The organism is candidate division Zixibacteria bacterium HGW-Zixibacteria-1 (genome assembly GCA_002838945.1).
Lineage (GTDB): Bacteria > Zixibacteria > MSB-5A5 > GN15 > PGXB01 > PGXB01.
The window spans coordinates 1-48955 of sequence record PGXB01000025.1 but is presented as its reverse complement, the minus strand read 5'-3'; the positions used below and the strand labels follow the sequence as shown (position 1 = coordinate 48955).

37 protein-coding genes and 1 pseudogene are annotated in these 48955 nt (G+C 48.0%); 22 read left to right on the top strand and 16 right to left on the bottom strand.

Annotated features, from left to right (window positions below):
- Window positions 1-25 precede the first annotated feature (25 nt).
- Together CVT49_10390 and CVT49_10385 are read left to right on the top strand one after the other, a co-directional pair.
- Window positions 26-400: a hypothetical protein gene (locus tag CVT49_10390; protein PKK83110.1), complete on the top strand. Its 375-nt coding sequence runs from the start codon at window positions 26-28 to the stop codon at window positions 398-400.
- Window positions 401-567: 167 nt separating this feature from the next.
- A complete protein-coding gene (locus CVT49_10385) occupies window positions 568-810 on the top strand; it encodes a hypothetical protein (GenBank protein PKK83109.1) in 243 nt (80 codons plus the stop codon).
- A 65-nt stretch (window positions 811-875) separates the two neighbouring features.
- Here the strand turns inward: CVT49_10385 and CVT49_10380 are convergent, their stop codons facing one another.
- Both CVT49_10380 and CVT49_10375 read right to left on the bottom strand, forming a co-directional pair.
- Window positions 876-1856: a hypothetical protein gene (locus CVT49_10380; GenBank protein PKK83108.1), complete on the bottom strand. Its 981-nt coding sequence runs from the start codon at window positions 1854-1856 to the stop codon at window positions 876-878.
- A gap of 339 nt (window positions 1857-2195) precedes the next feature.
- Window positions 2196-2642 (bottom strand): peptidylprolyl isomerase, encoded by a 447-nt coding sequence (locus CVT49_10375; protein PKK83113.1) that lies wholly within the window; start codon window positions 2640-2642, stop codon window positions 2196-2198.
- Window positions 2643-2892: 250 nt separating this feature from the next.
- On the opposite strand from CVT49_10375, the gene pgsA reads away from it, so the two are divergent.
- The 5 genes from pgsA (at window position 2893) to recA (ending at window position 6998) form a co-directional block, all read left to right on the top strand.
- The gene (pgsA, locus tag CVT49_10370) at window positions 2893-3480 is read left to right on the top strand and encodes a CDP-diacylglycerol--glycerol-3-phosphate 3-phosphatidyltransferase (GenBank protein PKK83107.1); all 588 of its coding nucleotides are present in this window, start codon (window positions 2893-2895) and stop codon (window positions 3478-3480) included.
- Complete coding sequence (locus CVT49_10365; protein ID PKK83106.1) at window positions 3477-3938, top strand: phosphatidylglycerophosphatase A; 462 nt, start codon at window positions 3477-3479, stop codon at window positions 3936-3938. Before pgsA ends, CVT49_10365 begins: the two co-directional genes overlap by 4 nt.
- 35 nt (window positions 3939-3973) lie before the next feature.
- The gene (locus CVT49_10360) at window positions 3974-5218 is read left to right on the top strand and encodes a competence/damage-inducible protein A (protein ID PKK83105.1); all 1245 of its coding nucleotides are present in this window, start codon (window positions 3974-3976) and stop codon (window positions 5216-5218) included.
- Window positions 5218-5775: an RNA 2',3'-cyclic phosphodiesterase gene (locus tag CVT49_10355; GenBank protein ID PKK83104.1), complete on the top strand. Its 558-nt coding sequence runs from the start codon at window positions 5218-5220 to the stop codon at window positions 5773-5775. Before CVT49_10360 ends, CVT49_10355 begins: the two co-directional genes overlap by 1 nt.
- A gap of 185 nt (window positions 5776-5960) precedes the next feature.
- Window positions 5961-6998 (top strand): recombinase RecA, encoded by a 1038-nt coding sequence (gene recA, locus CVT49_10350; protein PKK83112.1) that lies wholly within the window; start codon window positions 5961-5963, stop codon window positions 6996-6998.
- A gap of 101 nt (window positions 6999-7099) precedes the next feature.
- Here the strand turns inward: recA and CVT49_10345 are convergent, their stop codons facing one another.
- The gene (locus tag CVT49_10345) at window positions 7100-8083 is read right to left on the bottom strand and encodes a hypothetical protein (protein PKK83103.1); all 984 of its coding nucleotides are present in this window, start codon (window positions 8081-8083) and stop codon (window positions 7100-7102) included.
- A gap of 128 nt (window positions 8084-8211) precedes the next feature.
- Entirely contained in the window at window positions 8212-8931 is a 720-nt protein-coding gene (locus CVT49_10340) for a hypothetical protein (protein PKK83102.1), read from the bottom strand.
- Window positions 8932-9336: 405 nt separating this feature from the next.
- On the opposite strand from CVT49_10340, the pseudogene CVT49_10335 reads away from it, so the two are divergent.
- The 3 genes and pseudogenes from CVT49_10335 to CVT49_10325 all read left to right on the top strand — a co-directional run bounded on the left by CVT49_10335 (window position 9337) and on the right by CVT49_10325 (window position 13824).
- Window positions 9337-9639: pseudogene (locus CVT49_10335) on the top strand (hypothetical protein).
- A gap of 636 nt (window positions 9640-10275) precedes the next feature.
- The gene (locus tag CVT49_10330; protein ID PKK83101.1) at window positions 10276-11472 is read left to right on the top strand and encodes a hypothetical protein; all 1197 of its coding nucleotides are present in this window, start codon (window positions 10276-10278) and stop codon (window positions 11470-11472) included.
- A 138-nt stretch (window positions 11473-11610) separates the two neighbouring features.
- Window positions 11611-13824: a hypothetical protein gene (locus CVT49_10325; protein ID PKK83100.1), complete on the top strand. Its 2214-nt coding sequence runs from the start codon at window positions 11611-11613 to the stop codon at window positions 13822-13824.
- 68 nt (window positions 13825-13892) lie between these two features.
- Here CVT49_10325 and CVT49_10320 read toward each other — a convergent pair whose 3' ends face one another.
- Window positions 13893-15410 (bottom strand): cation:proton antiporter, encoded by a 1518-nt coding sequence (locus CVT49_10320; GenBank protein PKK83099.1) that lies wholly within the window; start codon window positions 15408-15410, stop codon window positions 13893-13895.
- Between the two features lie 643 nt (window positions 15411-16053).
- Between CVT49_10320 and CVT49_10315 the strand changes: the two genes are divergently transcribed.
- Window positions 16054-18321, top strand: a complete 2268-nt coding sequence (locus CVT49_10315; protein ID PKK83098.1) for a hypothetical protein — start codon at window positions 16054-16056, stop codon at window positions 18319-18321.
- Window positions 18322-18602: 281 nt separating this feature from the next.
- Here the strand turns inward: CVT49_10315 and CVT49_10310 are convergent, their stop codons facing one another.
- Together CVT49_10310 and CVT49_10305 are read right to left on the bottom strand one after the other, a co-directional pair.
- On the bottom strand, window positions 18603-19604 hold the full coding sequence (locus tag CVT49_10310) for a hypothetical protein (protein ID PKK83097.1): 1002 nt from the start codon (window positions 19602-19604) through the stop codon (window positions 18603-18605).
- 117 nt (window positions 19605-19721) lie between these two features.
- Window positions 19722-21968, bottom strand: a complete 2247-nt coding sequence (locus CVT49_10305) for an ATP-dependent DNA helicase PcrA (protein PKK83096.1) — start codon at window positions 21966-21968, stop codon at window positions 19722-19724.
- A 47-nt stretch (window positions 21969-22015) separates the two neighbouring features.
- On the opposite strand from CVT49_10305, the gene CVT49_10300 reads away from it, so the two are divergent.
- Window positions 22016-23821 (top strand): hypothetical protein, encoded by a 1806-nt coding sequence (locus CVT49_10300; GenBank protein PKK83095.1) that lies wholly within the window; start codon window positions 22016-22018, stop codon window positions 23819-23821.
- Window positions 23822-23933: 112 nt separating this feature from the next.
- On the opposite strand, the gene CVT49_10295 is transcribed toward CVT49_10300, so the two are convergent.
- The 4 genes from CVT49_10295 to CVT49_10280 form a co-directional block, all read right to left on the bottom strand.
- Window positions 23934-24272, bottom strand: coding sequence for an anti-sigma factor antagonist (locus tag CVT49_10295; GenBank protein ID PKK83094.1), 339 nt, complete (start codon window positions 24270-24272; stop codon window positions 23934-23936).
- Window positions 24273-24426: 154 nt separating this feature from the next.
- On the bottom strand, window positions 24427-24669 hold the full coding sequence (locus tag CVT49_10290) for a hypothetical protein (GenBank protein ID PKK83093.1): 243 nt from the start codon (window positions 24667-24669) through the stop codon (window positions 24427-24429).
- A gap of 9 nt (window positions 24670-24678) precedes the next feature.
- Window positions 24679-25998, bottom strand: coding sequence for a hypothetical protein (locus CVT49_10285; GenBank protein PKK83092.1), 1320 nt, complete (start codon window positions 25996-25998; stop codon window positions 24679-24681).
- Window positions 25995-27740, bottom strand: coding sequence for a hypothetical protein (locus CVT49_10280; GenBank protein ID PKK83091.1), 1746 nt, complete (start codon window positions 27738-27740; stop codon window positions 25995-25997). The genes CVT49_10285 and CVT49_10280 overlap by 4 nt, the downstream gene beginning before the upstream one ends.
- A 390-nt stretch (window positions 27741-28130) precedes the next feature.
- On the opposite strand from CVT49_10280, the gene lon reads away from it, so the two are divergent.
- The 8 genes from lon (at window position 28131) to CVT49_10240 (ending at window position 40358) form a co-directional block, all read left to right on the top strand.
- Complete coding sequence (gene lon / locus CVT49_10275) at window positions 28131-30518, top strand: endopeptidase La (protein PKK83090.1); 2388 nt, start codon at window positions 28131-28133, stop codon at window positions 30516-30518.
- A 62-nt stretch (window positions 30519-30580) separates the two neighbouring features.
- Window positions 30581-31159, top strand: a complete 579-nt coding sequence (locus CVT49_10270; GenBank protein ID PKK83089.1) for a YihA family ribosome biogenesis GTP-binding protein — start codon at window positions 30581-30583, stop codon at window positions 31157-31159.
- Between the two features lie 20 nt (window positions 31160-31179).
- Window positions 31180-32454: an adenylosuccinate synthase gene (locus tag CVT49_10265; protein ID PKK83088.1), complete on the top strand. Its 1275-nt coding sequence runs from the start codon at window positions 31180-31182 to the stop codon at window positions 32452-32454.
- A 286-nt stretch (window positions 32455-32740) separates the two neighbouring features.
- Complete coding sequence (locus tag CVT49_10260) at window positions 32741-36346, top strand: hypothetical protein (protein PKK83087.1); 3606 nt, start codon at window positions 32741-32743, stop codon at window positions 36344-36346.
- A 373-nt stretch (window positions 36347-36719) separates the two neighbouring features.
- Entirely contained in the window at window positions 36720-37571 is an 852-nt protein-coding gene (locus tag CVT49_10255) for a hypothetical protein (protein ID PKK83086.1), read from the top strand.
- A 15-nt stretch (window positions 37572-37586) separates the two neighbouring features.
- Complete coding sequence (locus CVT49_10250) at window positions 37587-38138, top strand: hypothetical protein (GenBank protein ID PKK83085.1); 552 nt, start codon at window positions 37587-37589, stop codon at window positions 38136-38138.
- An 8-nt stretch (window positions 38139-38146) separates the two neighbouring features.
- Window positions 38147-39982: a hypothetical protein gene (locus CVT49_10245; protein PKK83084.1), complete on the top strand. Its 1836-nt coding sequence runs from the start codon at window positions 38147-38149 to the stop codon at window positions 39980-39982.
- Between the two features lie 70 nt (window positions 39983-40052).
- Complete coding sequence (locus CVT49_10240) at window positions 40053-40358, top strand: hypothetical protein (GenBank protein ID PKK83083.1); 306 nt, start codon at window positions 40053-40055, stop codon at window positions 40356-40358.
- Window positions 40359-40446: 88 nt separating this feature from the next.
- Here CVT49_10240 and CVT49_10235 read toward each other — a convergent pair whose 3' ends face one another.
- The 3 genes from CVT49_10235 to CVT49_10225 all read right to left on the bottom strand — a co-directional run bounded on the left by CVT49_10235 (window position 40447) and on the right by CVT49_10225 (window position 43196).
- The gene (locus CVT49_10235) at window positions 40447-41415 is read right to left on the bottom strand and encodes an LPS biosynthesis protein WbpP (GenBank protein PKK83082.1); all 969 of its coding nucleotides are present in this window, start codon (window positions 41413-41415) and stop codon (window positions 40447-40449) included.
- Window positions 41416-41481: 66 nt separating this feature from the next.
- A complete protein-coding gene (locus CVT49_10230) occupies window positions 41482-42183 on the bottom strand; it encodes a nucleoside-diphosphate-sugar pyrophosphorylase (GenBank protein PKK83111.1) in 702 nt (233 codons plus the stop codon).
- A 17-nt stretch (window positions 42184-42200) separates the two neighbouring features.
- The gene (locus CVT49_10225; protein ID PKK83081.1) at window positions 42201-43196 is read right to left on the bottom strand and encodes an NAD-dependent dehydratase; all 996 of its coding nucleotides are present in this window, start codon (window positions 43194-43196) and stop codon (window positions 42201-42203) included.
- A gap of 185 nt (window positions 43197-43381) precedes the next feature.
- Here CVT49_10225 and CVT49_10220 point away from each other — a divergent pair, with 185 nt between their 5' ends.
- On the top strand, window positions 43382-44677 hold the full coding sequence (locus tag CVT49_10220) for a phosphopyruvate hydratase (GenBank protein PKK83080.1): 1296 nt from the start codon (window positions 43382-43384) through the stop codon (window positions 44675-44677).
- A 123-nt stretch (window positions 44678-44800) separates the two neighbouring features.
- Here the strand turns inward: CVT49_10220 and CVT49_10215 are convergent, their stop codons facing one another.
- Together CVT49_10215 and CVT49_10210 are read right to left on the bottom strand one after the other, a co-directional pair.
- Window positions 44801-45163: a hypothetical protein gene (locus CVT49_10215; protein PKK83079.1), complete on the bottom strand. Its 363-nt coding sequence runs from the start codon at window positions 45161-45163 to the stop codon at window positions 44801-44803.
- A 322-nt stretch (window positions 45164-45485) separates the two neighbouring features.
- The gene (locus CVT49_10210; GenBank protein ID PKK83078.1) at window positions 45486-48317 is read right to left on the bottom strand and encodes an excinuclease ABC subunit UvrA; all 2832 of its coding nucleotides are present in this window, start codon (window positions 48315-48317) and stop codon (window positions 45486-45488) included.
- A gap of 236 nt (window positions 48318-48553) precedes the next feature.
- On the opposite strand from CVT49_10210, the gene CVT49_10205 reads away from it, so the two are divergent.
- Window positions 48554-48856: a hypothetical protein gene (locus CVT49_10205; protein ID PKK83077.1), complete on the top strand. Its 303-nt coding sequence runs from the start codon at window positions 48554-48556 to the stop codon at window positions 48854-48856.
- Window positions 48857-48955 lie beyond the last annotated feature (99 nt).

Below are 48955 nucleotides of genomic sequence, written 5' to 3'. Positions count from 1 at the left end.
CGCTGAAGAATATTACAGTAAAGCGATGTCCTTAAAACCTTACAACAGTGAACTTATGAAGGAAATGGGTCAATTATTAATAGAAGACAAAAAATATGACATGGCTATAAAAATCCTTAAAAGAGCGCAAAGGATTTCACCTGAACATATATATATAACCGAAAGTCTGGCATTAGCATATATTTATAAACAACAATTTGATTCTGCGTTTTCATTGGCTGATGTTCTCTTTGAAATGGATAAAAACTCACCAGGCGGTCATCTGGTGAAAATGGTTATTGCGTTGTGGAATAATGACCAGAAGACAGCTCGAAAACATTACATGGAATATCTAAAATACGGTCAGGAAAGATCCGACTACGAAAGAATACGAGAATATTACCACCACCTTAATGAATAATGAGCAATCGTAGCAATAGCAGGTCGGGGTCCGAGATCATGAGCGTCAGCGAATGAGCGAGAAACCCGACATTTTTTGAGATGGAATTTTGTCGGGTTCCTCATTCGTCCGAGGACTCATTCGGAACCCGAGCTATTATATTTATATCTTAAGAGAAAGGGATTGTATTGGATAAAAGAATAATAAGTTGCGCGGCGGGAGCTTTTGTGGCCATGATTCTTCAAAGAATAATCGGTAATATATGGTTACCGTGGTTTATAGGCGGGATTGTGATGTCAATAGCGGATGACATCATCTGGATTCCCAAGGAGAAGCGGACTGTTCCACGAATTGTCATGTCAATGTTGATGACAGGTGTCGCTGCTTCAGTCGCCGCGGTACTTGCCAATAAATTTATATTTCCGAGTTAACTAAGCGCGGAAGTTATATTTTTACCGGGGCATCTATAAAATACATCGGTTAATAATCAACGCAATCACTCTTCGCACGCCGGTGGTGGGGCGAAGAGGCTGTCGATTGATTCTTCCGTCCTGATATCAAAATATTCGATACAGGTCGTCATTACTGTCATCGTGCCGTCTTCGTTCGACTTTATCATCTTCTTGAAAGCGGCAGCCATCTGAGTCATCATATCCGCTATCTGAGGATCATCCTTCCCGAATGAATCGGAACTGTCGGCGATATTCTCGCTCCCTGCCGAATCGGGTTGGGGCATAATAACTTCCATGACCGTTTTAATCGGTATCCCTCTGGCGGAGAAACTCAAGCCGGCGAAATTTGTTAATGGAGCGCCAAGAGGACCGATCTCCGTCGCCAAAGCGGCCAGCGCCTGACTGTTATCGAATCCGGTCAGCCGATTATATTCCGTTTGATATTCCTGATAGATGTCGGCTCCGGGGGCCTCAGAACTATACCACAGCTTATATGAAAATATCATTTCGTCCCGCGATTTGGCCGAATCGGGCGCGGCCGACCGGCAGGTGATCAACCGGCAGGGGTACCCATTCACGATCTCCACCGTATCCGATGAGTCGGTTGTGGTGACCCACTCAATTGTTTTCATAATACTATCGGATTTTTTTGACTCGGCGGTCTTGAATATCTCATATTTCGCCATGGATGTGTCTTCTTTACCGGGGATGTATGCCGACAGGGTTGTTTCCCGGCATTCTCCGAGAGAGTCGATATTCCACCCAAGTTTCTTATCAAGGCGGATTAAAGAAACCCCGTTTTCGGTGGGAAGATAGTCCGACATCATAGCCATCATACCGGTCGCTTTGCCTTTTTTGTCTTCGCGCGACCCAATGACGTTCATCCAGGTTGTTATATTGACTTCTGACCCGCCCATGCCCATAACGGTGACAGTCTTCCGGGAATGCATGACCAGCATTTCCGATTGCGATTCGGCCGGGCCGTAAGAAATTAATAATAATACAATGAACAAAAAACTCTTCATGATTACCTCCGCGACAGTTGAGATAAGATATGTATTAATTAAACATTAAGCAAGAAATTTTTCAGCATTGCATGATATACATACCGAAGTGATGACCAATTGGTTTTAAATGTTGATTACCAATAAATAAAAGAAGCATCCATTAAAAATGGATGCTTCTTCTCACAAGGATTCTTGGTGGCGGTGAAGGTTGAGGTCGATACCTTTAATACTCTAAGATAAATATATCAAATATCATTCTGATTGTCAATCCCCAAATACTTTAGCTCGAATTTCGCAAAACCAACGGTGTTGAGCCACCACCCCGAATTTGAATATAATCTTGTCCCTTTCATCGCCTTATTTGATCTCGACCAGCTCCAGTTCGAAAACCAGCGTTTTGCCGGCCAGCGGATGGTTGGCATCGACCATAACCGAGTCGTCCTTGGCACCGGTTATCAAAACCGTAAACGGCGTCCCGTCGGGGCGCTGCATCTCGAACTGCATACCGCTGTCAACCGGAACAGAATCGGGGAAAACCGCCCTGGGAATGGTTGCGATCAATTCCTGGTGAATGTCGCCGTAACCCTCGAGCGGCGGAATGGTCACTGACTTTTTTTCGCCGACGGCCATGCCGATAAAGCCGATCTCGAAACCGGGAATAAAGGTGCCGCTGCCGATAACAAACTCAACCGGTTCATTGCCGTAGGACGTGGCAAACTGGGTGCCGTCCTCGAAATTTCCCGTATAATGGGCCTTGATCGTGTCGCCGTCTTTGACCCGTCGTTCCTTGGAACATGCCGTCATTAAAACCGCCAGCAATCCGATCAGCATCAAACCGAAAACAAGCTTTTTCATCGATTTCAATCTCCTTAAATCTTTATTTTATCCGGCAGCGGAAAATTGCTTTTATCCATCTACTGGATAAACGGGAATATACGACGCCGGACGGCAATTCCAAGCTTAAAATGGGGCAAATTTAATAAAATTTGTTCATTCCGGGACCAAAGGTTTGCATTTGACAGGCTCGTTTATTTGTCGTAAATTCACCCTCATCATGAATATGCCCAATAAATTAACGCTGGCGAGAATCATTCTTTCGCCCATTTTCATGTCTTTCTTTCTGGTGGATAATGCCTACAGCCGGATATTCGGATTCATTCTTTATATCATTGCCGCCGTGACCGATCTTTTCGACGGCCACTACGCGCGCAAATACGGCATTGTTACTGGTTTCGGGAAATTCATGGATCCTCTGGCCGACAAAATCCTGGTTTCGGCTGCCTGCATCGGTTTGGTTTCGATGGGCTATGCCCGGGCATGGATGATTGTCCTGATTATTGCCCGCGACTTTTACATAACCGGGCTTCGATCCCTGGCGGCCTATAAAGGAACCGTCATTCCGGCATCGGCCATGGCCAAGGTAAAAACAGTCCTGCAGATGACGGTTATCTCATTTATTATGCTGATAATAACGCTGGATTCGGTATTCCAGATTTACCCCAGCCCGCTGAGTTCGCTGCTTGTCTTCGATCATCAACTGGTGTATGATATCATTCTCGGAATCGTTACTCTATTGACCGTCTATACCGGCTTCGATTATTCCCTTAAATACTACAGTATGATAAAGAACGTTCTGCGATGAATAAGACCTTCCTCATCAAATTTTTCGCCTCCGGTTTCTATAGCAGCTATAGCAAAATCGTCCCCGGAACAACCGGCACTATCCCGGCCTGGCTGATCGCCTATTTTCTGGTCGGGGATAACAGCCATGCCGTCATAATCGGAGCGGTCGCCCTGACCGTAATCTCGGTCTGGCTGGCTTCGCTGGCCGAGCCGATTTATGGTCATGATGCCAAAAAAATCGTTATCGACGAATGGGCTGGTATGTTCATCACGCTGATACTGGTGCCGTTCTCTTTGCTGAATTATATTATTGCTTTTGTCGCCTTTCGCGGTTTTGATGCCGTCAAAATCTGGCCGGCCAATGTCGCCGAGAAGCTTCCGCGGGGATGGGGCGTTACGGCTGATGATGTCGTCGCCGGGATTCAGGCTAATCTTTCGACACACTTGATTGTATATATAATAAAATTGTATATTTAGTCCGCCCGATCATATACAAAGGAGCACAGAGTTATATGGACGTCGAATTAATCAGCATTGGCGATGAGATCATTACCGGACATACGGTCGATACCAACACTCCATATATCGCGCGGCGGCTGGCCGAAATCGGCCTGAGTGTAGTCTATCGGACTGCCGTCGGTGATGATCTGACGCGGATGGAAGAAGTCATCCTTCAGGCTCTCAAGCGGACCGATGTGGTTATTGCCACCGGCGGACTGGGGCCGACCGATGATGATATCACCAAAAAAGGCATCGTTAAAGTATTCAAAAGAAATCTGGTCTTTCATGAAGACGTCCTTGATGACTTAAAACAGCGCTTCGCCGCCCGGGGTATTGAGATGCCTGCGATTAATCAAAATCAGGCTCTGCTGCCGCAGGGGGCGGTCTATCTTCCCAACCGCATCGGTTCGGCGGTCGGTATCGTGATTGTCGAGGGGGGAAAGGTGTTCGCATCGCTGCCGGGCGTGCCGCGCGAGATGGAAGTTATCACCGATGAAGAATTAATACCTTACCTCCAGACACATCTCGTCAAGCAGGGGCATCTAAAAATTCACAAACTGCGGACAACCGGGATCTTCGAATCCGCCCTGGCCGAGAAAATTGCTCCTTATATAAAACTTCCCGAAAATGTCCGGCTGGCCTATCTGCCGTCATTCAGCGGGGTCGATTTGCGGGTAATCGCCTCCGGCGGCACCCGGGAAATGGCGGACGAGGCGGGCGATAAAATAGTGGCGCAACTTCGCCAGTTAACCGGGAAATATATTTATGGCGAAGGTGAAGATACCCTCGAAAGCGTTGTCGGCAAGCTGCTGACCGAGCGGAGCGAGACGGTTTCGACCGCGGAATCATGCACCGCCGGACTTCTGGCCGGAAAAATCACCGACATTCCCGGCTCATCGAAATACTTCCTCCAGGGGGAAGTCACCTACTCCAATCGGTCGAAAATAGATTTTCTGGGTGTTCCGGCCGAAACTATTGAAAAATTCGGCGCTGTTTCCGGCGAGGTAGCCGAAGCCATGGCGGCCGGTATTTTACAGAAAGCAGGGACCGATTATGGTATCGCCATAACCGGTATCGCCGGCCCTGACGGCGGCACCGATGAGAAACCGATCGGGACCGTCTTTATCGCAGTGGCTTCTAAAAAAGGAGTTGCCTCGAAAAAATTCATGATGTCGCGTGACCGCCAGTCCAATCGCGGCCGGTCGGTATATGCTGCCCTTGAAATGCTTCGCCGAACCATCCTGGAGATCGAGTGATGCGCCTTTTTATTGCCATGCCCTTACCGCCTCAAATCGAGGAAGCCCTCGGTAAGATAATTCTGGCCCTGAAACAGAGTCGGTCCAGTGTCAAATGGGTCGCTTCAGGCAATATTCATCTGACGTTGAAATTCCTGGGCGAAACCGACGAGAAGAAAGTTGATAATATTATTGAGAGTATTAAGCGGGTCGGCGTCGGCCATAAAACGGTAAAATCCCGTCTTGAGGGACTGGGCGGTTTTCCGAACCTGCGAAAGCCGCGGGTTATCTGGGCCGGGTTATCGGAGGGTGTCGATATTCTCGCCAAAATTGCCGCCGATATCGAAAACGAGATGGAAAAACTTGGCTTTGAGAAGGAAAACCGGCCTTTTAAGAGCCATTTGACCCTGGGGCGTGTTAAAGACACTTTCGGTCTGGCTGAATTAACCCGGGCAATAGAGAATTATAAGGGCCGGCCTGAAGATTTTATTCTGAATAAGATTGTGCTGTTCAAATCGACCCTGACTCCCCGCGGCCCGATTTATGAGCGCCTTTTTGAATTGGAATTGCCCAATTAATAGGTTCTTCAAAAAAAATCGCCTTTTTTATTTTTTACTGACAGCATTTGACAGTGCCCTTTAGTATATATTTGTTGGATAGATTGAAAATGTGATATTGATTGATAATTGAAGTTGATATAATTCTATAAAAAAACGGAGTTATGGTCTTGGCAAAAAAGAATGTAAATAAAAGCGAGGTGAAAATGGCGGTCGTAACACCTGACCGGAAAAAGGCGCTTGAAAGCGCCCTTCAGCAGATCGAAAAATCATTCGGTAAAGGCTCGATCATGCGGCTTGGTGATGAAGCCGCGGTTGTGATGGATATTATCCCGACCGGGTCGCTTGGGCTCGATTATGCCCTGGGGGTGGGCGGTGTCCCGCGCGGCCGGGTGGCCGAAATTTATGGGCCGGAGAGCTCCGGCAAAACGACTCTGGCGCTTCATTTTATCGCCGAGGCGCAGAAAAAGGGCGGAATCGCGGCCTTTATCGACGCCGAACATGCTTTCGATGCCACTTATGCCAAGGCACTGGGCGTCGATGTCGATAATCTTTTGATCTCCCAGCCCGACACCGGCGAGCAGGCGCTCGACATCACCGAAACCCTGGTCCGCTCCGGCGCCATCGATATTATTGTTATCGACTCGGTGGCGGCGCTGGTGCCTCGGGCCGAAATCGAGGGTGAGATGGGTGACTCCCACATGGGTTTGCAGGCCAGGTTGATGTCACAGGCGCTTCGTAAATTGACGGCGGTCATTTCCAAATCGAAAACGGCGGTTATTTTTATCAACCAGATCCGCATGAAAATCGGCGTCATGTTCGGTAATCCCGAAACGACCACCGGCGGCAATGCTCTCAAGTTCTATGCCACGATCCGGCTGGATATCCGCAAGATCGCTTCGATCAAGGAAAACAACGAAGTGGTCGGAAGCCGCACCCGCGTGCGGGTGGTGAAAAACAAGGTGGCGCCGCCGTTCCGTGAAACCGAATTCGATATCACCTATGGCAAAGGGATTTCGCATACCGGCGAATTGATCGATCTGGCCTCGAATCATGATGTGGTGGAAAAATCGGGCGCATGGTACAGTTATGGTCCGGACCGTCTCGGGCAGGGGCGCGAAGCGGCCAAGCGGTTTCTCGACGAGAATGATGATATCTGCCGGGCGATTGACGCCGCCGTCCGCGAGAAACTGGGCATGATCCCGCCAACAGCCAAAGCGAAAGAGGAAGTGGAAGAAGAGTAATCGAAAATATTTTTTATAAATAAAAGGCAGGATGATATTGCCGACGGCAATATATAGTTCTGCCTTTTGTTTTTAAATTGTCGGGGATTGGTAATTAGTAATTACACATTCGCCAGGCCGGAGGGGCCCATCAGTTCGGCGAATGTCCTAAGAAGCTTCTGGTCGTACTCTTCTTTCAATTCGAACATCGTCTTCAGAGCCGGGAAAGTATCCTTGGCCTTTTGATAGACGCGCTCGGTCGTCATGGCATCGAACGTATCGACAATCGCCACGATGCGGCTGGAATCATGCATTTCACTGAGATTCAATCCGTTGGGATACCCTGACCGGTTGCCGCGCTCGTGATGCTGCAGGACGGGATAATATGAGGAAGCATCGATCAGGTCGGTTCCGGACAGGATTTCCACCCCCCACTTGGGATGTTTTTTCATCAGCTCGAATTCCATGGTCGTCAGCGCCGAGCGCTTGTTGAGAATCCGTTCGGATATTTTCGATTTGCCGACATCATGCAGCAGCGCGCCGGTTCCGAGTTCATGAAGGAATGTTTCGTCTTTCATGCCGACCTGCTGCGCCAGAGCAACCGCAAACGTGCAGACGTTGACCGAGTGAGTATATGTATAATAATCGAAAGAACTTATTTTCAGGAGATTATGAAAGGCCGCCTGGCCCTTGAGAATGAAGCTGACCGTGTTGGACACCATGCTCTTTGACCGCTTGATATTGTCGCCATAGGTCGGATTCTCAAGAACGTCTTTCATCAGTGTCTTGGAGGTTTCATACAAAATGCCGGCTTTTCTCGGCTCCGGAATTTGCCGGTCAACCAGAATCTTATCGAGGTTTTGTTCGATGTATTTCTGATACTGCTGTCGAAATTGCTTGGAGACATAAAGCCGTGTGACTTTATTCTCCACCAATTTAGTGCGTGTTTTCTCGGTGAACGGAAGGTCGGCCGAGCGGTATAGAATCATCTCATTGCCGATCTTGATGAATAAATCAAAACTGAGAACGGTATCAATTCTCAGCGACTCGAGGTAGATCGGCATATATTTGGCGCCGACATTTGGTCTTATTAAATCTACAGCCATAAATCAGCCATTTTGTCGTTTTCTTTATTACTCTTTTTTATCGGCTAAACCGCCCAAATACTTAAAAAAATCCCCCGGTCAGGATTGCCCGGGGGAACCTATAGGAGGGAGAAAAAACCTGACTAATATCAGGTGCCATAGTTTTTGATCATCGTGAGAACCGAATTAAGGGAGGTAGTTATATTTGACAAAACCTTGGAATATCTTTTCAGCAGTTCGCTGTATTGCCAGCGCATTTTGAAGGCGTCGGTCGGGAAATCGAAAATATCCAGAAGCACCCTTTTATATATCTCGTCCATGTATCTAATTACGTAGTAAGCGAATTCGGGAATATTGCTGTCATCGACATCGCCGCGGGCCAGCCGCTCGCGGTAAATTTCAACCTTTTCCAGTATTACCGTCCCGAAACACCACGGCGTCATAATGACTCCGAAATTGGTGCCGTCGGTATAAAAACTCCTGGCCGTCTTCTGTGTAATCTGAATAATAATCTTCCTGGCTCTTAAATATGAAAGCGTTTCAACATGATTTTTGGGTGTCCCGGACATCTTGGCTTCAATGTCATCCATCTCCTCCTGACACCTTTCATAGACCTTGGATAAAAACTGGTAGTAATCATCGAAGTAAACCTTAACATTTTCAGACAGCGTATTTATATAATATCCGTTGGAATCCTTATGCACTTTCGGCTCGGCTCCGGACTCGAGTTGTTCGTTGCAAAAACCGCACTTGAATTTGTTATCCAACATGTAGTCTCCTTCTTTTTCGCTTTCATAATTGCTTTGAGCAAACAATGTGCCTTTGGCCGAACCTTCTCCCGCAGTCACGGAAATGAGTAGATAAATCATTGTAATACAACGACATGGTGATTTGTGTGTGGCGTCCGTCCGGTACCAGAATGAAGGCTGCGACATCATGCAAGCGGGCGCATATATGGCAAATCGAGCGGCAATTATGAAGTTGATTTCACATCTTTTATGATCGTATGGCAAGTTCAGCTTTATCAAGATGCTTTCGGGGATTCTTGCGGCCTGGACGACCCATGAAAAATCCGGGCGCATGGCCCATCTTTTTGCCCCCTAAAGACTAAACAAATATGAATATGTGTCGATAAGAAGACAGACTGTCAAACCGAAAAATCAGGTTTGTTAACATTATTTTTTACCCCTTGTAGGGAGGAAAACCAAATGCCAACTCCGAGAAAGAAAACCACGTACCGGAAAGCTGCTCCTAAGAAGAGAACAACTCGCAAGGTGACTTCCAAGAAGGCCACCACCTGGAAAGCTGCTCCGAAGAAGAGGACCACTCGGAAAGCCGCTCCGAAAAAGAGAACTACTCGCAAGGTCGCGAGCAAGAAGAGCAATTCATGGAAGGCCGCTCCCAAAAAGAGAACTACCCGCAAAGCCGCTCCGAAAAAGAGAACTACCCGCAAGGTCGCGAGTAAGAAGAGCACTTCATGGAAGGCCGCTCCCAAGAAAAATACTACCCGCAAGTACGCTCCCAAGAAGCGGACAGTCAAGAAAGCTACTCCGAAAAGAAAACCGGCCCGGAAGGAAGAATTCTTCCAATATGAGCCCAAGAAAAAAACCACGACCCGTCGTGTAGCCCGCAAGGCTGCTTATAAGAAAACCACGGTTCGCAAGCAGGCTCGTAAGACCAACCGCAAGAATCGGCCCATGCAGGCCAAGCCGGTCAGAAGAATATCCAGAACGCGCCGCGCCGCTGCCAAGCGCACAACGCGTGCATATAAAAAATAATTTAATATTATTTTTTTATAATTCGACCCGATCCGTTGCTTAACCGATCGGGTTTTTTATTGCCTTTTAATACAATATCTTGTATTTATGTCCACTCTAAATACAATAGAATCAATGGCTTCCGCATTTTATACGCTTTAATATTTTTGCGTTTTTTGAATTTTTTTGTTGACGTCATTCCAAAAAATCGTTTATTAGCGACTAATATTTTAAGAGAGGGAACTCAATCTTATTACAGGATAAGTATTTGTGGGAAGGAGGTGAGTCATCAGTATCTTTTTAACAACCATTTGTGCAAAGTCTTAGTATGATTTTGAAGGGCTATTATTTTATATAAGGAAGGATAATATTATGAAACGAGTGCTAATTTCTACCCTGTTTATTTGCTTGCTTGCCGCAGTAGCAGGTTATGCGACTCAGACCAGAACCCTGACCATGGGCGATGCCAATATGATCGTCCATGACGACAACAACATTTGGATGTTCCCGTCAACCCTTTATGATTATCCCGAACTGGCCATTGGTGAATTTGGCCATTACAATTTTTTTGATGGCGATGGAGGCTCATTTACAAATCTTGGCCTGCATTACAAGTTTGGCGAGAAGAAGCCGTTTGTGCTGGGAATGTATTTCAGCGTCGAACAGCCGCGCTCCGATTTTCCTTATTTCCTGACCAGCTTTGAGGAATATGTTGTCAGTAATAATCGTATGGACCTTTTCTATGCCCGCATGCTGGGTGAAAACAAGTTCGGTTTTCATTTCGGGTACCTTCACGGCTCTTTTACCGCGGACGTAGATTCCCTTTATACCTGGAACGGTCAGCCTGATATGACCGAAGAAAAAACCAACGGTTATGCCTTTGACTTCGGTTATACCATGAACCAGGGCAAAGTGGATCTGGCCGCTGGTATCGCGCTTTTGTCATGGACCGATAGAGGGTATAACGGCCATGATATAACCGAGCCGGATGGCAATATGATGTTCTATTTCCAGGGCCGTTATTTCCATGAAGTCGATCAGAAAATGACCATCGTTCCCCATGGCAAATTCATGTATGGCAAAGTTGCCAATAAGGAATATAATGACTGGGATCAAACCACCGATTTCGATATCGTCACCGATATGAACGAATATAAGATGATGGTTATGGACGGTGGCCTCGGTCTCAATTTTACTCCTGCTGCCGGAATCCTGGCTATTGCCGACTTTGGTATCGCCTTCGAGCAGGATAAAGAGAAAGTGGATGATATTATCGGTTCTGATCCTTTGGAGTATGAAACTCGCGAATACAAAACCACCTGGTTTACCCTGCCATATTTCAAAATCGGTCTTGATGCGGTCGTCTTCAACTGGATGGATCTTCGCATGGGCGCCACATCATACTGGGAGAATGAGAAAGAAACCAATGATTATCCGGCTGATTATTATTCAACCGGCGATCCGGCTTTTACAAATGAATACAAGTGGAGCTATGTTTCAAACTCAACATATCTCGGCGCCGGTTTCCACTGGGGCAATTTAATGATCGATGCCCAGATCAATCCTGAAATCATCATCAACGGCTTTAATTTCATCTCCGGCGAAAGCCAGCAAATGAACTACCAGGTTTCGTTCAAGTACAACATGTTCTAAGCCGATTAGAATATTTCTATATCAAGCTCCCGGTTTTCCGGGAGCTTTTTTTATGTACTTCCGAAAAGTTCAAGCTTGCCAATGCCGCCATCACCCGCTTATAATCAGGAATTAATATTCAAATAATCCGGAGGAATAATGCGGAAAGTTATATTCATGTTGATAATATCAATAGTCATCTTTTGCCAATTCACTTTGGCGGGGGACAGGGCCGATATTCTCCAATTGGTTCTTGATTCGGCCGGTTTTTCCCGCGCCGATCTCGGCTACCAGCCGAAAGGATACTGGAGCCGCTTTCCGCTTGACATTCCTTACCGGTTGACTTCTTTCGATGATCTTTTTGCCGAACCGCTCAAATTATATGACTACAGCAAGACCATGGCCGCAGCCGTCGAAAAATATATGGACTCAACTTTCTTGGATACCAGCTCGCTGGCCTTGTATTATCTGACTTACTCGCTCGGCGTCGATCGCAAACTGGGCGGTTTTCGTAATTACTCGCCAAATCTGATGAAAATCACCGATTCGGCCCATCCCATTTCAGAAGCGATCGATTCATTACTTGCTTATGAGCAAATTGACAGCATCTTTTCGCCCTATGACCAGTCTGTCCTTGACAGAATGGACCCGCGAAGCAGCACTCTTCAGGAAAGTGAAATCCTGCAACTGGGCATTCTCCATGACAGGGAAAAGGCGGTGGAAGAAGCCCGGCGGCTTGATTCGGCACTATCCGTCAACTCCCGGCTTATCATCGGGAAATTCATCCTGAACCTTGCCGACATCATAAAATGGCGAAATCTTGCCCTGCGAAACTGCTCACCTGAAAAAATGCAGCGCATTTATGATATCAATGATCTGGCTATAACCCAGTCGGACGGCAATGTTTATTATCCTGAAATCGATGATATTGCCAAACAGATAGATTATGCCTCGCTTCACTATGCCGCTCTGAAAGCGGCCGCCATCACTCAGGAAACCGCTGATTCACTTAAACATTATTATGGTTTGGAAAAATTCGAAGATTTTGAGATACCGACCGCTTACGGCGATATTATTTTCTGTACTGATTCCGGGAAGCCGGCCTATTGTGGCAACGGCAGAAACATCCTGGCCGCCGTCAATTTCGATGGGAACACCGAGTATAACCGCTCATGCGGTGTTACGAAAAATTTCTATAATCCGGTTTCGATTCATATCGATCTGGGTGGGGATGACAAATACATCGCGCCGGATTCCATGTCCGACCAGGGGAGCGGCATTCTCGGCATCGGCATCCTTTATGATGCTTCCGGCAATGATACTTATATCGGCAAGAATCATGCCCAGGGCAGCGGCCTGCTTGGCGTCGGTATTCTTTTCGACATGGAAGGCAACGACAAATATAAGGCTGAACTGTCCGGTCAGGGGTGCGGCTATTTTGGAATCGGGTTGTGTTTCGATGTTGCCGGTATTGACAGTTTTTACATATACGGTTCAGGGCAGGGCTATGGCGGTGTCGGCGGCGGTATCGGCGTGCTGGCCGATTACTCCGGTGATGATTTTTATGAAGGTGAGCCGTCGCCCGAGGTTTTTGACCTCTCCGATTATCATTCCGAAATGAAGATCAACGGCAATAGTGTTCAGGGGGTCGGTTCCGGACGGCGCGGTGATATTACCGACGGCCACTCGTGGGCCGGCGGCATGGGGGCCATTATCGATCTCAGCGGCAATGACCATTACCTTTCGGGCAACTGGTCGCTGGGATGCGGCTACTGGTTTGCGACCGGCATTGCTTATGACGGCACCGGTGACGATATCTATGAATCATGCTATTTCACCCAGGGATCAGGGGCGCATTTCTGCAACGGCATCCTGATCGATGAGGGCGGCAATGACAAACATGAACTCTATGAAACGGCCGGAGCGGCACTCGGTTTCGGCTGGGATTACACCAATGCCTTCCTGATCAATATCGGCGGCAATGATTCTTACCTGGCGAAAATGATCTCGATCGGATGCGCCGAGATCCGCTCCAATGCCTTTCTTATCGATATCGGCGGCGATGATACATACCGCCTTAAAGAGAACGCGCTCGGACTGGGTGCGGTCGATTTCCAAAAATACTACGCCAAACCTTCGCCGCTGGTAACGTACTATTCCGATTCGAAATCAATCGGCGGATTTATCGATATCGGCGGCAAAGATAAGTATTACTCATTTACCGACAGCACGGAGACTATTCACCCGACGGCCGCCGATAATAAATTCTGGTATATTCCAGCCAGGGCCGACAGCACTTTCGGTCATAACAATTATGGCATTGGAGTCGATATCGAGACCGGCCTCATTCCGGAACTGGAGCGCTGGAAATAGCAGCGCTTACAATAAATAGAAAAGGCCGATAAGTCATATCGGCCTTTTATTATTTTTCGGTTGCAGTCTCAGCTCTTCTGTGCCGCCGCCTGCTTTCTTTTATCGCCTTTCAGAAGAGAAATTTTCAGGAGCGGCGGAGTCACCAGCGTCGTTACCATGACCATTATTACCACCGCCGAATATGTCCCGGAATCGATAATTTTTTCGCCGTTAAGCACCAGCTTGGAACCAATCGCCGCGAAGATCAAGCCGACCTCGCCACGGGGAATCATGCCCAGTCCGATGGCCATCCTGTTGATGGACTTGTCGAAAATCGCCAAGGAGCAGGCCTGTTTGCCGATGATGGCCACCAGTGTCATGACACCCGCGAACAGGAGGATGCTGGTATTCCCGAAAGTGACCAGATCGACATTCATGCCCATGTGGACGAAAAATATCGGTATCAGGAAAACGCCGATCGGCTCGATTAATTCCTCGATATGATGCTCGCCGCGGTCGGTGAAATCCTTGTAATAAAGCTTGTCCATAATCAACCCGGCCGCGAAGGCGCCGACAATGGGGGCCAGGCCGATTTGATCGGCCACGAAAGCCAGTGTGAAACAGACCATCAGGGCTATTGAAAGAAGCACCCCCGAAACTTTGAACTTGCTGCCCACTTTGAAAATATGCGGCATCAGGAACTGACCGATAACAATGGCGCCGACCACAAAACCGATCGCTTTGGCAATAATGATAAATATCTGGAAGGAACTGATTCCTTCGCCGCCATTGCCCGCCGCCGCAATAATACCGGTCACCACCGCCAGTATGACCAAGCCCATGATGTCATCGATAACCGCCGCGCCGAGAATTATCTTGGCCTCACGCGTTCGAATCTTCCCGATATCCTTAAGAACCCGCGCCGTGATACCAACCGAGGTGGCCGTCAGGGTCGCGCCGATAAACATGTGAACATAAACCGAATGTTCCGGGAGAAACAGTAACGAAACCCCCCAGCCGAGGAAAAACGGGGCGACAACACCGAATGTGGCAACCATAAACGAAGCGGTGCCGACTTTCATCATCTCGGCCACTGAAGATTCCAGGCCGACCATGAAGAGAAGAATAATTACCCCGATTTCGGCCAGTACCTCAAGTGTCAAACTGTGCTGAAACACCTCAAAGAAGTTGAAACCGACCAGCGTCATATTACCGATAACCATCCCGAGCACCAGTTCGCCCAGAACCGCCGGCTGATGGAACCGCTCGAAAACGTCGCCGCCCAGTTTGGCCGCCAGCAGAATAATAATCAACCCAAGCAGCACATCGGCCACTTCGTTCTTGCTTTCATTGGCCGGCTCCTCTCCGGCGGCTTCTTCACCGCCGCTTTCGCCGTGGGTGGTTTGATGTCCGGCAACCGCTTCCGTTTGCTCGGCGGCGCCCGGTTCGATATCGGATGTGATTGAATCGGCCATCTGCTCAACAACCTTGGTCGTTTCCGGGATGGCGTTGGGCTGATGCTGCCCGAAAGCCATAGTATATATCAGGTATCCGAAAAGGATCACGATGACCAGAGTGAATCGCTTGTTTGACATTATTCGCGGCATAATTATTTATCTCCCCTAAATAAAATATTGGGTCAATTTATCAATTTCCGCCGCTTTGACAAGATAATTTTTGCAGGTTTTTTGCAAAAGTTATCTACAAGCCACACATTGTGTTAATTGAGCATATTAGCGATAATAGATGTAGGTCAGGAGCCTTGTGCTCCTGACGTCTTAGAAAAGCGGTATTATTGTGCGCGGCAGATCCTTCGAGGCTCAGGAGACCTGTCCACATCTGCCCGTCTACAATCAGCATCCCCAAACGATTCCGAGTCGTTTCTGACCCAAAATCGTTTGAGGCTGCCACACTTCCCGGTATGCCGGATATTTTCGGAATAAAACAGCGATAAATTATAAAATTACTTTCTTCAGATGTATCAAAACACTTTCTAATTGCTCTATATATTAAGCTTTGGCGTCTCATAGCAGATCAATATTCTTTTAAGATCCTGGATATTAGGAAGAATATGGTAATTATACTGTATAATTATAGGCGAGCGAAATAAAGTATTCTTTATTTGATGAAGGGAGGATTTTATGTAATATCATGAAACATAACAAGATACAAATTGCGGGTTGCGTGGACAGTGAAATTGTGACCACAACAGTTATCGTTTATTTACACAATTAAAAGAAAGGAGATAAAATGAAAAAGAGAACTTTCTTCATCTTGTTGTTATCACTCTTGATGCCGACTTTGGCCAAAACTTCGCCGCCAAGCCTGCCTGAAAGAAACTTCGATATCACCTTTGAGGTGACTGATGAGCCAAAAATGGTGGGTGACATCATTAACGTCAAATGGTCGTTTAAATTGGGTTATGAAAAAGACTCAATTCTGAAGTCCTTTTATGAACAACAGGATACAACCCGTATTGTCAAGGCTTATTTGCACATAGCGGGTCCTTTAGAGTATATTTCAGGAGATACTTTGTGGTGGGGTATTGTTGATTATAATAAAACATATTCATTTACTGCATCATTTAGAGTTGTCCAGAATGCAATTGTCGGAATTAGGCCAATTGTTGAAACTCACTTTGAGTTATTTAAAAAATCTCTTAAGACAAAAAATAGCGTTCGAGGATGTGTTTACGACTTGCGGCCACAACAAGGGGCGGCGGAAAGCATGTTTATACCAAAAAGCGAAGATAGTGTAGTTGATGCTGTATGTGATAAAATCCCGGATTATATCGTTTCAATTGATAATAATAATCCTCGCATACCTTTATTGAATAATCTTAAAATACAATTCCCCAAAACCATATCCATAAATGTCGACACTGTTCAATACAATGATACACTGCATATACGCTATCCGATGGATTCCACTTTGAAAATACTATTTGATAAAGTAGATTCTGCAGGAATCGACCTGATTTACGATGATAAATTACATATAAAGGAATCGGATTCCTCCTTTATTATTATGACTACTGATGAAGTTGATAATACTATAATAAAAGTAATTATATCTAGGCGTGGTGCATTTTATATTAAAATGATTGGCTTGTGGAAACTGGATGGATATTTTAAATACGATGATGCTTTTGGAAATGGACCTTTCGTTTTAAATGGAGTGGATTGCTTTTTGTATAAATGGACAGGATCTCAGTGGGAGCAGGAAGAAGTCGCACGGTCTTATCCGGATGGGTACTTTGTTTTTTATACGGATGCTGATACAGTGGCTACCATTGCGTATTCTGCAAATGAATTTGCACATGTTTTTTACGCGAAAGATAGCTGTTTCAACTTTAGTCTAGGTGAAACATATGGAAATCATGGATGGATGATAATAACCTGTAATCCATACCATATTGATCATACAATCCCAGATTCTTATACCACAGTATATAATCTTAATATAGCCGCCGCCTTTCATTTGTTAGATATAGTCCGATTTTCAAATATTTCAATTGCATGGCCCAATTTTAGTACTCCCTATATTCCTATTTACTTTCTTGATTGCGACAATTGTTTTGATAATAGTAGTTACGGTTCATATACTATGGGTAATATAAAGGGCATAAAAATTAAAGGTAGTGAATCAGGTGTTAGTGATGATTGGGATCAATGGGATACTTCGGTAGTTCTTCATGAAATGGGACATTTTTTTCATGATGATTTTGCAGAACGCGCTCCAAATTGCGGGGGAACCCATACTTTTACGGGACCCACTACCGAGGTCAATAAGGATGATCTTCAAGTAGCCTGGCGAGAAGGTTGGGCCACGTTTTTTGCTGGCTTTGTTATGGAATCAAGCGTGCAACTTAATTACGCATATCCCATACCAGATACCCTATATTGGCTAAATCTAGAACGCCCTAAGCCCGATGTTCCATATTATCTATATATTGATCAAGTCTCACAATCTAGCCCTTATCCTTTATATGAAGGCGACCATGTCGAAGGTTCCGTCGCTTTATCACTATGGGATCTATTAGATTTAGTGGATGATGGCAATTATTATGTTGGTGGAAATATCTGGGGTCACAATAATGATTATAACTCCGCTGACTGGTGGAATGGATGGGACCCTATTTTTGATGTCTTCACAAATTTTGACCCGCAGCCGGATAACCCTGACCATAATTATTGCTGGAATATACACGAATTTGTTCATGGCTGGCGCACATTTGGCTACCCGGTTGATTCGACATTCAAGAATATTTTTGAGGCTCATAATGTCCCGGTATTCAAACCCGGCGATGCCAACGATAATGAGTTGATTAATATCCTTGATGCTACATTTATAATAGATTACTTATACAAAAGTGGAGCCGCACCGCCTCATATGTCAGCAGCGGACATCAATGCCGATTGTTCAGTTAATATACTGGATGCTACTTATTTGATAGATTATCTATACAAAGGCGGATCTGCACCTTTAGCCGGCTGCTACAATTATTATCCTAATTAATTATTTCTTGAACCCCTGACAATCAACAATCGTTTTTTTCATCGCCAACCTTGGCGGGGTTCCCTCTTTTCACAAATCTTCTATTTATTATTTTATATTCTGTGCGCGGCAGATGTCCACATCTGCCCGTCTTTAATCAAGCTTCCGAGTCGTTCCCGACCCGAAATCGTTTGAGGCTGCCACACATTCATCGTGAAAATAACAAATATATTGCCAGATAAAAAAAACGGCCGGGGTGAGTGCCCGGCCGCCTATGTAGGAGGTAAGTGTCAAAAATGCATTTATCCAAACACCTCAACTAATTGATCCGTTTCCTCTCCCTCCAAATTTTGCCTGTCGATATATAATTTCTCCAGCGAGAAATACAACTCGGCCAGCCGCTCGTTGGCTTCGGTGAGAATGTCGATTATCTCGCCGACATCGAGATCGAGATACTCGGCCAGTTCAATTGCCTGATGAATCGAATCCTTGCGGATGCCATTGACCATTTCACTGTCAAGATTGAGCTTCGCGCTCGCCGACCTGATAAACATGATATTCTGTTCCAGTTCCGGATAGTAATCATCGAACGGGCCAAGCGTCAGCCGGTCGGCCAGGGCGATGATGTTGTTCAACGCGGAGTCCTCGGGCATCAGACCGGAAGCATCGAATTGATGATGATGCTGAACCACGAAAGCCAGTTTGGAGGGAAGTTTCCAGGTATTGATCATTTCGGCGCCGACTTCACAGTGGTCGAAACCAAAAATCTTCTTCTCGGCGGCCATCAGCCCGGCTTTGTCATTTTTCATGATATCGACCGCCTCAAGATACTTCTCCTTATAATACAGAAGCATGATGATGATTCCGAGATCATGCAAAATGCCGGCCACAAAGGCCTCTTCCGGATCGCGGTAGCCGGTTTTTTCGGCTATCTTCCGCGCACTGGTGGCGGTTTCGATGAGATGGCGCCAGATGCGCTTGATGTCGCATTTTTCCGTCAATTCCTTATCGGGAATCATTCCGAATACTGAACTCGATAAGGTCAGCATCTTAATGCTGTTGAGACCCATAACGACCACCGCCTCGGTTACTTTTGATACTTTATGACGGCGGCTGTATTGAGCCGAATTGACCATTTTCAGGACGCGGGTGGTCAGCGCGACATCCTTGCTGATAACCCCGGCGATTTCATCCGCCCCCGCCGACGAATTGTTTAATACTTTTAAGACCGCGGCAAGAGACTGGGGCAAACTGCCGATTTCATGAATACTTGAGATTAACTCTTTGGGAGTTGTGGTGTTCATCTAAGCTGCCTTTCCATTGAGATCGTGAATGACTATGTGTAGTATATCGGATCGACTTCGGGAATGATTAGCTGAACGAGAGAAAAATTATTGTATAAAAAATGATCTGATGATCAATCAGCCGACTATCTTAAGCTGGGCATACTTGGCCATTATTTTCTTAAGGCCGACCCCGGTAAAATAAATCTCCAGCCGCAGACTTTCGCCGCTTCCTTCCACCCGCACCACTTTGCCGCGGCCGAATGTCTTATGCTGGACAATGCGTCCTTCCCGCATAGCTTCCTCGGGTTCATATTCATAATGAATGCCGGTGCTTTCGGTTCGGTCACGGCCCAAAATCGATCCGACCGGCCGCAGTGATTCATACTCGCGGCGGTGGTGGCTTCTCTGATCAATGGTCTCCACCAGTGCCGGCGGCAGTTCCTTGATGAAACGGGACGGGATCGATTCCATTTCGCCGAAACGGTTGCGAACCGTGGCCATAGCCAGTTGCAGATACTTGCGGGCGCGGGTAGCGCCGACATAGAAAAGACGCCGCTCTTCTTCAAGTTCCATCGGATTCTCCATGGCCCGTGCCAGCGGGAAAAGGCCCTCTTCGAGACCGACCAGGTAAACCGAATCGTATTCGAGGCCTTTGGCGGTATGGAGAGTCATCAGCGTCAGCTTATCTTCGATTTCTTTATACTTGTCGAGATCGGTATAGAGTGAAATTTCGGCCAGGAAATTATCGAGATTTGGTTCCGGAAAAGTATTGGTGAATTCATTCGCTCCGGAAATGAACTCCTCGATATTTTCGACCCGCCCCTGACCGACCAGCGGATCCTCGGATATCAACTGCTCGAGCAGTCTCAGTGCATCGACCAGTTGCTGGGTCAGACCGGCGATATCGAGATCTTCCTTGAGTTTGCGGAATGTTTCGATAAGTTCGACAAACTGATAGAGAATTTTTTGCGGGCGGGCGCCCAGTTCGGCACACTGGCCGGCCATCTTCGATGCATCGTACAATGATTTTCCGGCGGTGCGGGCGAACTGCGCCAGTTTTTCGATCGAAGTGCCGCCGATACCGCGCCGGGGATAATTAACAATGCGCTGGAACGAGATATCATCATTGGTATTGGCAATGAGTTTGAGATAGGCCATCAGATCCTTGATTTCCTTACGTTGATAGAACGAGACGCCGCCGATTATCTGATAGGGGATATTTCTCCTTCGCAATGCTTCCTCGAACGGGCGCGACTGAGCGTTGGTGCGATAGAGTATGACCGTCTCTTTCAACGGGCAGCGTTCGAGATTGCTTTCCAGATCGGACACAATCGCGGCGGATTCATCGGCGGCCGAATCGGTCAGGAACAACTTCAAAGGATCACCGCTCTTGACCTCGGTCCAGAGCGTTTTCCCTTTGCGGCTGACATTGTTGGCAATGACGGTCGAGGCGGCCTGGAGGATGATCTCGGTCGAGCGGTAGTTTTGCTCCATCTTGATAACTTTAGCGCCGGGAAAATCTTTTTCGAAATTGAGGATATTGGAAATATCGGCCCCGCGCCAGCCGTAAATCGACTGATCTTCATCACCGACGACACATATATTATGATGCCCGCCGATCAGCAATCTCAGAAGCTGGTACTGCGTGTGGTTGGTGTCCTGGTATTCATCCACCAAGACATATTTAAACCGCTCCTGGTACCTTTTACGGATATCTTCACGGCCGGACAGAAGCTGGACGCTGCGGTAGATAAGATCATCGAAGTCAAAAGCGCCGCATTGCCGAAGACGTTCCTCATAAAGGGTATAAACCTGGGCGGTGCGCGATTCGAAATAGCCGGAAGCTTTCTTAGCAAAAGTGTCGGAGTCGATCATTTTGTTTTTGGCGGCCGAAATCTTCCGTCGCATCGAGGCCGGAGGAAACTGATTGCGCGATATGTTCAATTCATCGAGACAGTTTTTAATAAGCGCCTGGGCATCATCCTCGTCGAAAATCGTAAAATTCTGCTGATAGCCGATTTCGGGCGCCTCGCGGCGAAGCAGACGGGCGCAGAAAGAGTGGAAGGTGGAAACGGTCAGATCATATAATTGCGCTCCCAGGAGGGAGTTGATTCTCTCTTTCATTTCGTTGGCCGCTTTGTTCGTGAATGTCACCGCCATGATATTGGCCGGTGCGGCCAGCCGTTGGGACAGAATATAAGCGACCCGGCTGGTCAATACCCGGGTTTTGCCGGATCCGGCGCCGGCGATTACCAGAAGCGGCCCTTCGGTTGTGGTGACAGCCTCGCGCTGCACCGGATTGAGATTTTGCAACAACTGCTCCATAAACCCTTCTTCAAGAAGCCGGAATATAAGAATATCAATTTTTTTCGCAAGCGGCAATCACCTTGCCTTGAATTTTTTATGATTAACAGGTATAATTGAATACCATGCCGAGAATTAAGCCTCTATATTTGATAATCCTGGCCGCCCTGATTGCGGTTTATGTCATCCATGCGCTGTCGCTGACTTTTACGCAGGATGATGCTTTTATTTCATACCGCTATGTCAAAAATTTCCTCGGTGGAAACGGGCTGGTTTTCAATCCGGGGGAAAAAGTCGAGGGATATACCAATTTCCTGTTTGTCATTCTGATGGCTCTCTTCGGCCGGTTCGGCGTGAATTATATAATTGTCTCAAAAATTATAGGTATTTTATCCGGCGCCGGGATCATGATTCTATCATACATTTGGTTCCGAAAGATCTTTCCCGAAGATAAATCCGAACTGCCGGCCCTTGGCGCCCCGGCGCTTCTGGCGGTGAATTCGGCCTTTGCCTACTGGTCGATATCCGGCCTTGAAACGGTTTTCTTTGCCGCCCTCGTTTTCTGGGGACTATATTTTGCCTCGGAAAAAAAACATATTTCGATCGCCATACTGGCGCTGGCCGCACTGACGCGGCCGGAAGGGGGGATGGTTTTTGCCCTGGTAATGATATATTTCCTGGCGTCCGGAACATTCAGCTTTCGAACCATCGCAAAGATGGCGGCCGCTTTTGCACTGCTGATTATCCCGCATTTCATTTTCAGACTTTCATTCTATGGCGACTGGCTGCCCAATCCATTTTATGCCAAGACCGGCTGGTCTGCCGGATATTTTTTATCGGGATTGAATTATGTCTGGCTGTTTCTCAAGCAGTACGGTTTGGCGGGGGTATTGATCATTGTTCCCTTGATCGCCTTCGGGAAACTTCCCGCCAAATTACGCCTGCTGTTATTTATCATGATAGCTTACATATTTTATATCATACTTATCGGCGGCGATGTCCTTCATGGGCACAGATTCTTCGTGCCGTTGATGCCGATCATTTATTTTCTTTTCTTTGCCGGTCTGTCCGGTCTGCTGGACCATATTAAAAAAAACCGATATCTTGCCATCGTTGCCGCTTCAATATTTATTACCGCTTTCTTAACATTCGGAATTCCCTATCAATGGATACGAAGTATCCGCAAAACCGAAATCGGCCTGGTGGACAACATGACCTACTGGACCAAAGTCATTCATGATTCGTTGGGAAATGACAACTATTCGATTGCCCTTTCGACCATCGGGGCCTTCAGCTATTACAGCGATGCGGTCGTAATTGATCTGCTGGGTCTGACCGACCGCACCATCGCCAAAAATCCGCAGCCGATGGAAGGAATCGAATCGACCTGGAAAGAAAAGAACTACAATATTCCATACTTGATGCAGCGAAATCCTGACCTGATTCTATTTTCGACCGGGGCCAAGCCCTCCTCGCCAGCCGAGAAAGCCCTTTTCCTCTCATCCCGGTTTCGTAAAGGGTACTATCCGGTTTATCATATGAATAAATACCTTTTCACCATTTTCCGGAAAAAACCCGGTTACAGCGGCCCGGATCAGTACTATCCCGATCCGAGGTTTATCAACCTTTACTCGACCGCTCTATATAATAATTGGGTGGAGAAATTTGATATAGCCTATGAATACGCGGTGCAGTCGAGCCAATGCAGCCCTCCGGATTTTTATCTGCCGGTGGCCCTGATGGGTGAGATTAAAATCAAAATGGGCGAGGTTCAGAATGGCCTCGGGCTTCTTGAGCAGGCCTTCAGGATGTCCGATGGTTATGCCATAATCGCCGGAGACAAGCTGGGCCGGACCTATCTGCAGATGGGCGACAGCACCAGGGCCCAGGAGTATTTCGATACCATTACAAAAAACAATCGGCTGGATTAGTCAAATTAATCAGTCCTGCAGCGAAAAGTTCCAATCAATAAAAAACAGCGGCCGGGGTTACTTGCCCGCCGCTGTTTTATTATTACAGGCTGTTATTTTTCGGGATTGACGGTTATTCGAATGAAGCAATCGCTTCATCGACCGAATCGTATGTTTTGAAAATGGTGACCAGCCGCGTAATCGTCAGAAGAGACTGAATACTTTGCGTCACATTTGCCAGTTTTAACTCTCCCTGATTATTTTTCACGGTAGTGAGAGCCGAGATAAGCATACCCAGTCCGACGGAACTCATCCATTCCACTTTGCCCAGATCGATAACAATCTTCGTTTTGCCGCCGCTGACATATTCATGCAGTTTGCCATGAAACATGGTGGCATCGGGGCCGCCCATCACTTTACCTTCGAGGCGAATAATGACGGCATTGTTCTTTTGTTCTTCACTAATCTTCATCGTAACTCTCCAGTATCTATATAATTTATTCTTTTTCCAAAAATAAAGTCGCTATCATTAAAAACGTAATTGGGTCAAATTTATAAAACGTTTATGCAATAAATCAAGGAAAAGTTGATAGCGGCTGATGTCGTTTCAAAGAAAACCCTTTGCTTCAATCTATTTTCCTGTAATAGCTTTCCCGTTCTTCCTTTTTTACGTTGCCAAGCGGAATATCTTTGATCTCTATTGTCAGGGGACGGCTGCCCCCGATCGAAATTATATCTCCCGCTTTAACCTCACTCGCCGGCTTGGACCGCCTTCCATCGACTTTTATTAAGCCGCTGTCGGCCATTTCCTTGGCCAGCGTCCGGCGCTTTATTAAGCCGACCTTTGAAAGATACTGATCCAGCCGCATAATGCAGAATTAATCCAGATTACGAATCTCGACGAAAGTTTTTTCTTTTATATCCTCAAGCCACTTATCGACATACTCGCCCGTTTTTGACTGTCGGGCCATTTCCTTAATCTGATCAAAATTATCCTGCGGATTAAGGGTTCCGCCTTTCTGCCAGTCGAGCTTTTTAAGAATATGCAGGCCATATTCGGTCATGGCCGGGCCGTAAACATCATTAATATTCGGCATTTTTTCCAGTGCCAGCCCAAATGAGGGAGGCAAATCCCTGATGGCAAACCAGCCCAGTTCGCCACCCGCCTTGCGGGAGTCATCATCAGCCGAGTATATCTTGGCCAGCTCCCTGAAATCGACTCCGTTTTTAATCTCATTTAGCAGAGAATCTACCAGATTATAAGCCAAAAGCGAGTCGGCCGCGGTCGGCTTAACCTGGAATAAAATATGGCGCAGATGCGCCTGTTTGCCGGAGATTTCTTCACACTTGATAATATGAATGCCGAATTCGGTTCGTATCGGTGCCGAGATATCTCCCGGTTTGAGATTGAAAGCCACCCGCCCGAATTCCGGGACAACATCATCCGACGAAATAAATCCAAGATCGCCCCCCGTCAGGGCCGTCGGCCCATCGGAATACTGAGCCGCCAAGGTTACAAAATCGACCCCCGCCGCAGCCTGCTCCCGGACTTTTTCCGCCACCTGCATGATCGAGTCCTCGGTTCCTCCCGACGGCTGAAATGTAATCAAAATATGCGCCAGCTTTACCGCCTCGGGCTGGTCAGGGATCGAATCCCGGAACTTGTCATAAAAATCGATAACTTCCTGTCGGGATATCGAAATTTTCGACAGCTTACTGTTTATCAGGCGCTGTTTGAACAATTGATTCTCGATTTCGGGGCGCAACCGTTTCTTGTATTCCCGAAGCGTCATACCCTCTTTGGCAATCTGATCCAGAAAAGCATCCTCGGTTTCAAATTGTGAGGCAATCTTCGCAATATGCTCGTCCAGGGCCTTATCGATTTCCTGCGGCGTGACCCTGATCAGCGTATCCTTGCGGGCCTCGATCAAAAAAAGCCGCTCGCTGATCATTTGATTGAGGATATTACTCTGCAGCATCTCCAGATCACGCTGATTCTGCGGTTTTTCATTGGTCTGAATGATATACAGTTGTATCTGCGCCGCCAGTTCTGAAGCCATAATCGGCTCGCGCCCGACCACCGCAATAATCCTCTCGATCGGTTCCGCTGCGAATAAACCCGGAATCGCCGTCAGCGAAATGCCGAGCAAAACCAATATGTGAATAAGAAAATGTTTCATAAGCGGTGCACTCATCATCCTATCGTCGAATCGGCGCCGGTTTTGGTCTCGGTATCCGAATATTTGATCTTATTGATACTGGCTCTGATATTGTTTTCATAAATTTTAATCGAGGCCGACTCCTTCTGTTTTCCAACCCACTCTTCGAAAGACTGGCTGCGGCGGAGCTTGTTCAGTTTATCCTTTATCGTCTGTTTGACAGCCCCAAAATCCTGCAGCTCGGTCGGCTTCTTTTCAGCGACATAAATAATTGATTGTTTGCCGCTGACCGGTATCGGTCCCAGAACGTCACCGACATCAGCCAATTCCGCCGCTTTATATAACCTCGGATACATGCGCTCATCCACCCAGCCAAGATCGCCGCCGTCGGTCCGTTTGCCGGCGCGCTCGGTGTATTGGGAAGCAAGAGCCTTGAATTTTGTCAAGGTGCCGACTTTCCCCGCATATGTTTTGGCCATCTGGTAGTCATTGAACATGACTTCGTAAAGATGTATCTTGCCGGGAATGCTGAACTCGGCCGGGTTGTCTTCATAATACTGGAGCATCTCGCCTTCATCGGTCTCACTTGCCAGCGGAAGGGAGTCGTTTTCCATAACATCGGCCATGGCCAGTTCTTTGAATTTTTTAAGCTTACGCTTATAATCGGCGTCATCCTCGAGCCCCAGGCGCCGCGCCTCGAGACTAAGGATATCCAAAATATTTACATTGAAAATAAACTCCGCCAATAAATTATATTCATCGAAATTCGGCCGCTGATTGGGCCGGAATTTCTTGGCGCTGACCAGATATTGCCCGAGAGCCATCTGCCCGCCGTCCCAGTTGGCCAGAATCAATTCCTTTTCATCCCGGTCAAGCTGGTTCAGGTCGAAATCGTTTTTCGGCAGTGTTTCCAGAATCGAAGGCGGGTAGAGGCTGGCGCGCTTGTGCAACAGGTACTGACAGGTGATGGTGTCAACGGTGATCGGATATTTGGTCATCAACTCCGCCCGGTATTCTTCCAGCCGGGCATTTCGTTTCTGTGCTTCCACCGAGGCGCGAAGCTGGTCATACATTTTTTCATAGGTGCCGCGCAGTTCATTGGGGGCGCGGTCAACCATCCTGACAATATGCCAGCCGTATTTGGTCTCGAACGGCTCCGAGGTTTCGCCGGGATTCATTTTGAACACCTGTTCCTGAAAAACCGGATCCATCTGCCCCCAGATGAAATATCCAAGATCACCTCGATTGCGCTGGGCGCTGGGATCACGGGAATATTTGACGGCCAGATTCTCGAAATTGGAGCCGGCCTGAAGCGAATCAATAATCACTTTGGCAGTATCTCCATTATCCACCAGTATATGCGAGGCCTGTACCTTGTATTCAAGTTTGGCATAGAAATCTTTGAGCTCTTCATCTGTAACGCTGACCTTGTCGCTGACCTGGCGCAGATATAAAATATCCAGCAGAAATTGATCGCGGTTTCCGAGAACGATGCGATTGACCTCTTCCGATTCATCGATGTTTTTCTTATAAGCTTCTTCGATTAGAAGCTGCTGTACGATCAGGCTGTCCAGAATGGTTTTGCGCCACTGGAGTTCCTCGTCAAATGAAGCGAAAACTTCCCGGTTGCGCTGGAAAATATCATCGATATCCGCGGCATAGATTTTCTCGCCACCGACTTTAGCCAGAACCAGGTCATCGTCGCTGCCGCATCCGGTCATCATCGTTGCGGCCATGGCAAGTGAAAGAAAAGCAAATAAACAGGTCGTTAGCTTTTTCATGAACCAATATTCCTCTATTTTAATATTCTTTTATTCACAGATGTTTATACTGACTGAAGTCTAAATCGTTCCTCACCGTATTAATAAGTCTAAAACTATACTATAGATTGCCCGTTTTGGCAAGGGCTTTTTGGCTTATTCTTTAAGAGAAAATAAGATACGGGGGGACTTTGGCCCGAAATATTTCAGGCTAGATATATTTTCTACCGGCTTTTGCCGATTTTGGAAGGCGGATGAAAGAGAGCCTGTACTGCGGCCTCTTTTTTGTCCTATCTCAATACACCGCTGCTACTTATCAATCATTGTCAAAAAACCCTAACCATTAGCGGAGAAATTGGTTAAATTACAAGGCGTTTTGAGTGAGGCTTCCATAATTGAGGAAAGGTCTATATGAAGTTGCAATATGGTGAAGAAGATATAGAAATCGGCAGTGTCCTTCCGGTCATACCGCTTCGTGATGTCGTCATCCTGCCGCACATGGTTTATCCCCTGCTGGTCGGGCGGCCGTTTACGATTGCGGCCCTTCAGGAAGCTATGGTGCTCGACAAGCAGGTTTTCCTTTGCGCCCAGAAAATGCCGGATGTCGATTTGCCCACGCAGAGCGATCTGTATCAGGTCGGGGTCGTCTCCCGCATATTGCAGCTTATGAAACTCCCCAATGGAACCATGAAAGTGCTGGTCGAAGGCCTGGTGCGGGCAAGAATTGATACTTTCAATAAAACCAAGGGCTTCTTTACCACTCATGTCAAATTTGTCCCGCCCATGATCGACCTTGATCGGGAGACGGAAGCGCTCTCGCGGACGGTCAGGGAGCTTTTTTCGGAATATGTTCATCTCAATCGCCGCATCCCGGATGAGGTCCTGCTGTCTTTTTCCGGCATCGAGGAATACCAGCGACTGGCCGATACCGTTACGGCTCATATTCTCCTGAAAATGCATACCAAACAGCACATCCTTGAGCTTGATTCCGTGAAAAAACAGTTCCGGGAACTCTCACGGGTTCTTCGTTCCGAAATAGAAATTCTCCGGATCGAGCAGAAGATCGACGGCACCGTGCGCGATGCTCTCTCCAAAGATCAAAAAGAATTCTACCTGCAGAAACAACTGAAAGCTATCAAGGAGGAATTGGGCCAGGGCGAGGATATCTCCAACGAGGTCGAAGACCTTTACGAAAAACTCGAGAAGCTTGATGCTCCGGAAGAAGTGCTTGCCAAAGCCGAGGAAGAACTTAAGAAGTTATCGAAGATGCACCCCTATTCGGCCGAATCGGCGGTTGTCAGGGGTTATGTTGAGTGGCTGCTGGCGCTGCCCTGGCGGATATATACCCGCGATCGATCCAATTTCAGGGAAGTGAAATCTATTCTCGACGGCGACCACTATGGTCTTGAGAAAGCCAAGAAACGGATACTGGAGCATCTGGCCGTTCTCAGGGTGGCCGGAAAAGTTCGCGGCCCGATTTTGTGCTTTGTCGGCCCTCCCGGAGTGGGGAAAACTTCGGTCGGCAAATCAATTGCACGGTCCCTTAATCGCAAATTTGTCCGGATGTCGCTGGGCGGCGTCCGGGATGAGGCCGAAATACGCGGCCATCGCCGAACCTACATCGGCTCGCTGCCGGGACGGATAATACAATCAATAAAGAAAGCCGGGTCGGCCAACCCGGTGTTCCTTCTGGATGAAGTGGATAAGATCGGCATAGATTTCCGAGGGGATCCGGCCGCGGCCCTGCTGGAAGTGCTCGATCCGGAACAGAACTCGACTTTTTCGGATAATTACATGGAAATCGATTACGATCTGTCGAAGGTCCTTTTTATTACTACCGCCAATTCGCTCTCCGGTATTCCGCCGGCGCTGATCGACCGCATGGAAATTATCCGCCTGCCCGGCTATCTGGAGCACGAAAAACTGGCCATTGCCAAGATGTACCTTCTGCCCAAACTGAAAAGTGAAATGGGACTCGGAGGGGTCAGTGTTGATATTAATGATGCCGCTATATATGAAATAATCCGCAATTATACCCGTGAAGCCGGCGTTCGGGAAGTCGAGCGCAAGCTGGCCTCGGTCCTGCGCAAAGTGACCCAGCAGATTGCGGAAGGCTCGAAGAAGAAAAAATTCGCCGTGGGTGTCAAAAAGATTAATGATTTCCTGGGCGCTCCCACCTATATCTCGACCGACATCAAAATGAAACCGGAGCCGGGCTATGCGGTCGGTCTGGCCTGGACCGAGTTCGGCGGCGAAGTGCTTCCGATCGAGGTCACACTGATGAAAGGGGCGGGCAAACTGAACCTGACCGGCAAACTGGGCGAAGTCATGCGTGAATCGGCTTCGGCCGGATTATCGTACGTTCGCGGCCGGGCCGAGAAGTTTGGTCTGGAGCCGGACTTTTATGACAAGATGGAGATTCATATTCATGTCCCGGAGGGCGCCGTTCCGAAAGACGGCCCGTCGGCCGGCATTACCATGCTGGTATCGCTGCTTTCCGCCCTGACCGGGATATCGGTGCGGAAAAGTCTCGCCCTGACCGGGGAAATCACGCTCAGCGGCGATGTTATCCCGATCGGCGGTCTGAATGAGAAATTGCTGGCCGCGAAAAGGTCCGGAATTACCGACATTATTATGCCGTTTAAGAATAAAAAGGATATTCCTGAGTTGCCCAAGAAACTGGTTGAGGGGATGAAGCTTCACCTGGTCAAGAAGGTTGACGAGGCCATTAATATTGCCTTCGAAGGTAAGCTGCTTGGCAACAGTAAATTAAGCGGGTCGAAGAAAAAGAAAAAATAAGGCTTCTATTTTGGTTTTGAATTTGATATACTACTTCGGTTATTCAGACCGGAAAACTTAATATGCCGCTAAATGCTGTATTTTACAGGTCCTACGCGGACGCCCAAAAAATTCCTTCGGATCCCCGTCCTCAAATTGCATTTACGGGGCGTTCCAATGTCGGGAAGTCATCACTGCTCAATCGGTTAGTTGCCGTCAAGCGGCTCGCGAAAACTTCCAAAACTCCCGGTCGCACAAGGTTGGTAAATTTTTTCTTGATCAATGAAAAGTACTTTTTTGTGGACCTGCCCGGCTATGGTTATGCGAAGGCCTCGGAAAACGAAAAACGCCAATGGGGCAAGCTGGTAAATAATTATTTGGAAAGTTCGCCCATGCTGCGGGCGGTCTGTTTTCTCCTTGACTGCCGGCGCGATCCGAATGAAGATGACCTGATGATGGTTGATTGGCTGCAAAGCCGGAATCTGGATTTCGCCATTGTTCTGACAAAAGCGGATAAGTTAACCAGGAATAATTTGGCCAAAAAGAGCAAAGAAATAGAAAAGGTTTTCAAAGTAACGCCGATTCCGTTCTCCAGTGTGTCCGGGGTCGGGAAAAGGGAATTAATAAAGTGGATTGAGGACGTTGTCGGCAATCCGAAGTAAACCGCGGAAGAGATTTTACTATGGGTAAAAACATTGTCGTAGTCGGCTGTCAATGGGGCGATGAAGGCAAAGGCAAGGTGGTCGATCTCCTGGCCGAAAAAGCCGACATTATTGCCCGGTTCCAGGGTGGGGCCAATGCCGGACACACTATCCTGGATGGAAATAAAAAATATGTTTTGCATTTGATACCATCGGGGATCATTCATCCGGGGAAAATATGCTATATCGGCAATGGTGTCGTTGTCGATCCGTTCGGTTTGATCGAAGAATTGGAATTATTGGAAAAGGAAGGCATCCGGACCGAAGGGCGTTTGTTCATATCATCCGCGGCCAATCTGGTCATGCCGTATCATAAGTTGATTGATTCGCTCCAGGAATCCAATCGCGGGAACGGCGGCATCGGGACCACCCTTCGCGGTATCGGGCCGGCCTACCGGGACAAAGTCGGCCGCTTCGGGATCCGCCTGTGCGATCTTTACGCTCCCGACAAACTCCGTGAAAAGCTGGAACTGTATCGGCGGACACGGTCCGATATCTTCACCGGTGCCGATGATGATCGTGCCGACATTAATAAAATTTATAATGATTTGCTTGAAATCGCCCCGGTACTGAAACCGCGGATGGTCAATGTTTCGCTGGAACTGACCAGGCATCACAAGGCCGGCAAGTCGATTCTGTTCGAAGGAGCCCAGGGCGCCATGCTTGATGTTGATCTGGGAACTTATCCCTATGCCACTTCGTCCAACACGACCGTCGGCGGCGCCCTGACCGGGCTGGGTGTCGGCCCGAAAATCTTCGATGAAGTTATCGGCGTGGTCAAGGCTTATACCACCCGGGTCGGCGCCGGGCCGTTCCCCACCGAATTGCTCGATGATACCGGCGAAAAACTGCGCGAATCGGGCGGCGAATACGGCGCCACCACCGGCCGGCCGCGTCGAACCGGCTGGCTCGACCTGGTCGCGCTTCGGCATGCCTGCAGAATTAACGGGATTGAGAAAATCGCCGTTACCAAACTGGATGTTCTTGACAATATGGAAAAGATAAAGATTTGTGTCGGCTATACCCTTGATGGCAATGAAATTCAGGAAGTTCCGCTGGACCTGTCCGATCTGTGGCATGTCAAACCGATTTACAGGGAGTTTGACGGCTGGCTGACATCGACGACAGATAAGCATGATTTTAATGCGCTGCCTGAAAAGGCCCGGACTTATCTCGGGTTTATCGCCACCGATCTCGATGTTAAGATCTGCCTGGTTTCGACGGGAGCCCGACGAGAGGAAACCATCGTAGTATAAGATTTTGCCTAAAGGTTCTTTCGACCTGAAGGAACCGCTGCTTTTTTGGCTAGGGCCGTTATCAAACGGCCCCTTTTCCCCACCCATATTGGTTAAAAGAAACGAGCGTTATTCCGATATTAATATTATGCCTCTTTCCCATGCTTTGGCATGGGTAAGAAGCATTTGTCGCTATGAGTAATTGAACTCGACCATAAATAGGAAATTTATGAGGGGGCAATACCATCCCGATCAGATAATTACAGCGAAACCCCGGCAATAGGCAGGATTGATTATTTTGAGCAATATGAGAGCCGAATCTAAGATTTTTGTAATTTCAATTTTATTGGGAGTGGTATACTGGGTTACCGATACCATAATCGATCATTTGATTTATTACCAGGAGTCCTTCTGGGACCTGCTCATATTGGGACTTTCTGCTCAGGAGATATACTTCCGCGCCTTTGTTTTGGTTGTTATAACTATCTTCGGTCTTATTGCATCACGAATATTGAGAAAGCGACGCCTGATCGAGACGGCCCTTCGCGAAAGTGAGATCCGTTTCAGGCGGACGGCGGATTATATCAATGACGGCCTGACAATTATAGAAAGCGGGCGGATCGTCTATGTTAACGACCGTGCCTGCGAGATTTTTGGCTGCCCTCGTGAAGAATTAATGAAAATGGACGCCCCTGCCCTGGCTGCTCCCGAAGAACGAGAGCGCCTGCTCCATGTGATCGAGGAATCGAAACTGCGCGGGATTTTTCCCGATGAGCTGCGATTCTGGATCGTGCGCAAGGACGGCGTCAGGCGGTATATTCGCAATCGATATTCTTTCTCCATTGAGAGCGACGTTATCATCGGTCGATATGTGCTGACAGCTGATATTACCGAACGCAAAGAGAATGAGGATGCGCTAAGAAGCTCGGAAGAGCAATATCGTTCAACTATCGACTTGCTGGGGGACCCGCTTCATGTTATCGACCGTAATTATAACGTTGTTCTGGTAAATCAGGCTCTTCTAAAATGGCATAAGGAGCTGGGCCTCGACACCGATTTGGTAGGTCGAAATCTGTTCTCGATATATCCTTTTCTTCCGGAATCAGTAAAGAAAGAATATGAGAATATTTTCAAGAATGGGAAGACAATTGTAACCCACGAATCGACTGATTTGTCCAGGCAGGAAGTAATTACTGACACTCGGAAAATCGCCATCTATAAGGACAACAGGGTGGAACGGGTAATAACCATTATCAGGGATATTACCGCCGCCAAAAAGGCTGAAGATCAACTCAGAAAGAATGAAGCTCTGTTGCGGGCGACCATGGACAGCCTGCCCTTTGACTTTTTTGCAATGGATGAGAGCGGGCGCTATGTGCTTCAAAACAAAACATGCCTGCGTAATTGGGGCAATATTATTGGGAAACTGCCTGAAGAGGTGGCGCCGACAGAAGAGATCAAAGAGCTGTGGCGGCGGAATAACTCTCGGGCTCTTTCCGGCGAGACGGTCGATGAAGAAGTCATATATGCAATAAATGATGAGAAGAAATACATACATAATATTATTGCTCCCATTCTTGATAGCGACCAGACAATCGGCATTCTCGGCATAAATATGGATATCACCGAGCGCAAAGCGGCCGAGCAGGCTCTGCGCGAAAACAAAGAAAAATACAGTCTTCTTTTCCATAATTCCAGTGATGCCATCTTCATCCATGACCTCGATGGAAACATAATCGATGTCAATAAAAAGACCCTCCAGTTATTCGGCTGTACCCGTGAAGAAATGCTGAAGAACAAAATTGAGGATATCCATCCGGAAAATATGTTGCCGACGGCGAAAGCGGCGTTTGAAAGGGTGGTGCGGGACGGTTCTGTCTTTTTTGAGATCGATTTCAGGAAAGTGAATAATGATATTTTCCAGGCCGAAGTCTCATCGACCTTGATGGAACTTGGCGGATGCCGTATTGTCCAAGGGGTGGTCCGCGATATCTCGGCCCGCAAGCGGGCGGCTGCAGCTCTCAAGGAAAGTGAAGAGCGGGTCCGTCTGGCCTTCGATACCAGTCCCGACTCGATATTAATCAGTCAGGTTAATGATGGAAGGCTGATCCAGGTCAACGACGGTTTTACCGCATTAACAGGATATTTAAAAGAAGAGGCAGAGGGCAAAACTTCATCTGACCTGAATCTGTGGGTGGATATTAATGACCGCCAAAAATTAGTAAATGGTCTGAGAAAAGATGGATTTGTCAAAAATATAGAAGCCGACTTCCGGAAAAAGGATGGCTCCGTGGTTACCGCCCTGATGTCGGCAACTATAATCTATCTCAAAGGTGTGCCGCATATTCTGACAGTAACCCGGGATATCACAAACTGGAAAAAAGCCGAAGAAGCACTTCGTCAAAGTGAAGAATGGTTTCGTACCATTTTTGAATCGGCCCAGGATATGATTTTTATAAAGGATCTCAATTTGAGATATGTTGCGGCCAACCCGGCGGTAGGGAGACTTTTCGGGATCGATGCCTCGGAGTTGATAGGCAAATCCGATCATGACCTGTTCGGCCGCGAGGCCTCCCGGCGGATAGCGTTGGTCGACGAAAAGGTTCTTGGAGGAGAAATCATTAATGAAGAAAGCTCGCGGCCCGTGTGCGGTGAGGAAAAACTTGTTCATGTAATCAAGGTGCCGATGCGTGATGCTGACGGGCAAATAATCGGTCTATGCGGCATTGCCCGCGATATCACCGAAACCAGACGACTGCAGAATTTCGCCCTTCGCGCCCAGCGCCTTGAGACAGCCGGACGAATCGCCGGGCAGGTCGCTCATGATTTCAATAACCTGCTAGGGCCATTGGTCGCCTTTCCTGAACTTATAAAGGATGAACTGCCGGAAAACAGCCGCGTTATCAAGTATCTGAATGCCATGGAGAATTCCGCCCAAAAGATTGCCGATATCAATCAGCAGCTCCTTACTCTGGGGCGGCGGGCGCATTATGAATTGACTCCACTGGCCCTTAATGACATTGTCAAAGATGTTCTGGCTCACATACAGCCGCCCTCCGGCAATGTAAAGGTCGTTTCCAGGCTGGCCGGTGACCTGATGAATATCGTCGGTGGCGGCGCCCAGATTCACCGGGTGATTTCAAATCTGGTGACCAACGCCTATGATGCCATGGAAGACGGCGGAACCCTTACGATACAAACCGAAAATTACTATCTTGATGAATTGGCCGGCGGTTACGAAAACATTCCCAAGGGCGAATATGTCAAACTGACCCTGGCCGATACCGGCAAGGGAATACCTTCAAAAATAGTGAGTAAGATTTTTGACCCGTTTTTCACAACCAAGGCAACGGATAAACGGCGCGGCTCCGGGCTCGGTCTGAGTGTGGTTCATGCCGTCATGGAGGATCATCACGGGTATATCGATTTGGAGACCAAACCCGAACGAGGGACGAAGTTCTATCTTTATTTCCCGGTCACGCGCCAGGAAATAGAGAGCTTTCAGGGCGATCAGATTTATGGCGGCGAGGAAACGATTATGGTGGTGGACGATGATGCGGAACAGCGCGATGTCACCGCCAAACTTCTGGAAAAGCTCGGCTATACGGTCCTGATGGCGGACAGTGGTGAGGACGCTATCCAAAGAATCAAGGAAAATACGATTGATCTTATTCTTATGGATATGATTATGCCTCCGGGCATTGACGGCGCCGATACTTATAAAAAGATTCTCGACCTTCGACCAAACCAAAAGGCCATCATCGTTTCCGGCTTCGCCAGATCCGAGAGAGCGAAATATGCTCTTGATCTGGGAGCTTCCGGTTTCCTCAGAAAACCTGTGACCTTAAAATCATTGGCCCAGGCTATCCGAAAAGCTCTTGATAATGTTCCCGCGGTAACTACCGCCACCTGAAATTCAATAACCTGTAATTCCTTCGACCGGGCAACAGCCGAATTACCTCGTAGATATTGACGAGAATCGTTATTTTCGACGTACTTCTCAATTGGCGAAATTACATGATCTTACGCCATTATTACCTCGGCGATTCGTAGAACCATACGAGTTTATACTTCGGAACGAACACCAATCATTCATTTCTGTCGCCGTAATCATAATGCTGTCAACATCTTAGGCGTCACCACTCCGAGCTGTTGGGAGTTTGGTATGAGGCTTGCTTTACATACAGGTGAATGCGGAAGCCATAGAAAAGCTTTAGAAATAAATTTGCTGATGTCGCTTCTGTAAATCGCCATCTTCTTTTTCTCGAGGCAGGGAACCCGCTTTTTTGAGGGGGGCGGGTTCCCGACTCTTTTTTTATGCCATTTCCGCCGAATATCAACCTCTTTATTTTTGTGCCTTAATGTCGTACATTACCATTCTGGAATTTCATCAAACGGAGTTTAGCATGATAAGCCTTGAGAACAAAGTGGTCGTCATTACCGGCGGCGGGCGAGGTATCGGCGCCGCTATCGGGCGCCAATTCGCCGGCGAGAGCGCCAGAGTAGTCCTGGCTTCCAGAAATATGGCCCGGCTGCGGCAGACAGCTCTTTCGCTTAATCTTGACAAGAAGAATTATCTGCTTGTCCAGGCCGATATTACCGTCAGAAGCCAAATGAAGAAGATCATCGCCGCGACCGTCGAGAAATTCGGCCGTATCGATATCTTTATCAATAATGCCGGCGTTGGAATACATAAGCCGATAACAGAAACCACCGAAAAAGAATTCGATACCATCTTCGATACCAACCTGAAGGCTGTCTATTTTTCCTTTCTGGAACTGATTCCCCTCTTCCGAATGCAGGGGGGCGGGCAGATAATTAATATCTCGTCGGGAGCCGGACGCATGGGCGTTCCCGGCCTGGCCGCCTACTCGTCATCCAAAGCGGCCCTCAATGTTTTTTCCGAGGCGGTCGCCGGCGAGGTCCGCAACGAAAATATAAAAATCTCGGTGCTGGCGCCCGCCTCGACCGATACCGGTTTCATGTCGAATTTGTCGAAAAAATCGAAAACACCCTCAAAGGCCGCGCTGAAACTGACCGTCGATGAAGTCGCCGAGGCGGTGGTCTTTCTGGCGAAGCAGAATAAGAATGCCTGGACCTCGATGGCCGATATTCGGCCGCTTTTAATCAATAAGTAATTAAGGATCGAGTCGATGAATAATGATAAAATCCCTTTTCACTTTGTCTGCACCCATGATGAAGCGGCGGATTTAATAAAAAGATTCGACCGTTATTGGGTTTCCAATTGCGGTTGCCGTGAAAGCCGCGGGTCGATATGCCAAAAATCGCGCCTTGATCTCTGCCTGATGTTTCGCGGTGATATCCCGGCCAGCGGCGCATCGATGCATGAAATTTGCTTTACCGATGTCAGTAATATTCTCAAAGAAGCATCTTCGAAGCATCTGGTGGCGCGGCCTTTCCGAAATGAGATTGACCGGAAAACCATCGAAGGCATCTGTTTCTGCTGTGATGACTGCTGCGGATACTTTACCAAACCGGAAGAACAGTGCGATAAGGGCGCGCTTATTGAAAAAACCAATTATGATATATGCCAGCATTGCGGCAATTGCGTCGAGGTATGCTATTTCCGGGCCAGGGCGATTGATAGCGGCGAACTGCAAATAATCCGGGACAATTGCTATGGCTGCGGCCTGTGTGTCGATCTCTGCCCTGAAGAGGCCATTGAAATGATTTCAACGAGGTAGTTAATCCCATGCCCGGTCTTAGCTTGATCACAATCCCCGGACTCTCCCCACAGAAAGCCGAAAATAGCTTTGCGCTGCTAAAGCATCTTCCCAAATTCAATATCGAGCAAATCATCTCAGCCAAAAACATTGCCGCGGCCTTCTGCGGCTATAATGGTTATCCCCGATTGAGCTTCGATGAGCCCGATCGGTTCATATTGATCGAAGGGCTGATTTATAATATCACTGATGATTTAATCAAATCACGACTGTTCGATATCGCCGACAAATTTCGAAGAAATGATACATATCCGGATGCTGTCAGGCAATTCATGCATGATGCCGATGGCGACTATCTTGTACTTATCTATTTGAAACAAGACAACCGGCTGCTGTTTTTTAACGATCGCTGGGGGCGCTTACCTGTTTATTACAGTCTTTCCGATCAGATGCTGGCCCTGTCGCGGGAAGTAAAATTCGTACTCGAATGGGTGCCTTCCATTCAATATGATGTTCAAGCCCTGGCCGAATTTCTGACGCTGGAATATATTCTCGGTGATAAGACATTTTTTAAGAATATTCACCGGCTGGGCCCGGCTTCGGCTTTAACGGTAAATATAAACGATGCTTTTATTAAGACCGAAATATTCAATAATATCGTCCCGGTTTCTTTTAAACACAATGATACCGGCTTGAGCCGATCCGGAGCGGCTGGCAGATATCTGGACCTGTTCCGACAGTCGTTGACATGGCGCCATGACAAGCTTCGGGAAAAGGAATTGTCGATTGTCGCGGATTTAAGCGGCGGCTATGATACACGGGCGGTTTTCGCCGGATTATGCGAGATGAAGGCCGACTTCACCGCCTGCACCGATAAATTGATAACCGGCGACGAAACCGGCACGGCCCGGCGACTGGCCGGGCTATATGAAAAAGATATCCATATCATGTCGGCCGCGCATCCGGTCGATGATATTACCGAAATGACCCGGATTCTCTATATCACCGATGGGCTGGTCAACGGGTTGATCGACACCTCCTGCTATTATGATGATCTGGAACGAGAGAATAAACTCCCCGGGCCGTTTGCCAATTTCAAAGGGATGGGGGGCGAGTTTATTCGCTGGGTATATATGCCCAAAAAAGGGTATCATCATCTCGCCGATGCCATCATTGATGACGGGTATAATCATTACATGAAAATGTCGGATGCCTGTCCATTGCTGAGTCTGAAGAAATCCGAATTGCATGATAGTCTTGTATTGGATATCGACCGGTATGATGAGACCGATCCGGTGGCCCAGACCCGGCACCTGTTTTTTGATTACAATAATAAAACAGTCAACTCCGGTGAGGATCGCAACCGCCTTTTTTGCTGGACCGTCGCGCCGATGTGGGGGAATCATCTGTTTTCCTTTGCCGCCGAAATGATACCTCCCGGATATATCGACTATGATTTCTTTGCCCTGTTTTTAAAACTTCTCAGCCCGCAATCGCTGAATATCCCGATGTATGGCAGCGGGGTGCGCTTCGATTCGGCCCTCAGCCGGATAATGTTCCGGAATCGGATGAAAATAAAGAGGACTGTCCGCGATAATCGCTATCTATTTAAAGCCGGGCAGTGGATTCGGGGAAAAGCCGGGCCGAGGCGGTATATTGAAACCGAACATGCCCGGTTAGCCGGCGAGATCCGAAAACTATATGACAATTGCGAGACGGTGAAATCCCATTTTGACCCTGGCTGTCTTGACCGTTACCTCAACGGGCGCCCGGACAGATTGCATCTTTATCAGCTTCTGACCCTGATCCTCTATATGAATGAGGTCGAAAGGCGATATCGCCAAAAACTGATTTTGCAGAGATAATTTGCATCCTTGCGTTTTTACATTATATTAGGAAGGTTACGATGGTTTTAATCTTTATGAGGGATTGCTGATGGGTGACTTGATATGTTGGAATTGCGGACGGCCTACCGGCATCGAAGGAAAAGTGACCCGTAGTGATGCCTGTCCCCATTGTCTGGCCGATTTACGCTGCTGTCGGGGGTGTCGTCATTTTGACCCGACCGCCCGCTGGCAGTGCCGTGAGAAGCTTGATGCGCCGATTCCAATGAAAGACAAATCGAATTTCTGTGACTGGTTCCAGATCAGGCTGGCGCTTCATACGCCGGGCGGGAAAGTTACTCCGAGAGAAAATAAGGACGGCCGCAAAAAGCGTTTCGACAATTTGTTTGATGACTGATAGAATTCTTAATTTTAAGTCTCTATTTAAAAAATCAAAAGCGGCGATCATGCGATACGCCGCTTTTATTATCTCAGAGTCCTGCGAATTATCCGATTTTTATTCCGCCCGCCGGAGTATGCGAATTGAAAATGGCCGAAAACCATTCAACCGTCTTCCTGAGACCGTCTTCGAACATGATCCTGGGATCATATCCCAGTTCCTTCCGCGCCCGGGCTATATCGGCATAAGAATGAAGAATGTCACCGCGTCGGGGCGGAGTGTACTTGGCCTTGATATCGGTTTCAAGAATCTCGCCAAGCATTTCAATTAGCTGATTCAGCGTGAAACGGGCGCCACAGGCGATATTGAAATATTTCCCCGGCGCATCAGGTGCGGTTGTGGCCAGAAGGTTGGCCTGAACGGCATTGTCGATATACGTGAAATCGCGCGACTGCTCGCCGTCACCGAATACAATCGGCTGCTTTCCGGCCAGCATGGCATTGATAAATTTAGGGATAACCGCCGCATATTCCGATTTCGGGTCCTGTCTGGGTCCGAAAATATTGAAATAACGCAGGCAGACCGTTTCCAGTCCATAAAGCTCAAAGAAAACCTTGCAGTACTTTTCACCGGTCAGTTTGGTTACGGCATACGGAGACAGGGGATCGGTCCACATCGCTTCATGTTTCGGCAATTCCGGCGTGTCGCCATAGACCGATGATGATGACGCCATCACAAAGCGTTTGACACCCGCCTGTTTGGCCGCTTCGAGCAAATTGAGCGTGCCGTCGATATTGACCGAATTCGACGTCAGCGGATTTTTTACCGACCGGGGCACCGATGGCAGGGCCGCCTGATGCAAAACATAATCCACCCCTTCGATCGCCTCTTTGACCGTCCAGAAATCGCGGATATCACCGTCGATCACTTCAATTTTATCCTCGATATCGGAAATATTGATTCTTCGTCCGGTGGAGAAGTTGTCGATGATGCGGACCTGTGCGCCCTTCTTGAGCAATTCATGGGCAATATTGCTTCCGATGAATCCGGCGCCGCCCGTTATAAGATATTTCATATATATATTTCCTTCTAATTTATGTCCTGTTGATAATATCGACTGGAAACTAAAATACTATGCAAGTCATTGTAAAAATACTTGCGGTTTTTTTCTAAAAAGGGCATCGGCCTTCTCCCAGTCGTCCGGGCGGCCGATATCGAGCCATTGCCCCTTGAAACGATATACCGATGGATTTCGCCCGTTTTGGATCAATTTTTCGACCAGATCCGGGAAATCGAAACGGCGATTGGGAATCAAATCCAGAATTTCGCGATTGAAAGCATATATTCCCATCGATACCGAATAACCCAGGACCGGTTTTTCTATGTATTGATCAATTTTGTCTTTGGGAGCGATCACAACACCAAAATCGACTTTGACCGTTCGCTTGAAGACCGCCACTGTCGCCGGCGAATCGGCCCCGAGATGCGCCTTCATGAAATCTTTGAATGGCAAATCGGTCAGGAGATCACCATTCAGAACGAGAAAATTGCTCTTGAGTCCCTTTATTTTTTTAAGAGGCGCCGCTGTCCCCATCGGCTTTTTCTCTACGGAATATTTTATATTCACCCCGAATTGACGCCCGTCGCCCAGAATTATGCGCATCAAATCGGCCTGATAACCGACCGCCATGATTATCTCCCGGATGCCGGCTCTGACCAACTGACGGATAAGTATCTCGACAATTGGAATATCGCCGACCGGCCAGAGAGGTTTGGGCAAAACTCTGGTATAGGGAAGAAGACGCCGCCCTTCGCCGCCGGCGAGTATTACCGCCTGGCTGATGGTTTCCCGATTGCGCTTCACAATTGATAATCCTCTTTGGCGTACATATCAATATGTTTCTCGAAAAATTCAATGGTCTTTTTTAACCCGGCTTGCATGGTGACAGTCGATTTATATCCGATCGTTTCTTTTGCCAGAGTACTGTCGCCTACCAGCCGCCAGACTTCCGATGAGGCCGGTCTTTTGCGTCGCTTTTCGGTCTTGATGGATAGTCTTTTGTTAATTATTCCACCGATAATATCGACCAGTTCCGCGATTGGATGATCCTCACCCGAAGCCAGATTCATGGTCATTCCCGATGTGTTCTCGTTCAAACAGGCGTCGATCATCCCGGCCGCAATATCGGTCACAAAATTAAGATCACGGCTCGATTCGACATTGCCCAGTCTGATTACCCTGCCGCGAAGCGCCTGCAGAATGATAGTCGGAATGATGGCACGCGCCGACTGCCGTGGGCCATAGCAGTTGAAAGGGCGAACCGTCACGACCGGCAGTCCAAAACTATGGTAAAATGACTGGGCCGTTTTGTCGGCGGCGATTTTCGATGCCGAATAAGGCGACTGCGCCACCTGCGGGTGCCTCTCATCGATCGGCGCATATTGGGCCGTGCCGTAAACCTCCGAGGTGGAAACCTGCAGGATTTTTTTGACTTCCTCGGCCCGGGCCGCCTGAAGCATGTTGGCCGTTCCGACGGCATTGACCGCCAGAAAATCGCGCGGCGCTATATATGAATAGGGGATAGCGATCTGGGCCGCGAGATTAAAAATATAATCGTTTCCTTTGACTGCCGCCTCGCATATATCCGGATCCCGAATATCGCCATGGATAATACTCAGCCTGTCTTTGGCCGAAGGCGGCAGGTATTCCAGCCAGCCAATCTGTCCCGATGAGGTATATCTGACCAGCGCCGTGACCCGGGCGCCGCCTTTCAACAGCATTTCGGTCAAATGCGACCCGATAAAGCCGGCCGCACCGGTCACCAGAACTTTTTTATTTTTTACGGATTTCTTCATTTTGGGCCAATATAACGTTTTTCACTATTTAATTCCAAGTTTTTTCTCCAGCTATATTATCGGCTGATAAGCGCTTGCAGCTTATTCGTATAAGAGACAAAGTCCGCAATCAGTTTTTTGTTGAAACGGCCAGTCGGGCCGGATAGATTGTCCTGCAATAGTGTATATCGTGAAAGGAAGTAACAATGTCTGATTATGATTTTATTTCGGCACGCCAGATCCTTGATTCCCGCGGCACCCCGACGATTGAAGTCGATGTCGTCCTGTCCGACGGGACTCTTGGGCGGGCGGCGGTGCCTTCCGGTGCATCAACCGGGGCTCATGAGGCGGTTGAGCTTCGCGATGGTGATCCTAAAATATATTTCGGTAAATCGGTGCTTAAGGCGGTTGACAACGTCAACAAGAAAATTGCGCCGGCTATTCTTTCGAATAGCATTGATCCATACGATCAGGTAACCCTGGATAATTTCCTCATTTCCCTTGACGGCACCGAAAACAAGGGGAAATATGGGGCCAATGCGCTGCTGGGGGTTTCACTGGCCACCGCCAAAGCGGCGGCACAATCGGTGGGGCGTTTTCTGTATGAGTATATCGGCGGCAGTAATTGCAAGCTGCTCCCGGTGCCGATGATGAATATTCTCAACGGCGGCAAACATGCCGACAATAATGTTGATCTGCAGGAATTCATGATCATGCCGGTAGGGGCGGGATCTTTCTCCAAAGCGCTGCAGATGGGCGCCGAAGTGTTCGGGGCTCTTAAAACGGTTCTCAAGGCCAAAAAATACAATACCTCGGTCGGTGATGAGGGTGGCTTCGCACCTGATTTGAAGTCGAATGAAGAGGCCCTGGAAGTCATCATGGAAGCCATCGCCAAGTCGGGATATAAAGCGGGCAAGGATATTCTTTTGGCGCTTGATCCGGCTTCGACGGAGTTTTATGATGATAAGAAGAAAATATATAATCTGAAAAGCGAGGGCAAGAAGTTCACTTCCGATCAGATGATCGATTATTATGAAAAACTGGTCAAGAAATATCCTATTATTTCTATCGAGGATGGTCTGGCCGAGGATGACTGGGATGGGTGGAAAAACATGACGGCCCAGATGGGTGACAAGATACAGATAGTCGGTGATGATCTTTATGTGACCAATCCCAAGCGGCTGGCGCGCGGTATCAAAGAGAAGTCATCCAATTCGATTCTTATCAAGCTGAATCAGATCGGCACTCTCACCGAGACGCTCGACGCCATCGAGATGGCCCAGAAAGCCGGCTTCACGGCGGTGGTGTCGCATCGTTCGGGTGAAACCGAAGACAACACCATTGCCGATGTCGTCGTAGCGGCGGGAACCGGTCAGATCAAGACCGGGTCGGTCTGTCGCACCGATCGAATATGCAAATATAACCAATTGTTGCGAATCGAGGAGTCGATCGGCCCGGTGGCGCAATATCTCGGTCGGGATGTTTTCTATAACTTGAAATAGCCCCGCTTGATTCAAAAACAAATCGGTACAAACTAAAACCCGCCCTTAAGGGGGCGGGTTTTTTCCCCGGAATGAAATTTTAAGTCCTTTTAGATTGTTCCATCCTTGGCCTAGACAAAGATGTCATCTTCTCCGGGCTTTTTTCCTGGGCTTCGCCTTCGCCTTGGCTTTCTTTTTCGGCTTCGCTTTGGCTTTGGCTTTCTTCTTCGGTCTTGGTTTCGGTTTCGGTTTCGGTTTGGCTTTCGCTCTTGCCTTTCTGGCCGAAGCCGGTTTCACCAGACCAAGAGCGCTGATCTTGCCGCGAACCGATGCCAGTGATCTCTTCATCTCCTTGGCAATGGCCGATGCCGGTTTGGTCTTATACAACAGGCGGAGCATCTTGATTTCATCTTTGCTCCAGGCTTTGCCCATCGGTTTCTTTCTGCCTTTCGGCTTGGCTTTGGCTTTGGCCTTAGGTTTGGCTTTCGCTTTCTTCTTTACTGCCATTTTCCGCTCCTTTCGTTAGGTATCGGATTTAGTGATTGGTTTTAGATGTATTCCCAATTAGTGATGCATGAAAAATGGATTCTGCCATTAATATTTCGTACGACTTAATTTAATCAATTCTCCATGTATCATGCAACTGATTAACAACCCTAAATATATTATCGTCTTAAAGAAAGAGAAGTTAAAACCATGAAACAACAAAAAAATTAAAAAAAATAAAGAAAATATAAGATTTATGTACTTATCTATCGCACATTATGCGCCGGCGAATGCCGCTTTGATTCATCCGAATATGGAAAAATGGAGATGAGTTTTAATGCAATCAGGAGGTTTTGCCCAATTCCGCGGCAATATATCGTCCGGTGAATGATGTATTCACCTCGGCAACTTCCTCGGGTGTACCGGTGGCGATGATCCTGCCGCCGTCATCACCCCCCTCGGGACCGATATCGATGACATAATCGGCCGTTTTGATGACATCGATGTTATGTTCGATCACGAGAATGGTGTTGCCGCGGTCAACCAGTTCATTCAAAACACTCAAAAGCATCCGAATATCCTCGAAATGAAGGCCGGTGGTCGGCTCATCGAGGATATACATGGTCGAGCCGGTGGCGGTTTTGGACAGTTCCGTGGCCAGCTTCACACGCTGCGCCTCGCCGCCGGAGAGAGTCGTAGCCTGCTGCCCCAGATGAATATACCCTAATCCCACCTTTTTCAACGTCATCAGCTTGCGCTTGATACGCGGGATGTTTTCGAAAAATACCAGTGCCTCATCGACCGTCATATCAAGAACATCGGCGACACTTTTGCCCTTATATGTAACCTCAAGCGTCTCCCGGTTGAACCGCTTTCCCTTGCATACCTCGCATGGAATATAGACATCAGGCAGAAAATGCATCTCGATCTTGATGATACCGTCTCCCTGGCATGATTCACACCGCCCGCCCTTGACATTGAATGAGAACCGTCCCGGATTGTATCCGCGCACCTTGGATTCCTGCAATTGGGAAAAAAGTTCCCGAATATGGGTGAAAACGCCGGTGTATGTCGCCGGATTGGAGCGGGGAGTCCGTCCGATGGGTGATTGATCGATATCAACCACTTTGTCGATATGTTCCAGCCCCTTGATATCTTCATATTCCAGCGGTGTCTTGCGGGAATTATAAAAATGACGGGCCAGAATGCGATACAAGGTTTCATTGATGAGGGTCGATTTACCGGATCCCGACACTCCCGTGACAACGGTAAAGATGCCGGTCGGGATATCAACCGTTACTTTTTTGAGATTATTGCCCGATGCGCCGGTCAATGTGATAAAATTGCCGTTGAATTTGCGCCGCCCCCCCGGAACCGGAATGACTTTCTTCCTGGCCAGGTAGGCGCCGGTGATGGATGTCGCGGTTTTTTTGATCTGATACGGGGTGCCCTCGGCGACAATTTTGCCCCCGTGTTCGCCGGCGCCGGGCCCGAGATCGATCACGTAATCGGCGCTTTCTATTGTCTCGCGATCATGCTCGACAACTATCACGGTGTTGCCGATATCGCGTAATTCGCACAATGTTTTGAGAAGTTTCTTGTTGTCGCGCTGATGCAGCCCGATCGATGGCTCATCCAGGATATACATCACACCCACCAGCCGCGATCCGATCTGCGTGGCCAGACGGATACGCTGCGATTCGCCGCCCGATAACGATGATGAGGCGCGCCCCAGCGTCAGGTAATTGAGCCCGACATCATCCAGAAAGCTCAACCGCTCCCTGATTTCCTTCATGATTTGTCGGGCGATCTGCTCCTGCCGCTTGTTGAGTTTGAGATTGTCGAAAAACTGCCGCGCCTGCTTGATCGACATCTCGGTAATCGAGTCGATCGTCTCGCGATTGATAATGACCGAAAGCGCTTCCGGTTTCAGCCTCGCCCCCTTGCAGACCGGGCATTGCGATATCGACATGTACTGCTCAATCCACTGCCGGACACCCGATGACTGCGTCTGCCGGTAACGGCGCTCGAGATTGGGAATCACGCCCTCGAATTTGCTCTCATATTCGCCGGAACCGCGGCCGTTGGAATGTTCATATTCGAATTTTATATGCTCGCTGCCGGAACCAAACATAAGAATTTTCTGGACTTTTTCCGGAAGCTTATTGAACGGGGTGGACATCTTGAAATCGAAATGTTTGGCCACGCCGCGGACCATGAAGCGGTACCAGTTGGCCATCTCCGATCCCCAGGGATGAATCGCACCCTGATTGAGAGGCAGTGACGGATTCGGCACCACCAGGTCGGGGTCGATATCCATCTTCTGGCCCAGCCCGGAACAGGTCGGGCAGGCCCCGAACGGCGAATTGAACGAAAACATGCGCGGCGACAACTCTTCATAGCTGATGCCGCATTTCAAACAGGCCGACTGCTCGGAAAAGAGCATGTCATTGCCTTTGATATTGATCAGGACGATGCCGTGCGACGTCTTAAGAGCCGTCTCGACCGAATCAGCCAGCCGCCGGGCCGAACGCTGTTTGACCACCAGCCGATCAACGACCACTTCGATGGTATGCTTGACATTCTTCTTAAGCTCGATTTCGCTTTCGGTTTCGACCACTTCGCCGTCGATGCGCAACCGCACGAATCCTTCCCGCTTGGCCTGCGCGATAACCTCCTTGTGCTCGCCTTTCTTGCCGCGCACCAGCGGCGCCAGCACCATCAATCGGGTGTCCTCTTCGAATGACAGCACCGAATCGACAATCTGTTCAACCGTCTGGCGGGTGATCGGCTCGCCGCAATTGGTGCAATGCTGCGCCCCGATCCGGGCAAAGAGCAGGCGCATATAGTCATATATTTCGGTAACAGTGCCGACCGTCGAGCGCGGATTCTTGGCTGAACCCTTCTGCTCGATAGAAATTGCCGGCGACAATCCCTCGATCATATCGACATCCGGCTTTTCCATCAATCCCAGAAACTGCCGGGCATAGGCCGAAAGCGACTCGACATAGCGCCGCTGCCCTTCGGCATAGATCGTATCGAAGGCCAGCGAGGATTTCCCCGATCCGGATAACCCGGTGATTACCACCAGCTTATTACGCGGAATTTTAACGTCGATATTCTTAAGATTGTGCTCGCGGGCACCTTTTATCAAAATATATTGTGATTCTGTCATATTCTGTCATTACATCCTATAAAAAAGTGCAACCCGTAATATACGATATTTGTGCCGGGTGATGGCTCTTTTTTTGATTGTTTTATAAGAAATATCTTAAGTCTTGGGAATCACATTTATGACAGAAAGTGGCACCAGAGGCTTTACATTTTTAAAAAATAAAATATATTCATAAAATCGGCGAATGAATAAAAGACAAAGATATGTTAAATAAATATAACTAGTTAGGAGACATTATGAAAAAGACCAATAATGTAATTTTTGCAGCCTTGGACGACTTATCTAATAAGGTCAATCTTGGAACCGGCATAAACCATCCTTATGATAAGAGTAAGGCTATTGAATTATTCGAGATTTTGATTCAACATGGTGTTGATTATAGCCCAAATGATGTATTTGAATATCTTGTAACTTCAAAAAAATGGTCTCGTAAGCATGCGGAAGATGTTAAAAAAGTATCAGTAGAGATATTGGGGGGTAAGAAAGTCACTAAACCAACGTCAGGGTCTTGTTGGGAGCAGGATATCTTTGATCAATGAATGGTCTTCCCCTAAAAAAATGGACACATAGTTAAGATAGGGTAGCTGCCCGTTCGAAGTCAACTGGATTTTTAAAACCCAGGCTCGAATGACGGCGTT

Excerpts from the sequence above, each read along its gene's own strand:
- CVT49_10280 (PKK83091.1), bottom strand. The coding sequence starts at position 27,740 with ATGAAAAAGCTAACGACCTGTTTATTTGCTTTTCTTTCACTTGCCATG.
- CVT49_10270 (PKK83089.1), top strand. The coding sequence starts at position 30,581 with ATGCCGCTAAATGCTGTATTTTACAGGTCCTACGCGGACGCCCAAAAA.
- pgsA (PKK83107.1), top strand. The coding sequence starts at position 2,893 with ATGAATATGCCCAATAAATTAACGCTGGCGAGAATCATTCTTTCGCCC.
- CVT49_10260 (PKK83087.1), top strand. The coding sequence starts at position 32,741 with ATGAGAGCCGAATCTAAGATTTTTGTAATTTCAATTTTATTGGGAGTG.
- CVT49_10215 (PKK83079.1), bottom strand. The coding sequence starts at position 45,163 with ATGGCAGTAAAGAAGAAAGCGAAAGCCAAACCTAAGGCCAAAGCCAAA.
- CVT49_10360 (PKK83105.1), top strand. The coding sequence starts at position 3,974 with ATGGACGTCGAATTAATCAGCATTGGCGATGAGATCATTACCGGACAT.
- CVT49_10310 (PKK83097.1), bottom strand. The coding sequence starts at position 19,604 with ATGAACACCACAACTCCCAAAGAGTTAATCTCAAGTATTCATGAAATC.
- CVT49_10210 (PKK83078.1), bottom strand. The coding sequence starts at position 48,317 with ATGACAGAATCACAATATATTTTGATAAAAGGTGCCCGCGAGCACAAT.
- CVT49_10235 (PKK83082.1), bottom strand. The coding sequence starts at position 41,415 with ATGAAATATCTTATAACGGGCGGCGCCGGATTCATCGGAAGCAATATT.
- CVT49_10290 (PKK83093.1), bottom strand. The coding sequence starts at position 24,669 with ATGCGGCTGGATCAGTATCTTTCAAAGGTCGGCTTAATAAAGCGCCGG.
- CVT49_10240 (PKK83083.1), top strand. The coding sequence starts at position 40,053 with ATGGGTGACTTGATATGTTGGAATTGCGGACGGCCTACCGGCATCGAA.
- CVT49_10245 (PKK83084.1), top strand. The coding sequence starts at position 38,147 with ATGCCCGGTCTTAGCTTGATCACAATCCCCGGACTCTCCCCACAGAAA.
- CVT49_10250 (PKK83085.1), top strand. The coding sequence starts at position 37,587 with ATGAATAATGATAAAATCCCTTTTCACTTTGTCTGCACCCATGATGAA.
- CVT49_10205 (PKK83077.1), top strand. The coding sequence starts at position 48,554 with ATGAAAAAGACCAATAATGTAATTTTTGCAGCCTTGGACGACTTATCT.
- CVT49_10345 (PKK83103.1), bottom strand. The coding sequence starts at position 8,083 with ATGGCTGTAGATTTAATAAGACCAAATGTCGGCGCCAAATATATGCCG.
- CVT49_10340 (PKK83102.1), bottom strand. The coding sequence starts at position 8,931 with ATGATTTATCTACTCATTTCCGTGACTGCGGGAGAAGGTTCGGCCAAA.
- CVT49_10220 (PKK83080.1), top strand. The coding sequence starts at position 43,382 with ATGTCTGATTATGATTTTATTTCGGCACGCCAGATCCTTGATTCCCGC.
- CVT49_10265 (PKK83088.1), top strand. The coding sequence starts at position 31,180 with ATGGGTAAAAACATTGTCGTAGTCGGCTGTCAATGGGGCGATGAAGGC.
- CVT49_10390 (PKK83110.1), top strand. The coding sequence starts at position 26 with ATGTCCTTAAAACCTTACAACAGTGAACTTATGAAGGAAATGGGTCAA.
- CVT49_10375 (PKK83113.1), bottom strand. The coding sequence starts at position 2,642 with ATGACGGCATGTTCCAAGGAACGACGGGTCAAAGACGGCGACACGATC.
- recA (PKK83112.1), top strand. The coding sequence starts at position 5,961 with ATGGCGGTCGTAACACCTGACCGGAAAAAGGCGCTTGAAAGCGCCCTT.
- CVT49_10315 (PKK83098.1), top strand. The coding sequence starts at position 16,054 with ATGAAAAAGAGAACTTTCTTCATCTTGTTGTTATCACTCTTGATGCCG.
- CVT49_10325 (PKK83100.1), top strand. The coding sequence starts at position 11,611 with ATGCGGAAAGTTATATTCATGTTGATAATATCAATAGTCATCTTTTGC.
- CVT49_10330 (PKK83101.1), top strand. The coding sequence starts at position 10,276 with ATGGGCGATGCCAATATGATCGTCCATGACGACAACAACATTTGGATG.
- CVT49_10320 (PKK83099.1), bottom strand. The coding sequence starts at position 15,410 with ATGCCGCGAATAATGTCAAACAAGCGATTCACTCTGGTCATCGTGATC.
- lon (PKK83090.1), top strand. The coding sequence starts at position 28,131 with ATGAAGTTGCAATATGGTGAAGAAGATATAGAAATCGGCAGTGTCCTT.
- CVT49_10300 (PKK83095.1), top strand. The coding sequence starts at position 22,016 with ATGCCGAGAATTAAGCCTCTATATTTGATAATCCTGGCCGCCCTGATT.
- CVT49_10285 (PKK83092.1), bottom strand. The coding sequence starts at position 25,998 with ATGATGAGTGCACCGCTTATGAAACATTTTCTTATTCACATATTGGTT.
- CVT49_10225 (PKK83081.1), bottom strand. The coding sequence starts at position 43,196 with ATGAAGAAATCCGTAAAAAATAAAAAAGTTCTGGTGACCGGTGCGGCC.
- CVT49_10380 (PKK83108.1), bottom strand. The coding sequence starts at position 1,856 with ATGAAGAGTTTTTTGTTCATTGTATTATTATTAATTTCTTACGGCCCG.
- CVT49_10365 (PKK83106.1), top strand. The coding sequence starts at position 3,477 with ATGAATAAGACCTTCCTCATCAAATTTTTCGCCTCCGGTTTCTATAGC.
- CVT49_10355 (PKK83104.1), top strand. The coding sequence starts at position 5,218 with ATGCGCCTTTTTATTGCCATGCCCTTACCGCCTCAAATCGAGGAAGCC.
- CVT49_10295 (PKK83094.1), bottom strand. The coding sequence starts at position 24,272 with ATGAAGATTAGTGAAGAACAAAAGAACAATGCCGTCATTATTCGCCTC.